36 protein-coding genes, 1 tRNA gene and 2 pseudogenes (1 of these 39 cut by a window edge) are annotated in these 42516 nt (G+C 60.1%); 13 read left to right on the top strand and 26 right to left on the bottom strand.

Features of this window, described 5'->3' with window-relative positions; translation table 11 throughout:
• Positions 1–524: pseudogene (locus tag Q0V70_RS05165) on the bottom strand (RND transporter); the annotation flags it as partial.
• Between the two features lie 116 nt (positions 525–640).
• Here Q0V70_RS05165 and Q0V70_RS05160 point away from each other — a divergent pair.
• The 3 genes from Q0V70_RS05160 to Q0V70_RS05150 all read left to right on the top strand — a co-directional run bounded on the left by Q0V70_RS05160 (position 641) and on the right by Q0V70_RS05150 (position 6180).
• The gene (locus Q0V70_RS05160) at positions 641–2470 is read left to right on the top strand and encodes a cell wall-binding repeat-containing protein (protein ID WP_297589184.1); all 1830 of its coding nucleotides are present in this window, start codon (positions 641–643) and stop codon (positions 2468–2470) included.
• A gap of 88 nt (positions 2471–2558) precedes the next feature.
• Positions 2559–3230, top strand: a complete 672-nt coding sequence (locus Q0V70_RS05155) for a VTT domain-containing protein (protein ID WP_297589180.1) — start codon at positions 2559–2561, stop codon at positions 3228–3230.
• Between the two features lie 4 nt (positions 3231–3234).
• Positions 3235–6180 (top strand): FAD-binding and (Fe-S)-binding domain-containing protein, encoded by a 2946-nt coding sequence (locus Q0V70_RS05150; protein ID WP_297589176.1) that lies wholly within the window; start codon positions 3235–3237, stop codon positions 6178–6180.
• Between the two features lie 330 nt (positions 6181–6510).
• Here the strand turns inward: Q0V70_RS05150 and Q0V70_RS05145 are convergent, their stop codons facing one another.
• The 4 genes from Q0V70_RS05145 to Q0V70_RS05130 form a co-directional block, all read right to left on the bottom strand.
• Entirely contained in the window at positions 6511–8175 is a 1665-nt protein-coding gene (locus Q0V70_RS05145) for a cell surface protein (RefSeq protein WP_297589174.1), read from the bottom strand.
• A gap of 175 nt (positions 8176–8350) precedes the next feature.
• The gene (locus Q0V70_RS05140; RefSeq protein WP_297346343.1) at positions 8351–9880 is read right to left on the bottom strand and encodes an AI-2E family transporter; all 1530 of its coding nucleotides are present in this window, start codon (positions 9878–9880) and stop codon (positions 8351–8353) included.
• 116 nt (positions 9881–9996) lie between these two features.
• The gene (locus tag Q0V70_RS05135; RefSeq protein ID WP_282920951.1) at positions 9997–10506 is read right to left on the bottom strand and encodes a GNAT family N-acetyltransferase; all 510 of its coding nucleotides are present in this window, start codon (positions 10504–10506) and stop codon (positions 9997–9999) included.
• A 139-nt stretch (positions 10507–10645) separates the two neighbouring features.
• Positions 10646–11539, bottom strand: coding sequence for a Bax inhibitor-1/YccA family protein (locus Q0V70_RS05130; protein ID WP_297589172.1), 894 nt, complete (start codon positions 11537–11539; stop codon positions 10646–10648).
• 218 nt (positions 11540–11757) lie between these two features.
• Between Q0V70_RS05130 and Q0V70_RS05125 the strand changes: the two genes are divergently transcribed.
• Together Q0V70_RS05125 and Q0V70_RS05120 are read left to right on the top strand one after the other, a co-directional pair.
• Positions 11758–12717: a histidine kinase gene (locus Q0V70_RS05125; RefSeq protein WP_366125193.1), complete on the top strand. Its 960-nt coding sequence runs from the start codon at positions 11758–11760 to the stop codon at positions 12715–12717.
• A gap of 36 nt (positions 12718–12753) precedes the next feature.
• Entirely contained in the window at positions 12754–13491 is a 738-nt protein-coding gene (locus Q0V70_RS05120; protein ID WP_282920948.1) for a response regulator transcription factor, read from the top strand.
• Positions 13492–13517: 26 nt separating this feature from the next.
• On the opposite strand, the gene Q0V70_RS05115 is transcribed toward Q0V70_RS05120, so the two are convergent.
• Positions 13518–13590 (bottom strand) — tRNA-Leu (locus Q0V70_RS05115).
• A 72-nt stretch (positions 13591–13662) separates the two neighbouring features.
• On the opposite strand from Q0V70_RS05115, the gene nhaA reads away from it, so the two are divergent.
• Both nhaA and Q0V70_RS05105 read left to right on the top strand, forming a co-directional pair.
• Positions 13663–15030 carry a Na+/H+ antiporter NhaA gene (gene nhaA / locus Q0V70_RS05110; protein ID WP_297589169.1) on the top strand — a complete coding sequence of 456 codons (1368 nt, stop codon included), beginning with the start codon at positions 13663–13665 and terminating at the stop codon, positions 15028–15030.
• A gap of 252 nt (positions 15031–15282) precedes the next feature.
• Entirely contained in the window at positions 15283–16476 is a 1194-nt protein-coding gene (locus Q0V70_RS05105; RefSeq protein ID WP_297589166.1) for a hypothetical protein, read from the top strand.
• 552 nt (positions 16477–17028) lie between these two features.
• Here the strand turns inward: Q0V70_RS05105 and Q0V70_RS05100 are convergent.
• The 5 genes and pseudogenes from Q0V70_RS05100 to Q0V70_RS05080 form a co-directional block, all read right to left on the bottom strand.
• Positions 17029–18057 (bottom strand): phosphatase, encoded by a 1029-nt coding sequence (locus tag Q0V70_RS05100; protein WP_297589161.1) that lies wholly within the window; start codon positions 18055–18057, stop codon positions 17029–17031.
• A pseudogene (locus Q0V70_RS09655) lies at positions 18057–18524 on the bottom strand (DUF501 domain-containing protein); the annotation flags it as partial. The gene Q0V70_RS05100 and the pseudogene Q0V70_RS09655, both read right to left, overlap by 1 nt.
• Positions 18525–18825: 301 nt before the next feature.
• The gene (locus Q0V70_RS05090) at positions 18826–19539 is read right to left on the bottom strand and encodes a septum formation initiator family protein (protein WP_297589154.1); all 714 of its coding nucleotides are present in this window, start codon (positions 19537–19539) and stop codon (positions 18826–18828) included.
• Between the two features lie 33 nt (positions 19540–19572).
• Complete coding sequence (locus tag Q0V70_RS05085; protein ID WP_297589152.1) at positions 19573–20319, bottom strand: YggS family pyridoxal phosphate-dependent enzyme; 747 nt, start codon at positions 20317–20319, stop codon at positions 19573–19575.
• Positions 20320–20328: 9 nt separating this feature from the next.
• Complete coding sequence (locus tag Q0V70_RS05080) at positions 20329–21225, bottom strand: DMT family transporter (protein WP_297589149.1); 897 nt, start codon at positions 21223–21225, stop codon at positions 20329–20331.
• Between the two features lie 245 nt (positions 21226–21470).
• Here Q0V70_RS05080 and Q0V70_RS05075 point away from each other — a divergent pair, with 245 nt between their 5' ends.
• Genes Q0V70_RS05075 through Q0V70_RS05060 form a run of 4 tightly spaced genes read left to right on the top strand, consistent with a single transcriptional unit; the run spans position 21471 to position 27173 of the window.
• Positions 21471–23819, top strand: a complete 2349-nt coding sequence (locus Q0V70_RS05075) for an ABC transporter ATP-binding protein (protein ID WP_297589146.1) — start codon at positions 21471–21473, stop codon at positions 23817–23819.
• 5 nt (positions 23820–23824) lie between these two features.
• On the top strand, positions 23825–26398 hold the full coding sequence (locus tag Q0V70_RS05070) for an FtsX-like permease family protein (RefSeq protein WP_297589144.1): 2574 nt from the start codon (positions 23825–23827) through the stop codon (positions 26396–26398).
• Positions 26399–26457: 59 nt separating this feature from the next.
• Positions 26458–26877: a phage holin family protein gene (locus Q0V70_RS05065; protein WP_295028687.1), complete on the top strand. Its 420-nt coding sequence runs from the start codon at positions 26458–26460 to the stop codon at positions 26875–26877.
• Positions 26874–27173, top strand: a complete 300-nt coding sequence (locus Q0V70_RS05060) for a DUF3618 domain-containing protein (RefSeq protein ID WP_295028685.1) — start codon at positions 26874–26876, stop codon at positions 27171–27173. Before Q0V70_RS05065 ends, Q0V70_RS05060 begins: the two co-directional genes overlap by 4 nt.
• Before the next feature lie 106 nt (positions 27174–27279).
• Here the strand turns inward: Q0V70_RS05060 and purM are convergent, their stop codons facing one another.
• From purM to Q0V70_RS04995, 13 genes are all read right to left on the bottom strand, one after another.
• On the bottom strand, positions 27280–28569 hold the full coding sequence (gene purM / locus Q0V70_RS05055) for a phosphoribosylformylglycinamidine cyclo-ligase (protein ID WP_297589142.1): 1290 nt from the start codon (positions 28567–28569) through the stop codon (positions 27280–27282).
• 5 nt (positions 28570–28574) lie between these two features.
• Complete coding sequence (gene purF / locus Q0V70_RS05050) at positions 28575–30248, bottom strand: amidophosphoribosyltransferase (RefSeq protein ID WP_297589140.1); 1674 nt, start codon at positions 30246–30248, stop codon at positions 28575–28577.
• 32 nt (positions 30249–30280) lie between these two features.
• Positions 30281–30502 (bottom strand): DUF3073 domain-containing protein, encoded by a 222-nt coding sequence (locus Q0V70_RS05045; RefSeq protein ID WP_295028679.1) that lies wholly within the window; start codon positions 30500–30502, stop codon positions 30281–30283.
• 102 nt (positions 30503–30604) lie between these two features.
• Positions 30605–32260 (bottom strand): ABC transporter substrate-binding protein, encoded by a 1656-nt coding sequence (locus tag Q0V70_RS05040; RefSeq protein ID WP_297589137.1) that lies wholly within the window; start codon positions 32258–32260, stop codon positions 30605–30607.
• A gap of 277 nt (positions 32261–32537) precedes the next feature.
• Positions 32538–32840: a helix-turn-helix domain-containing protein gene (locus tag Q0V70_RS05035; protein WP_297589135.1), complete on the bottom strand. Its 303-nt coding sequence runs from the start codon at positions 32838–32840 to the stop codon at positions 32538–32540.
• Positions 32841–32878: 38 nt separating this feature from the next.
• Positions 32879–33112, bottom strand: coding sequence for a hypothetical protein (locus tag Q0V70_RS05030; protein ID WP_282920930.1), 234 nt, complete (start codon positions 33110–33112; stop codon positions 32879–32881).
• Positions 33112–33279, bottom strand: a complete 168-nt coding sequence (locus Q0V70_RS05025) for a hypothetical protein (RefSeq protein WP_297589132.1) — start codon at positions 33277–33279, stop codon at positions 33112–33114. Before Q0V70_RS05025 ends, Q0V70_RS05030 begins: the two co-directional genes overlap by 1 nt.
• A gap of 258 nt (positions 33280–33537) precedes the next feature.
• Entirely contained in the window at positions 33538–34488 is a 951-nt protein-coding gene (locus tag Q0V70_RS05020; protein ID WP_297589129.1) for a flagellin, read from the bottom strand.
• Between the two features lie 233 nt (positions 34489–34721).
• Complete coding sequence (locus Q0V70_RS05015) at positions 34722–35969, bottom strand: flagellin (protein ID WP_297589126.1); 1248 nt, start codon at positions 35967–35969, stop codon at positions 34722–34724.
• 244 nt (positions 35970–36213) lie between these two features.
• Positions 36214–36621, bottom strand: a complete 408-nt coding sequence (locus Q0V70_RS05010) for a hypothetical protein (protein ID WP_297589123.1) — start codon at positions 36619–36621, stop codon at positions 36214–36216.
• Positions 36618–36803 carry a hypothetical protein gene (locus tag Q0V70_RS05005; protein WP_036324903.1) on the bottom strand — a complete coding sequence of 62 codons (186 nt, stop codon included), beginning with the start codon at positions 36801–36803 and terminating at the stop codon, positions 36618–36620. Before Q0V70_RS05005 ends, Q0V70_RS05010 begins: the two co-directional genes overlap by 4 nt.
• Before the next feature lie 713 nt (positions 36804–37516).
• Positions 37517–38014 carry a flagellin gene (locus tag Q0V70_RS05000; RefSeq protein ID WP_297589120.1) on the bottom strand — a complete coding sequence of 166 codons (498 nt, stop codon included), beginning with the start codon at positions 38012–38014 and terminating at the stop codon, positions 37517–37519.
• Between the two features lie 78 nt (positions 38015–38092).
• Positions 38093–38788 carry a CDGSH iron-sulfur domain-containing protein gene (locus Q0V70_RS04995; protein WP_297589116.1) on the bottom strand — a complete coding sequence of 232 codons (696 nt, stop codon included), beginning with the start codon at positions 38786–38788 and terminating at the stop codon, positions 38093–38095.
• Between the two features lie 429 nt (positions 38789–39217).
• On the opposite strand from Q0V70_RS04995, the gene Q0V70_RS04990 reads away from it, so the two are divergent.
• Entirely contained in the window at positions 39218–40117 is a 900-nt protein-coding gene (locus Q0V70_RS04990; protein ID WP_297589114.1) for a hypothetical protein, read from the top strand.
• Between the two features lie 44 nt (positions 40118–40161).
• On the opposite strand, the gene Q0V70_RS04985 is transcribed toward Q0V70_RS04990, so the two are convergent.
• A complete protein-coding gene (locus Q0V70_RS04985; RefSeq protein WP_297589113.1) occupies positions 40162–40605 on the bottom strand; it encodes a sterol carrier family protein in 444 nt (147 codons plus the stop codon).
• Positions 40606–40743: 138 nt separating this feature from the next.
• Here Q0V70_RS04985 and Q0V70_RS04980 point away from each other — a divergent pair, with 138 nt between their 5' ends.
• On the top strand, positions 40744–41529 hold the full coding sequence (locus Q0V70_RS04980; protein ID WP_297589110.1) for a hypothetical protein: 786 nt from the start codon (positions 40744–40746) through the stop codon (positions 41527–41529).
• Between the two features lie 171 nt (positions 41530–41700).
• On the opposite strand, the gene galK is transcribed toward Q0V70_RS04980, so the two are convergent.
• Positions 41701–42516 carry the 3' portion of a galactokinase gene (gene galK / locus Q0V70_RS04975; protein ID WP_297589108.1) on the bottom strand. 555 nt of this gene lie beyond the right edge of the window, so the window shows 816 of its 1371 coding nt (coding positions 556–1371); its start codon lies beyond the right edge, outside the window — the gene reads right to left on this strand; the stop codon is at positions 41701–41703.

Genomic DNA, 42516 nt, shown 5'->3' with positions numbered 1-42516 from the left:
GCCGCCTCGGCTTGCGCCTTCAACTCCTGAGCCTTCGCACCCGCCTCCTGCGCTTCACGCCCCAGGGCTTTGGCTTGGTTTCCCAGGCTGGTGGCGCGATTGCCCAGCTCAGTCGCTTTCGCACCCAGGGCTCGCGCCTGATCAGCCAGCGTCTGAGCCGGATCTCCGGCAGCTTTTGCCTCATCACCGAGCTTCTTGGCTTCATCCCCCTGATTCTCGGCCTGAGCCTGCATCTCATCCAGCTGACTGGCCAGCTTGGGCGCTTGCTCCAGCTCCGCGCGCAAATCAACCCCGGAAACATAGGCCATCACGGAATAGGCCGCGGTCTGTTGACTTTCCACCATGACTTGCCCAGTATGAGACTCAGAAGGGGTCGCCTGGGGTACATCAGAAATGAGCCGATTCCACAAGGGATTTCCAAACCCGGTAACCGCGCTCAGGGCGGTGGCGATAACCACCAAAATCCAAAATGCCAGAACTCGCCTCGGCCTGAGGGCCAGAAAACGAGCGAGCTTGACATACATATATCAAATGTACCCAGACCGCGTGGGAGTCGCACCCGGAATGGAACTCTGTTTTTGTCCGGTCACGAAACCGCTATGGTTGGATAAAACTCCGTCTATAGTCAATAATTGACCTCATGGTCCCTGGTTTCACGCAACGCCGCCCCCTGTGGGTTCCGGCACTATTCATGTTGGTTTTCGCTCTCGTTGGTATTGGTCCGGTCGCGCCCGCACAAGCCGGGACCAGCGACACCCCGCCAGGTTACCCACCAACCGAGGTTCACCGGCTTCTCCCGCCCACCCCTGCTGACCAACTCGACCGCGCGACACCCCTTGTGAACTCCCCAGAAAAGGGCTCCACCCAGGCCGGACAGATTCCTGACCCGCACCCCGCCACCGTCCAGATTGTTATCGGACCGGGTCCGGACGGAATGGCGTCCATGTGCTCCGGAGTTTGGGTCGCGCCCAACATGGTGCTGACCGCGGCTCACTGTTTTAAGAACTTGCCCCAAGGGCCGGCGCGGGTTTTTGCTGCTAACTCTCAAGTTCCCGGCAGTAAACCCCTAGCCACCGGCGTAACTTGGGACAGCACCACGCAAGGCGACGTGGCACTGATGGTTACCACCCCGGCGAATCACCCCATCGCCCCGGTCAGCGCGGCGGTGCAACCTCCCAGCACTCCCCTGCATATTTGCGGGCAAAACTACATCATTAAGGAATCCGCCACCATCGACGGCGTCTCCCAAATGATTGGCGGCAAAGCAAACTACTGCGCCAACGTCAACACTTTGGACGCCCACACTGCCCAGCGTTTCCAGATTCCCGCTGGTGGCAACATCCTGGCCACCGTGCCGATGGCGGTAGATAAAGGCGACTCCGGCGGGCCTCTGTACAATGCGGCTGGCGAAGTGGTCGGCATCACCAGCTCGAAATCCAATGCGTCCTTCACAAACAACAGCGAACAGCTGCTGTTTAACGCCGCCTCGCCGATTTCGCGTTTTGCCCCCTGGCTGATGAGTTTAGGGGTGCCGGTGCGCGGCACGAACAGCGGCACTTTGGAGTTCAAGCAGCTCCCGCCGCACATTACGCGGGTCAGTGGCGCCAACCGGATGGATACTTCCGGGATGATTGCCGACGCTTCACCCAACGTGGAAACGCTGATTCTCACCACCGGTTTGATTGCCGCTGACGGTTTGGCCGCAACGCAGCTGGCCGGGGTCACCAGCTCCGCGTTGGTGCTGTCGAATTCCCGCGACCACTTGGATCCCCAAGCCCTGAAAGCCCTAGATAAATTCGGGCTGCGTCGGGTCGTGCGCGTAGGCGGGACCGTGGGGCTGAGCGCTGCCGACCGGGCACTGATTCAGGCTAAAGGTCTGGAATTGGTGGAACTCATCGGCGCGGATCGTTTTGACACCGCCCGGATAGTCGCGCAATATCGCGATTCTCTGGGAGGCGCGCCCAGCGCGGTCTTGGTGGCTGACGGCATCAACTTCCCTGACGCCCTGGCTGCCGGAGCCGCGGCCGGAGCGCTGCAGGCCTCCCTGGTGCTGTCTAGCGGAAACACCCTCCCTCCTGCCACCCAAGGCTACCTGAACCCCCTTTTTACCAGCGCTAAGATCATCACGGTCGGCGGTCCGGCGCAGTCTGCTGTCGCTTCGGCCGGTATCAACGCGAGCGCGACCTACACCGGGGCGGATCGCTACGAAACCGCCCTCGGCCTCGCCACCAGCCTTGACCTGGGACGCGGCGTAAACGGCCTGGTGATGGTGTCGGGACGGAACTTCCCGGACGCCCTTTCCGCCGGAGCCTACACGGTCAAGCAAGGCGCGAAACTTGTGCTGGTGCCCCCAGCCGGGTCGAAACCCGCGTTTTTGCAGGGCTTGTGGGCCTCCGCCGGCTCCCACGGTGTCATCGTGGGCGGCGCCGGCGCGTTGCCCGACCAGGACGTGGCGTGGGCGTTGCAATAGCCGCCCGTTTGTCGTTCGCCGTTGGCTGTCGGCCGTTCGCGCCTGCGGCCCGAATCCCCGACTGTCGACATTAACTAAGATTGGAACCATGGTTTTCACTGCGACTTTGCTGGACTGGCTGAAAGACCCCGGCGCCCTGTTGGAACACCTCATCTCGGCTTACGGGGTGTGGATGGTGGCCATCGTCGCCCTCATCGTGTTCATCGAGTCAGGAGTGCTATTCCCGGTGCTTCCCGGAGATTCGATGCTGTTTGCGCTGGGGCTGCTGCAAGACCGCATGCCGGTGAACCTCGCCGTGATTCTGTTCGTGCTGATTGTGGCGGCAATCGCCGGAGCCCAGGTCGGCTACTGGTTCGGGCTGCTGTTTGGCGAACGGTTTTTCAAACCCGACGCGCGCGTGCTGAAAACCGAGTATTTGCAGACTGCCCAAGTGTTCTTTCGCAAGTGGGGTGGGCCGGCGGTAGTGTTGGGGCGTTTCGTTCCTTTCGTGCGCACTTTCGTGCCTATCGCGGCCGGAATCGGCCGTTACGGCTGGGCGCACTTCACCCTGTGGAATGTCATCGGCAGTATCGCCTGGACCGGCGTGTTCATCGTCGCCGGTATTTCGCTCGGGGGAGTGCCCTTTATCCGCAACAACGTGGAGCTCATCGCCGTCATCATCATCGCGGTTTCAGTCATTCCTATCGCGTTGGGGATTCTGAAAAAGGCTCTGAGTAAACCCTCGGATAGCCAGGAGACTGGGAAAAGTAACATACACTAGGGCCATGGTGAAATACCTCCAAGACCCCTTGAACCGGGCCATTTACGCAACGGATGCCTCAAACTATCGCATCGTGCCCGACCGGATCGCCCAACCGGAGAACCTAGACCAGCTGCGCGACACGATTTTGGAAGCCCTGTCCGCCGGCGTGCCCCTGACGATGCGCGGCCGGGGAACCTCATGTTCCGGAAACTCTATCGGGCCTGGCCTGGTCATTGATACGTCTCACCACTGCAACCGGATTCTGTCCCTCGACCCCTCCGCGCGCCAGATTACGGTGGAGCCGGGGGTGGTACTCGCCGATATTCAAAAGGCCGGAGCGCCCTTTGGTCTGCGATTTGGGCCTGACCCGTCCACCTGGACGCGGGCCACCGTTGGGGGTTCGATTGGCAACAACGCCTGCGGCCCGCACGCCCAAGCCTGGGGTCGCGTGGCAGACAATGTCATTTCGATGGACGTCATCGATGGTTTTGGGCGGGAATTTCGCGCCACTTCGGGCGAGGGCGCGCTGGATGTAGTGCCGGGTTTACAGCGTTTAGTTGACGAAAACCTGGCGTTGATTCGCACGGAATGTGGGCGTTTTCACCGGCAAGTTTCGGGCTATTCCCTGGAACACCTGCTGCCAGAAAACGGGCGCGACCTGGCCAAATTCTTGGTGGGCAGCGAGGGGACCCTGGTCAGCGTGCTGCGCGCCACGCTCCGTTTGGTGCCGGTGCCGACCGCGCCGGTGCTGGTGGTGCTGGGATACCCCGACATGATTGCCGCTGCTGCTGATGTGCCGCTGATTAACGACTTTTCGCCCCTCGCGGTGGAGGGCATGGATTCGCGTCTGGTTTACACTTTGGCCCACAAGCCGGGGGTTGGCGAACTGCCCGAACTGCCGGTGGGTAACGCTTGGCTGCTGGTAGAGATGGGCAGCGCCACCGCGGACCTGGAAACAACCCTGGCTCGGGCCCAGGACCTGGCCCAAGCCGCCAACACTCGCGCCACCCTAGTGCTGCCCCCCTCCACGCAAGCCACGAAACTTTGGCGGATTCGCGCTGATGGAGCCGGGCTGGGCGGGCGAACCCCCTTGAACCCGGACGGCAGTGGGAACGACCCGGCCTGGCCGGGCTGGGAGGACGCGGCGGTTCCACCTCAGAACCTAGCGGCATACCTGCGAGATTTCACTGAGTTGATGCGGGAAATGAACGTGGACGGAATGCTTTACGGGCATCTCGGGGACGGCTGCCTGCACGTGCGGTTGAACCTGCCATTGGGGGCGGAGGCTGGGCAAGGGCGTTCTCGGGAGTTCCTGGAGCGTGCCGCTGACCTGGTCGGTAAACATCACGGCTCGCTTTCGGGCGAGCACGGGGACGGCCGGGCCCGCTCCGAATTGTTGCCGCGAATGTATTCCCCCGCGCTGATTCGTTTATTTAAGCAGGTCAAAGCCCTGTTTGACCCACGGGGTTTGATGAATCCGGGGGTGCTGGTGGACCCCGATCCATTGGACGCGAACCTGCGGCTGGCGGGGGCTCGGACCATTCCGGCCCTGCCTGGTTCGGGCTTTACTTTTCCGAAAGACACGGACTTTACCGCGGCCGTGCATCGCTGCACCGGCGTTGGTAAATGTTTGGCAATGGACCAGGTCACCGGTGCTTGGATGTGTCCCAGCTACCTGGCTACCGGACAGGAACAGGACGCCACGCGCGGGCGCGCCCGGGTGCTGCAAGAAGTCACGAACGGCTCGCTCATTCGGGATTTTCGCGACCCGAACCTGTTACGCGCCCTAGATTTGTGTCTAGCGTGTAAGGCCTGCTCCGCGGCCTGCCCGACCGGGATTGACATGGCGGCGTACAAGTCGGAGTCGCTACATCGGGCCTATCGCCGGAGATTGCGGCCGCGTTCGCATTATCTGTTGGGTCGTCTGCCGGGCTGGCTGCGTTTGGCGCGCCGGATACCCGGCGGTGCGGGCCTGGCCAACAGCGTTTTCGGGGTCGCGTGGATTCGCCACCTGGTGTTTCGGATGTTCGGGCTGGATCCGCGCCGGCAGATGGCGCATTTTAACCCCGAGTCGTTCCGGACTTGGGCGAGGCGGCGCGGAGGAAACGCTGCGGAACCGGAAATTGGGGCGAACGGGCTCGTGAATACGCATATGAGGCAGACGCCGGAGGCTACGGGACAGGTCAATGTCGTTGCCTCGACGGCGATCGAGGACAGCCAGCCCACCAGCGAGGCTAAACCGTGGGTGGCGGTATGGGCGGATTCTTTCTCAGAAGGGATTGCCCCCGACGGTGCCAAGGCCGTGGTGGAGCTGCTGGAAACGGCGGGATACCAGGTTTATGTTCCGCCCCAAGCCTGCTGCGGGCTGACCTACGTGACGACCGGACAGCTGGACAAAGCCCGGCGCAACATGCGGCGCTTGTGCCAGATTCTGGGGCCGCTGGCGGTCAACGGGATTCCGATTGTCGGCGTGGAGCCGTCCTGTACCGCGACTCTGCGCGACGACCTGGAACGTTTACTGCCCGACGATCCGCGCGCCCAGGCGATTGCCCAGGCCACGCGTACTTTGGCCGAGCTGCTTAGCGACCCGGACACCGCGCCGAACCCGGACGTATGGAAGCTGCCGGATTTGCGCGGCGTGCAGGTTGTCGCCCAGCCGCATTGCCACCACTACAGCGTCCTGGGTTGGGAAACCGACCGCAAGTTGCTGGCGGCCACCGGAGCGGAAGTTGTGGAACTGGCGGGCTGCTGCGGAATGGCGGGCAATTTCGGCATGGAACGCGGTCACATTGAGGTGTCGAAACGGATTGCGGAACACGCTTTGCTGCCCGCCCTGCGCGAACACCCGAACGCGATTTTCCTAGCTGACGGCTTCAGTTGCCGCACCCAGGCAGAACAGCTGGCTGGCAGTCACGGGATTCACCTGGCGCGCCTGCTGCTGGGCCCCAGCTCCCGCGTCGAAGCCTAGCCCCCAGCGCGGTCCGCGCAGAATCAGCCAAAAGGCACCGGGAAAACACCCGGAGAATCCAGGAATGCTCGCTCCCAAAAATCGGGGGATACTCGCCGGGTTGCGCCTAAAGGTGGAGAATAGCCGGGTAGCTGCCAATAATGGCAGCTACCCGGCTATTCTCCCCTTATAAGACACGCACACCCCGAAACCCCGGTAACAAACAACCCCGAAATTCCCCGGATAACACGCAATAAAACCTATTTAAACGGCTCGGTGTGCCATATATGGCACACCGAGCCAAATTAATAGGATTAACGCGCGGGCCGGGATTGACTCAGGGAATGAAGCCTAGCGGTTGCGCTCGATTTCAGCATTGATTTCGGCTTGGGCTTCGGCCAGGGTCGGGCCCTCGATGAAGCCCAGGTGCCAGAACTCCCACCCGTCGACATCTTGGCCGAGCTCGCGAGCCGCCTCGCTGGGATCGTCAAATTCGCGGCCTTCCAGAACGACTACCCCGCGCTCAGCGAGGGTAGCGCTGACTTCGGCCGCGCTTCCGTCAAAGTTCACCAGGGCAATGAGCGGCGTATCTTCGCCGGTCACCTGGGCAATGACACTGAGTCCGGCTGCGTCACGGTTGAGCAGGTCGGTTCTGTCAGATTGGGCCGCGCCGGAATCCTCCGAATTTGCCGCATTTTCCGGGGAATGGGCAGCTTCCCAAGCCGCGGCATCACCAGCGTTTGCCAAGCTAGCTGACTCGGCGGGTTGCTCGGGTTGCGCCGGCTCGTTCCCGGCCTGTGCCTGTGCTTCCGCCGCCAGGGTCTGTTCACTAGCGGGAGCCCGGTGGGAATGATGAATCGTCTGGATTTCTCCGGTATCGGTGCCGGAAATGATGTCCGCGAAGGATGGTACATCAGTCTCGGCAACGCTACCGTGATGGGTGGTGAACAGCGACTCGACGGGTTCTTCGTCCTCTGCTGAAGCCAGCGGGGATACCCCGGAACCCCGGGCCGCTTCCATAATGGAATGGCGGGAGATTGAACCTGTTTGCAGTTCGGGTTCATCAACTGGATTCGGACGGTCCTCCGTAGTCTCAAGGGCGGGTGCTCCCGGCTCCGGCGCGGGTGCCGCTGGTTCTGAAACCGCCTCGACTGCGGGGGCTGCGGGCTCTACGTCTGGCACGGCCGTCCCGGAAACCGGACTGGTCGCCATCGGGGTCGCCAGGTCGGCAAAGCCTACTCTCGACACCTGGTCCGGACGGGAATCCACTTCGGATGCCATAAACTCCACGTTTTGCACATCCTCATCGGTAGCGGAAGTAATCGCGGGAATGCGAGCTCCCCGGCCCGCCAACAGATTCGTATCGTGGCTGAACAGCGAGGACGCGACCCGCTGCACGTCCAGGAAGCGGCGCCCGTTGGACATCTCGCGCACGCTGACATGATGGACTTCCAGCCCCGAAGGGGTCAAAGCATCCAAGGCGGGGCGCACATCCGGGTCAATCTCGGTGGCGACCAATATCAGGCGCGGTCCAGCCGCCAAGTTCGGGGGCATAGCATCGCGGAATTGCGTCCAACCGGAACGGAAAGCGCTGACCCCGCCGGGATAGGCGGCAGCCAAATCGTTCCATCCCAAGTTCGACACAGCTCCGAGCCGCGCCAAAGCCGCAATCAAACCTGTGGAATCCAGCCGATTCACCACTTCGACCAGCACGACCTGGCCGGAACCGTCCAAAGCGGTCAAACGCGGGGATTCTTGGGGATAACCGTTGGCCGTCCCATCCGCGCCAGGAACACCAGACCCCGGCGACGCCCCAGGTTGTGCAAATTCACCGGGCATCCCGGACACCGGCGTCACAGTCATATCGTTCCAAGTCACGGGAAAAAGCGGGCGAGCAATGACTTCGAGGACCTGACGGCGGATAGAATCCAGAATCTCCCCTTGGGCTTCCGGGCTTACGGGATGGCCAAACTGGGCCGGAATCAGGTGACCTTGGTCATACTCAAACAGCGACATCGCAACCTCAATCGTCGGGACTTTAGCGAGCCCAGCCTGCCAGGCTCAACTTCCCCTATCATCTCACGTTTTTACTCCTGTTACATACAGGCATGGGAAAGCATTTCAAAATGTCAAGAAATTATTAGCGCTGTCATCCAGCTAGACTGGCACAGCGCCGGGGATAGCGAGAAGGTTACAGCTCAGGTTTTTCGGGAAAAGCCGGGTCATCAGGGTTCGCTGCGGAGGCATCACCAGTGCGGGTGGCCGGTTCATCCGCACCAGCCCTGTTGTCACCAACCGGGGTGTCCGACAAGGCCGGGGCGTCACAAGTCCGGTCGGGCGAACCATCCGCAGGGGACGAAGCCGCCGCGCTGGCCTGTTGTCGGGAAAGCTCCTGGGATTCCATAACTTTCGCGGTGTCTTTCTTAGAGCCGCCGATATAGGACGCGGCCACCTGCGCGTGAACTGTCCCGGGGGCTCCACCGATACGGTCGTGACGGGTAGCCAGCTCCGGCATCGAATCGTGCCCGGTCAAGTACAGAACCACGGTGTTACAGAACGCAATAACCGGCACCACCAGCAATGCCCCGATGATTCCAGCCAGGAAGGTTCCTGCCGTCACTCCCAGCAGCACCGCCAGCGGGTGCAAGCTGACCGCGTTGGACATCAACATCGGTTGCAGCACGTTGGACTCAATCTGTTGCACCGCCAAAATCACAATCAGCATGATGACGGCCGCCATGAAACCTTTATCCAGCAGCAGAATCAGCACGGCGATAGCCCCGGTGGTGACCGCACCAACAATCGGGATAAAGGAACCTATGAAAATGAGCAAAGCCAGCGGGATAGTCATCGACCCCGCGCCCAGAATCGCCGCCCCGATGGAAATAAACACGGAGTCCACCAAAGCCACCAGCGCCTGCGCCCTGATGTAACCGTTCAAGGTGGTCCAGCCGCGAATGGCCGCCTCGTGAACCGGCTCGCGGGCGGGGACCGGCAGCATTCGAATCAGCCAGATCCAGATTTGGCGACCGTCCTTGAGGAAAAAGAACAGACAGAACAGCGAAATCAAGATGGTGGTGACCACGCTGGCGACCGAGGAAGTTACCGACAGCGCTGAGGACGCGATGGAGGAAGAATACTTGGTAGCAAAGGCGGTGATTTGAGCGGTCAGATCTTGCATATATTTATCGATTTGCGCCTGGTCCAAATCCAAGGGACCGTCACTCAGCCACGCCAGAGCCTTGTCGAAGCCACCCCCAGCTTTCGCCAGCAGGGCGGGCGCACCGTGAGCCAGCTGGGAGGTCGCAATCCAAATCATAGCCACAACCAGCCCTACGCCGACCAACAGGGAAATGACCGCGGATAACGTCTTGGGAACATGCCACTTTTGCAACCGGAAATGCATCGGCTCCAGCAGCAACGTCAACAACAGGGCAACCGCGAGGGGCACGAAAATGATGGAAACTTTCGTGATTCCGTACAGAATCAGCCCCAACGCCGCGATGATGACCAGGAAACGCCATGCCCAACTGGCCGCCACCCGAATCCGCCACGACACCGCATAAGCCGAGTTCGGGCCGTTTTCCACCTCGGGCGGAGCGGTCGGCTCCAGTCCGTCAAAGTTAGGAACTCGATTTTGCGTGTCCCGCCGGGAAATGACCTCGCGCCACCACCCGCGTCTAAACTCGGCTCCGGCGTTCAATAACGGTTTTTTCTCCATCGCACTTCCGTTTTCGGTTGTTTGTTGTTGTCAAAAGATGTCACAGTCTGGTTACTGCCTCACCGGGAACTTCGCGATATGGCAGGGCGGGCGCAAAGCCGGGGAAGGATAACCGCTCAGCGCACCATCCGGTTCAAGGCCAGTCCGTAGTTGACCTCGCGACCGGTCATCGCTCCGTCCGAGAGGAACCCAGCGCGGCGGTAAAACCGGTGGGCTCGCTTTTCCCCGGGATACCCCGAAGGCAGCCACAGCTGGGCTGGCTCCTGCGGGCCGACCACGTATTCCAACAAGCGCCGCCCCAAGCCTTGGCCCTGATATTCAGGCATTAGGTAGTGCATGGAAACTTCCCGTTCCCGGGCGGGCGGGGCAACATGCTCGTTGCGTACCGTCTGAACCGTCATGGCGATGCCGACCACCCGGCCGTGCTCGACCGCAACAGCGATACGGCGTCCTGCCGGATCCGAGGTCAACAGGTTGTGCCATTGACCAACCAGGGTCGGCTCGTCAAAGCGGGAGCGATATTTATCGTCGATAAATTCGCCGTAGTTAGCCAACCACATGCGGGCGTGTGCCACCCCCATGCCGGCGGCATCCTGAACCTCAGGCGGGCGAATGTTGACAGTCATTACTCTCAATTCCGTGAGTCGTTTTCTCTAAGTCTAGCTTCTGTGGCCGGACGAGGAGAATCCACCCGCGAGAAAACGCGAAACCGATTCGTGTCTGAGCCAGAAACTCCCGAAACTCCGGAAGTTCCGGGACACGAACCTAGTTATCGGACGCAAATAACGCGAAAATCCGCAGGAACTCAATGTAAAGCCAGACCAGGGTCACCATCAGGCCAAAAGCGGCAGTCCAGGCGGTTTCCTGGGGCGCCCCGTTATCAACCGCTTTGACGATGTAGTCAAAGTCCGTGACCAGAGATAACGCCGCTAAACCGATAGCGATGAGGCTGACGATAATCCACAGCGGGAAGCCGCCGATGGTCGGGGCGTTCGGGCCGTAGAAAGACCAGGCCGGGTTGATGAGGCTGACCGCCAGGTTGCCCAGGTAGAACACAAAAATCGAAAACATGCCGACCATGACGACTCGCATCAGGGTCGGGGAGTTGCGCACCACCTTGGTCTTAAACAGCACCAGCATCACCAGGGTGGTGACCAGGGTCGCCACGATTGCTTTCATCACCACGCCGTCATAAAGCGCGGCGAACAAGCTGGAGATGCCGCCCAACATGACACCTTCAAAAGCGGCATATCCCAGAATCAGGGCTGGAGAGGGACGGCTCTTAAACGAGTTCACCAGGCCCAACACCAAGGCCACAATCATCGAGCCGAACGCCACGCTCATGCCCAAACCCGGATTGGCTGCGGTCAACGCCCAGGCCCCCGCTCCGAAAAGTAGGAGGGTCCCGAAAGTCAGCACTGTCTTAATCAAAACATCGTCCAGAGTGACGGGACGGCTGCCAGAGACCGTGCCGTACTGTTCCTGGCTCTGCGGGGTGGGGAACTGCTGGGATTGTTCCGGTGCGTAGCTCACTTGGGGAGCATTGCCGGGATAGGTCTGGGTGGCCCCGCCACCGACCTGGTAACCGGGCATAGTCGGGTAACCTCCCGGAGTGCGCTCGGTAAAAACTTTGTTGCGTGTAAACACTGGGTTGCTCATGTCGCTCCTTATTGTCTCAACGGTTTAATCGTAGCGGATTTCCCCATTACTGCCACGGCACAGTCCTCCTGCTACGGGGTGATTTTCTCAGGGCGCAGCCCTGTCACGGAGCCGGGAAAAACCAGCTGTGTCACAATAGGTTGGTGACTAAAAGCCAGGAACCCCGCAAGCCCGGCGGTAACACCGACCCCGCTCGGCGTCAAACCCTGCGCGGAGTCGTGTCGAACGTGTTGCTGCTGGTCACGTTCATTGTGCTGTTCGGGGTCGGCATTTTGGTGGTGGTCCAAGCGGGTTTCCTGGAACCACAGGAAAATCTGGCTGCCCGCGGCATGATGGCGCTGGTCATCACCCTGCTGATGGTGGTGGCGGTGCTGTTGGCGCGCATCGTTCAGTTGGGACGAGACCGGGTGGACGAGTTGACGTTGCGCAACCGGCAGTTGGAGCTGGAGCGCGAGCAGTCCGAACAGATTGCGGTCGCTGACGAACGCGCTCGGATTGCCCGGGAAATGCACGATATTGTGGCCCACTCGCTGACGGTGCTGATTGCGATGAGTGACGGCGCCACCGCCGCGATTGACAAAAATCCCGAGCTCGCCAAGGAAGCCTTGCGCAATATGAGCGAAACCGGGCGGGCGGCGCTGGCGGATACGCGCCGCCTGGTGGGAGTGCTGCGCCAACCCACCGAAGTACCCCAGAACCTTGACCCGAACGCCCCCCAGGATGACCAAACATCCTCGCTAGAGGAAGTCCGCTTCACCCCTTCTCCAGATTTGGCGGAAATGGACGGACTTATCGCCCAGTTCCGGGCGGCCGGCCTGCCGATTACCTACCGTTACACCGGGGATGAGGTGCCGGCTGACGGTCCGCTGCAACTGACGATTTATCGGATTGTCCAAGAGTCTTTGACTAACATTTTGCGTCACGCACCCGCCTCCACCGCGGTTGAGGTCGATTTACAAGCGCGGGACAACGGCATTCGTATCGTCGTGTTTAACGCCACTTCCCTGGCGGGGATTAATCCCGGCGGCGGGAAGGGACTCATTGGAATGCGCGAGCGCGCTGCGGTCTATGACGGTCACGTGGAAGCTGGACCCACCCCCGGGGGATGGCGGGTCGAGGCGACTTTGCAGTGGCAGCCTGAAGCGCCGAAGTCCGAGGGCTGGGTTATGCCCGCGTAGACAACTTTTAAGCAACTTTTAGGGGACAATGTAAACGTGAGTGAAAACGAAAACGAAACTGGACAGTCCGCGCCCTCCACGCAGTCCACGCCCAGCGAAGCTATCAAAGTGCTGCTGGTCGACGACCAATCCCTAATCCGCATGGGTTTTCGGATGGTGCTGGAAGCGGCGGACGACATCACGGTAGTGGGCGAAGCGGCAGACGGCAAAACCGCGCTACAGATGGTCAAAGCGACCGCGCCGGACGTGGTACTGATGGACGTACGGATGCCCAATATGAATGGCATCGAGGCGACCTCGGAAATCATTGCCAGCAACCCGAACGTGAAAGTCCTCATCCTCACCACTTTTGACCTGGACGAATACGCTTTCGCCGCACTGCGGGCCGGGGCCAGCGGATTCCTGCTGAAAGACGCCAAACCCGAGGAACTCATCGGCGCAATCCGCAATGTCGCCCACGGGGATGCCACGATTTCCCCGCGCGTGACGAAACGGATGCTGGATATGTTTGCCCCGCAGCTACCCGGTGACCAGGACGGCGACACGGAGACAAATCTGGTCGACCAAGCCCTGCTGGAAAGCCTCACCGACCGGGAAACCGAAGTCCTCACCCTTATCGCCCAGGGGCTGACCAATCAGGAAATTGCCACGCAACTGTTTATCTCGATGACCACGGTGAAAACCCACGTGGGCAATATCCTGAACAAGATTGGCGCCCGCGACCGAGTGCAAGCCGTCATTTTTGCCTACGAAAACGGCCTCGTTTCCGCATAAATTCCGCCGAACTGGCGAAAAAACTGTACCCCCGGTCGGATTCGAACCGACACTGAACTGATTTTAAGTCAGCTGCCTCTACCATTGGGCTACGGGGGCGCACACATTTTTCAGTCTGGTTAATCATCTATTCATTTGGGAATTTACTCAAATCGACCCTACACTTTGAATATGGACAAAGAAGTGCCAAGCAATGATAAAGAAAACGAAAATCTCGACAAGGGCCTCTTCGGTGAGCCGGATTTAGCCGGTCCGTCCCCGGAAGATTACGATGCCGCGGTTCGAGTTGGTGAAGAACGCCTTAGCGCTCAAGAGCGTTTCGCCCGGTTTGTTTCCGACGACATCGTCGGGGGCTTGATTTTGATTATCGCCGCCATTATCGCCCTGGTTTGCGCTAACACGCCTTTCCGCGAGGGTTATCAGGCGGTGGCACAGTTCGTGCCCGACCCCGGCTTGGCGCAGGCTGCCGCCGCTGACACCCTGTCGGTGCTGCAAAAACTGCACCTGTCCATGCCTATTGAAGAGTGGGCGCGTGACGGTATCCTGGCGATTTTCTTTTTCACGGTCGGGTTGGAGCTAAAGGAAGAGTTCACCCACGGCGCCCTGCACGATCCACGAACCGCGGCGATGCCGATTATCGCCGCCGCCTTTGGGATGGCCGGTCCCGCCCTGGTTTACGTGGCCGTCACCGCCATCACCGGCTCTGGAGCTTGGCACGGCTGGGCGATTCCGACCGCCACGGATATTGCTTTCGCGGTCGCGATTTTGCAGATTTTTGGCCGCGGCCTGCCCAACGGAGCCAGGACATTCCTGTTGACTCTGGCGGTAGCCGACGACTTGGGCGGGATTATCGTCATCGCCGTGTTCTATGGCTCTGATTTGAATCTCGCTTTCCTGTTGCCGATGGCGGCGTGTGCCGCCCTGTTCGGGTTCCTGTGTCACAAGCGGAAAGGCTACTGGTACTTCCTGATTCCTCTGGGGGTGTTGACCTGGTACTTTATGCTGGTTTCCGGTATTCACGCCACGATTGCCGGAGTGGTTTTGGGCATGGTGGTTCCTGCCGACAAACGCGACTGGGAAGTTCACAACCTGGTGGAACAGATGTCTATGAAAGTTAACCCGGTTTCGGCCGCGTTTGCGGTGCCGTTCTTTGCTTTCTTTGCTGCTGGCGTGGACATCGTGGATACCCCCGGAGGAGCGCTTAAGATGCTGACCAATCCCGTGGCCGTGGCCGTCATGCTGGCGTTGCCTTTCGGGAAGTTGCTGGGGATTTTCGGTTCTGTGTTCGTGATGGAAAAGTTCACTCCCCTGCACTTGGAAAAGGGCGTGACCATGGGTGATATGGTTCCGATTTCGCTGGTGGCGGGGATTGGTTTCACGGTGGCGCTGTTGATTTCGCACCTGTCTTTCCGTGGCGATGATTTGCTGACCCAAGCCGGTTCTATCGGCGTGGTCATGGGCACCGCGCTGTCCATCGTCCTGGGTGCTATCGCTCTGCAGCTGCGCTTGGCGTACCGCCGGTCGCATTCCCACGAGTGAGGTTTTTCCCGGTTTTCCGGGTGAAAGTTAACGATTTTCCGATTTTGCGAGGATTCAGTCAAGCGTCCCTGCCCACCCGGCTGACCCAGCGGACTGGGGAACGCGTGCCCCGCCCTTGTGCATCCACCCGACCCCGCGGACTTGGGAAAGAATATAACCCAAAAGAGTATGTCCGGCATCGAGCGCATCTGATATTTTCGAGGTGAGGAATCGGCGTTGGGTCGCTTCCCGGAAACCTAGAAAGGCAAACAAATGCGGAGTTTGCAAAAGAAAAGTTTGGTGGCGGGCATCGCAGCAATCACGTTGGTGGCGTTGAGCGGCTGCGAAATGGACGTCAAGCTGAAGGTTATTGATGAGAACACCATTGAGCCCTCGGTTATCGTGGCGATGAGTGAAGCCGAAAAGGACATGCTTTCCTCTATGAGCGACGGCGAGGAAGTGACCTGCCAAGATCTCGCGGATATGGAAAATGAAGACGAGGCCACGGTCAAAGATTTGAGTACCGGCGGGGACATGAAATGCGAGATTATTCTGCCACAGGAACAGAATCTCAATTCAAGCAAGAACCTGAAAAAAGAAGGCGATGACCTGGTTCTGTTCCTGCCCAAAGAGCAGATTTATGACTTGAAATCGGAACTGAACGATGCTGGGGATATGAGCGAGCTCGGTATGGATTCAATCACCATGAACCTGATTATCCAGATGCCCCACGGCATCAAAACAGCCACCGTGGACGGGCAACCCGTTGATTTCAAGGGAGACACTGTGACGCTGGACATGACCGACATCGTCAACGAGGTTAAGATTGTGTCCTCGCCCGGTATTCCTGGCGGAAATGCCGGCGAGAAGGCTGATTCCGAGTACGACCCGGATACTGACCTCACCGAAGCCGGGAAATCTGTGGCGGCGGGAATGGGCATGCTACTCCTGGGGATTGCCTTTGTGGGGATTCTGATAATTGCCGGCATCGTCATTCTCATTGTGGTGCTGGCAAAAAAGGGCAAGGCAAAGACTATTCCGGCTAACCAATTCGGCCAGCCGATGAACTACGGGCAACCGGGGCAACCTGGACAACCGGGAGTTGGACAGCCAGTTCAGCCAGGGCAGCCCCAGTTTGGGCAACCCATGCAACCGGGGCAACCTGGACAACCCGGACAACCTGGGGTCGGACAGCCAGTTCAGCCAGGGCAGCCCCAGTTCGGACAGCCCGGTCAACCCGGGCAACCTCAGCCTTTCACTCAACCTGGTCAGCCGGGACAATCGGGACAGCCGGTTCAGTCCAACCCCTTTGCTCAGCCGGGAACCCCGAACCAGTCGATTCAACCAAATCAGCCTGACCAGACCCAGTTTGGTCAACCGCAGTCATTCGGGCCGAATACCCCTGACCAAGCTAATCCGTTCTCCGGACAAACCAACCCCACCCAGGATCCAAATCCGCAAAACTAGCCCCAACAAGCTGCGCGAGGTTTGAGATACCTGCCTGGGTTGTGCCTAAAGGTGGAGAATAGCCGGGTAGCTGCCATTATTGGCAGCTACCCGGCTATTCTCCCCTTATATTCCACGCGCGCCCCGATACCCGTCAAAAAACAGCCCCTAGATTCCCCTGCAACCTGTCTGTCTTACATGAACGACCGATTTCACTCCGATAAGTGCCGGCTCTACGCAACTAGAATCTTGCCTACCTGCAGGTTTAGAAAATCGGGAGTTGATGATGGCCCAGATTCTGGGTTGAAATCGGTCGTTAGTGCAACTACTCGGAAACTAAGGAATGCTACGTACCCGAGCGGCACCGAAATGAAGATTCAAACACCAGGATTCGGACAGGCGGGCGGGGCGAGGAGCGTTGGGGGCGACTCAGCGAGAGGCTGGTGAGCGTTTTGCGACAATAGTCGTGCAAAACGCGAGGGGGTACTCCCCCTGCCGCCTCTCGCGAGCGCCCCCGAGCGAGCGCCCCGCAGAACCGAGACACGCACCAAAGTCAAAAAACAGACCCGGAATTCAGGGAATCTGGGACAGGATAATCCCGTCGAGAATGTCGTTTTCCGAGGTCCGAACCGGGAATGTTCCACGTTGTTCACCGGCAGACACTGTCCCGGAATCGGAGTGACCAGCGCCGGAACCGGGAGCGGGGTGCGCTTCCAGCCAAGCAAGAATCCGCTCCCACACCAAGACTCCCCCGGCAATCTGGTGTACCCGCTGCGGATGCATGGGTCCCAACTGGGCTTTTTCCGCGTGCGGCATCCGAATCAAACGCCGGGCACGTTCCCGCAGCGCGCCGGAATCCAGCACGGCGCCGTTGATTTTGTCCGGCTCGTAACTGTCCAACCCCAACTCCAAAGCGGTCAAAGTCGTGACCGAACCGGCCACCCCGACTACCTCGCGGGCGCATTCCAACGGCACACTCGCGCTAGCTTGGGCAATCAGCGAATCTACAAACTGGCCAGCCTGGCTGATGGCGTCCTCGCTGGGGACTCCGCGCGTATCCTCGGCGGGCCGCAGGTAACGTTCGGTGACCCGCGTGGAACCCATATTCATCGACACCGCAGCCGTGACCTGGTCAAACTGGCCAGTATCGGGGTTAGCCTGACCGAACGCAAACTCGGTAGAACCTCCCCCGATGTCTACGGTCAGCGCCGGACTGGCAATGTCGCGATGCGCCGACAGCGTCCCGGTAAATCCCAACGTGGCCTCGACTCGTCCCGAAATGACTTCCGGCGTCACGCCCAGCCGCGCCTCCACCCCAGCGCTAAACTGCGAAAAATTATCCGCGTCACGCGAAGCGGAAGTCGCCACCATCCGAATCCGCTGAACGCCTTCCCGGCGCACAAAACCGGCGTATTCCTCGACCGCCGCAAAAGTCCGTGCCAGCGCGGCTGGACTCAGATGTCCGGTCCGGTCCACCCCTTCACCCAAACCCACAATCCGATTCAGCCGCATCACGTCAACCATCGCCCCGGAACGGGAGTCAACCTCACTAATCAGCAAACGAATCGAGTGAGTTCCACAATCAATCGCCCCTAAACGCATTACTGATCCCCTTCCCCCGCAGTTTCGTCCAATCTCCACGCACAAGTCGCGGGCGTCCAACGGTGCGGATTGTCTGCGGGCAACTCCGCCAGCCGGTCCAACACCCAATCCCCGATGGGATTCACGCCCCGGCCCGCCGCCAAAGCATGTCCGAGCAGGGCGTGGAAACACTTGACCCGGCGGGGCATGCCTCCGGCCGACACGCCCGCGATTTCGGGGACTTCCCCGATTCCGGCAGCTTCGCCGGCCTGGGTGCGCTGGCGAATATAAAGTTCATGAGCGCGCCCATAAGCGGCCGCTATCTGCGGGTTTGCCTCCAGCAGGGCTTCTGCTTCGCGCATGACCCCGTTTGCCTCCAGGTGTGACACGGCCGCGACCGCCGCCGGGCAGGTCAGGTAATAAAACGTGGGGAACGGCTCGCCGCCGGGCAGGCGCGGGGCACTCACAATGACCGCGGGGTGACCAGCGGGGACACCACCCCCTTGGCCAGCAGGAAAATCGGTATGACGACCCACGGAATTATCACCCGGAGAACCCACGGGATTAGCAGCCTGGTGACCTGGGGAAATACCCCTCTGGCGGTCAGTAGAAATATCGCCAGAATGTCCGGCAGAACCGTTGTCCAGGTTTTCGCCGCAATCCCCGCACCTGGCGGCAACTCCCAGGACTCCCCGCGGGACGCGCCCCAGTTGAGCTGCAATAATGCGCAAATCTTCCGGGCTAGCGGGTGTAATCACAAGGGCTCCTTTGTCAGTTTACGGTTAGCGCTCAGTTATGGGTCGGGGCGTTAGAGGATTTCGGGGCTGATTCCGGGTTGGTTTTGCCGGGTGTCGAGGGCGGTTTAGTAGTTTTCTCCCCCGGAGCGGGGGTTGTCCCGTCCGCGCCCGGGGTCGTTTCCGGGGCGGGAGCGGCTCCCGCGACTTCCAACCCAACGACAATTTGGCGGAACCACGGCAAATCATTTGTATCTTTGTCGGTCCAACCGCTGGTCAGCTGCGGTTTTTTCGCGCCGGGAGGATCAACTACGACATAGGTAATCTCGCCGGGTTTCACGTATCCCAAACGTTCGCGGGCTTGGCGGGAAATATACTCGGGGTCTTGATAGCGTTTGATTTCCGCTTCCAGCTCGGCGTTTTGCGCTTTGACCTGCGCAATCTGGGCTGCCAGCGAGCGAGCCTGCTGCTGCTGATCCATCCAGGAACGCAGTGGTGAAAACACGACCAGGAATACGGCGAGGGCTACGGCCGCCAGCGTCAAAAGGCGGGCGATGCGCGTCGAGCCGGGAGCTTCCGCAGCGGGGGTGCGCGGCGTGGTCTTCGCTCGGGAAAAGGCCGAGTCCACTGGTTTCCCGGTTTTCCCCAGTTTTCCGGATTGCCCGGTTTTCCCGGGTTTTCGGGCAGAAGCGTTTGACGCAGCCGAGCCGTGCGGGGTCGGCTTATCCGCGCCGGCTGGCTGGCGCGGTTTCAAACTGGGACGCTTCACGTGGACATTATCCCAAAATTCTGCAGTTTTCCGTCACTGGACAGGCTTTTGCGCGTAATCTCGAGGACCGAACAGGGCCGAACCGACCCGCACACACGTCGAGCCCGCCGCGATGGCCAACTCGAAATCCCCGCTCATACCCATCGACAGTTCCCGACAATCCGCACCGCCGGGCAGCCCCGAAACCGTCTCTCGCAACCCCGCGAGCTGGGAAAACATCTCGAAAACGCCACGCTCGCCGACCTGATCAACGTGCGCCGCCACCGTCATCAAGCCGATGAGGTGCAGTCGGGGCTGGTCAATGACCAGCCGCGCCAGCTCCAGGGTTTCTTCGGGCGCAATCCCGTGTTTCGCGTCCTCACCGGAAGTGTTGACTTCAATCATGACTTCTAGGGTCCGTCCCGCCTGGTCAAGTAGCCGGTTCAGGGTTTGTGCCAGTTTCGCGGAATCTAAGGATTGCAGTTCCGCACCGTTTGCAACGATGAGTTTCGCTTTGTTGCGCTGGAGGTTGCCGATTTGGATCCAGCGGGGACTTGCCTCGTTCCCGTCAGCGCCCAAGCCCAGGTTCGCGCCGAGTTCCGCAGCTTTCGCGGCCAGTTCTTGGGGTTTGTTTTCCCCGAATTCGCTGACTCCCGCGGCGATAGCTTCGCGCAGGTCCGCAACCGGGTGGGTTTTGCTGACCGGAAGGATTCGGATTGACTTGCCATCGCGTCCCGCGGCCGCGGCCGCCGCGGCGACCCGCTGGGAGAGGGCTTGCAAACGCTGTGAGAATCCGGTCATAAGCCTAGTTTAGTCCGTCTGTTCAGCAGGGGTGGGGGCGGCTGTATCGGCGGGGTCGCGCCGATAGGTCATCGCCACCGCTACCGATACCAAAATTAGGCCGCCCACTTCTGGCCAGCTCGGAAACTGCCGCAGCATAATCACGCCTACCAGCAGGGACGTTACCGGCAGCAACGCGGAGAGCAGCGCGAAAATGGCGGCGGAGACATCACGCAGCACGACCAGTTCCAGAATGTTAGGCACAAAGGTGGAACACAGGCTCACCAGCAGGGCCAGACCGAAAACAGACCACGAGCTAAACGCGACGTGGATGTCGGGCCAGGCCAGAGGCAGCTGCAGGAACGAACCGAATACCAAGCCTACTGAGAGGGAATCGATGCCCCGACCCAAAACCGCAACTTTGCGACCCAAAACCATATAGGCGACCCACATTCCCCCGGTGACTAGGGCCCAGAACAAGCCCAACCGGTCGGTCGGATTGCTCATGTCCAGGCCCAGCCCGCCAATCATGACCACGCCGGAAAATGCCAACAGGACCGAGAACTTGCCCAGCCAGCCGGTGATGCCGATAGCCGCGAAAATAACCGGCCCCAGGAACTCCACGGAAACGGTGGTGCCCAAGGGAAGCCGCGCAATCGCCTCGTAAAAAGTCATATTCATACAAACCAGCGCGGTCCCGAACAGGCAGGACCAAACATAACCGCTGGGGGTGAGCGCCCGTTTCCCCCAAGGCCGGCGCCACGCCAGCATCAGTACGCCGGCAAATACAGCGCGCAGCCAAGCCACGGTCAGGGGCTCCATCAGGGCAAACAACGTTACCGCGAAACCGGCACCGACATTTTGAATGACGCCCTCGGTAAAGAAAATCAGGGGCGCAGGAACGGGTTTTCGCGCTTTTCCAGGCATCCTGCCATTGTAGACTGCACCGCACAAACCGTGAAAAAAACCTTGTCCGACCATTTTTCGTTACCGCGTGGGACTTTTTCCCAGTTCATGCCATTTTGTAAAATCGTATCAAGACCGTATGGCTCTGCCCTCCGCTCGCCCGCTGGCCGCGCATCAACCGTTGGTATTGAGTTGAACTTCCTTCGGGCGTGGAAACCGGCACCCTGGCGGCAAATATGAAAGAATGCAGAGAAAGGAGGCGAAACTTGGTCAATCAAACCGCTGCGGCATCACCGAGATTTTCCACCACGCTTTCTCCGGTCTCAAATCCTCTCATCAGCGTCCGCGGTCTGACTAAAATTTATGGTCAGGCCGATACGGAGCGCGCTGTCACAGCTTTGGATAACGTGGACGTTGATTTTCCCCGCGCCCAGTTCACCGCCATTATGGGGCCTTCCGGGTCCGGGAAATCCTCCCTGCTGCACATTTTGGCAGGGCTGGATTCGTTTCAATCCGGGACGGTCAAGGTTGCCGGACGTGACCTGTCTCAGCTGAACGCCACGGAGTTGACCCGGTTTCGCCGCGACAAAATCGGGTTTATTTTTCAGTCGTTTAACTTGGTGCCCACGTTGAACGTTGCGGAAAATATCGAGTTGTCAGCGATGGTGCGCCGCCATTCTCCGGATCGACGCCGGCTGAAAGCGCTGGTCAAAGAGCTGGATATGGAATCCCGGCTGGGCGCCTTCCCCTCCGAGCTGAGCGGAGGGCAACAGCAAAAGGTGGCTTGCGCGCGCGCGTTGCTGACCGCCCCGGAGGTCGTTTTCGCTGATGAGCCGACCGGAAACCTCGATTCGGCTTCATCAGCACAGGTTCTTTCGTTCCTGCGGGCGGCCGCGCGCGACTGGGAACAGTCAGTCATCATGGTCACCCACGAACCGGACGCCGCGAAATACGCAGACCGGGTACTGTTCCTGTTTGACGGCCAAATCGTTGGCCAACTGGAGAACCCGACCCGCGAAACCATCCTCGAAGCGGAGCAAAATCTCGGCGATGTGCGGCAAGCGCGGAAACGCGCGGGACAGCTGGGCGCGGCCCAGTCTCTGCGTGACGTTGATCCGGAGGCGTTGGAAAAGGATCTAACCGCCGTCATGAGTTTGCCAAAAATTGAAGAGGAAACCGACTCTGAACAGGTGGAATCGCCCACAGAGGAAGCCGCGATTTTGCCAGAATCGGCACCGGACACGCAGCCTTCCTCCATCTCCCCGTACTTACAAAGCGCGTTCCCAGTCGGGCATACCGTCCCCGAATCCAGCCCGACACCTGCCCCCGCGCCTCCTCCCCCGACGCGTCACCAACGCGATACTGCCCTCACTTTTGCAAACCTCGGCATCGCCGAGGCAAACCCCGAGCCGAACGAACTGGCAGATTCCCTGGCTCGTGGCGATTTCAAGTGGCCCAGTATGTCCGTGGCGCGCCCCGATTCCCCGGACGACACTAATGATTTATTGGGTAAACCGCTCGCTTCCGGCTTTGCCAGCTCTGAGGCGGGCTGGAACTCCGCTGCGGCGGGCGAACACAACGCCACCTTTGATTCCGTGATTGCCGGGTCCGCCGAGTCGGCTGACGACAGTCACGACACAGCTCAGGATTCTGACCCCACAGATTACGGTGATACCGGTTTCAATCCGTTCGATTTTACGGACAAGCCCGCGCCTACCGTTAGCGGTGCAGGGGACTCGGGGACACCCCCCTTGTCGCGCCGTCCGATTTTGGGCGGTTTCGCTGCAAAGAAGCCCTCACCAACGGCTTCGACACCGGTCCTTCCCCCGGATGTGGCCGCGCCGGTCGTGCCGCCGACCACGGACGCTTGGGCGGATAATCCTCCCACGTTGGTGCCCAGTTCGGCTTCGTCCCGGATTTTGTCCGAGGCGTTTACCCCCGAAACGGTCCCGGCGGAATCCGCCGAACCTGATTCGCTACACCCGCAGTTCCCTGAGTCACTTGCCGCGCAATCAAACACGGTGCCCTCGACCGAAGTCCCGGCTGCTGAGCCCGAACCGCAACCGGAATTTTTCGCCGAGCCAGAGCCCGAACTCGAGCCAGAACCAGAGCCGACCCGCGAAAGGCCGCGCCGGCCGCGCCGCCCCGCCGTCGACCCCCACTTGGCCGAAGCCGAAGGCAAGAACGAGCTGCTAGCCATGATTGAGCAGGCGGAAAAACTCTTGGCCGCTTCGGGCGCAGCCATCAACGACGCCACGGAAACCCTGCAGGAAACCGCCGCGCCGCACGACTCACGCCCTTCGGAATCAGCACTTGCAGCACGAACCCCTCGCGACACCGCGGCCTCGTCAACCCCTTACGGTGGAAACCCGAACTTGCCCAGCCGCGGGAAAACTCCCGACCAAGAACTGCTCATCGCCCGCGCAGACGCCATGTTAGCCCAGGCAGAAGCCCGTTCAGCGACTCTGCAAGACGATTTGCGAAACCTGGGACGCACCCCCGGCTCGGCAACCTCGGCGACCCCGGCTGTCCCCGTCACCGGCGCGGACCCAGCGGAAACCTTCCCTCCGAACTTGCGCACTCCTTCCTTGAAATACCCCTCTAAAGGCCGGTAAACGCCATGTGGAAACTCATTTGGCGCGAAATGACCCGCCGCGGCTCCCGCTTTTTACCTACCGTGTTTGCCGTAGTGCTGGGCGTAACGTTCCTGACCGCCACTTTGGGGATAACCGACCTGATGACTGACGCGGCCAAGTCCTCCGTGACGGCGGCGCTCTCCGGGGATCTCTATGCCGTGGCACCACCCGCGAAAGACGCCGCCACGCCAGACTTGGCGGCACGCGGCAGCGTCAGCGACGAACTTGTGCCAATTATCAAAGCGGCCGACGGGGTCGCCCACGCGGTCCCCCAATATGAAGGCCAGGCAGTCCTGCTGGACCAGGCGAAACACCCCGTCTCAATCGGGCTCACCCCGACCCTGGTGCGCGGCGCTTTTCCCTATCCTCCCGGACCGGAAGTCGCCTCGGGACGCCTGCCGCAAGGACCGAAAGAGGTCATGCTGGAACTCAGTACGGCCCGGCGTGCCGGACTGAAAACCGGCCAAACCGCCACCCTGATTTGGGGCAGCACCACCCACCGGCTGAAAGTCGTGGGCCTAGCCCAGTTCAAAGCCCCGCTCGGCACCGCCACCTTGGCTTTTGTGGACGGTAAGGACGCAAAAACCTGGTTTTCTCCCACCGGCAAAATCAAGCTCATCGGCATCCACGTGGCACCCGCGGCTGACCCGGACAATGTCAAGGAACGCGTCCAAGACGCGGTCGGTCCTGATGCTGTCATCCTGACGGGGGCCGCGCTGCGCGCCCAACAGTCCGCGGCGGTGGCTCGCACGGTCAGTCTGGTGAACCTGCTGGCCCTGGCGTTTGTGGCGCTGGCGCTGCTGGCGGGCGCTTTCCTGATTGCCAACACTTTTGGGATTCTGGTCGCCTCCCGCTATCGAATGCTCGGAATGCTGCGCACTGCCGGGTACACCCCGCACGCGCTGCGGATGCTGGTGGTTGGCGAAGCCCTGCTGATTGGGCTGATTGGATCCGTTTTGGGCGAAGGAGTGGGGCTGGCCCTGGTGGTGGGAATCCGCCAGGTTCTCACTGCACAAGGGTGGGTGTTCACTTCCGGTGTGCCGTTGGGGCTCTGGAGGGCCCTGGCGATAGTGGCGCTGGGGGTTTTCATTACCGTGGTGGCCTGTTTCATTCCGGCTTGGCGAGCCGGACGCATGACACCGCTGGATGCTTTGGCTGCCAGCGCTCCCGTCCCGGAAGGACGCCGGCGCGGAGTCACGATTTTCGGGCTGTTAGTCCTGGTCGTGGCCATTGGCCTCGGCGCGGTGGCATTACTGGAAGCGTCTGGCTCAGAAGTGGGGACGCAGGCGGCAGTGCTGGGCATGGCGGCAACACTGTTGGGATTGTCCGGTGTGCTGTGTCTGACCCCGGTCTTGCTGCGACCCTTCCTGTGGTTTTTTTCCGCCTTCTTTAGGCGCGGGCAGCGCTTACCGGCGCTGTTGGCGCTGCGCAACCTGCGCCGCTACCCGCGCCGCACCTCCCTGGGAGCCGCCGCCCTGGTCCTTGGCATAGCCATCGCCACCACCGGCGGAATCCTGGCTGATTCCGCCCGCAAGTCCCTGCAGTCCGGGGTGACCCAGGAAGTTCAATCTGACCTGGTCGTGGCCTCACTGCAGCCTTCCACGAACGTGGAGAAAGCCGTCGCGGCGCTGCGAAAAGTTGATAGGGTACGCTCCGCAGACGCCGGCATCTTTAGCGCCCCGATGCTGGTGCGCCTCGACCAGGATCCCACGCGGTCCCTTACCGTCGCCGGCATCACCGCGGACCAAGCCAAAAACTTGGTCTCCCTGCAGGTTAAGACTGGTGACGTAAAAGGCTTGGCGAACGGCCGAGCCCTGGTGAACGCCCGTGATGCCGCCCGGGAAGGGTGGAAAGTGGGGGATGCGATTACGGTGACGGGTCCCCGCGGGATTTATTCCACCAAAGTCGCCGGGATAGTGCATTCCACCCTGCTGGACGCGGCGATTTTCCTCGATCCGCAGTATCTGCGCCAGGCGGCAGCCCCTGAATCCCTCGCTTTCCAGTACATTTTCGTGAACCTAAAGAGCAAAAACGCCGCGGCCGCCCCGTCTGAAATCCGTGAGATTCAAAACCAGATACAGCACAGTCTGAATCAGTTCTATGTCTACCGGGCCTATACCCCGGTTGAGTTGTCTCACGCCCTGTCGCAACCCACCACGCAAGTGTTGTGGCTGATGTACGCGCTACTCGGGCTGTCCATCGTCATCGCCATTCTGGGGATTGTGAATACTTTGGCGCTGGCGATGATAGAACGGCGGCAAATTTTCGCCCTGCTGCGGGTTCTGGGGCTAACCCCGCGGGAAGTGCGGGCTTCGCTGCGTTGGGAAGCATTTTTCCTGGCATTGCTGGGTGCGGGGCTGGGATGGATTTCCGGACTGGTCATCGGAATGCTGTGGCGGTGGATGCTGCGTGACTTTGGGCTGAGCGCGTGGGGAATTCCGGTGCTGGGCCAGCTTGGTTTCATTGCAGCAGCTGTCATTTTGGCGGTTTTGGCGGCATCGTGGCCGGTTCGCAAGACTGTGCGGACCCCGGCGCTGATGGCGACTCTGGCTTCCTAAACGCAGTTTTTGTGAAAATAGTAAACTAGGTCTTAAGTGACGTCAACGAGGAGGCCCTGATGGCTATAGATGAACCGAAATTATCGCTGGGGGCGCTGTTTGCGCGATTTTCCACCCAGGTTTCTGACCTGTTCAGGGCTGAGGTCGCGTTGATGAAAGCCCAAGCCAAAGCAGCCGGGTCCCGGTTCGGTTTGGCAGCGGGATTGTTGGCCGGTGCCGGTGTGTTTGCCCTGTTCATGCTCGGTTATTTGATCAAAGCTATGTTCTATGGGTTTACGGCACTGACCGGTTTAGCTGCGTGGGGCGCTTTGCTCACCGCGGCGGTTTTGCTGGTACTGACGGTGATTTTGGCCCTGATTGGGCTATCCGCAGCAAAACGCGCTAAAGACAACATCCCCGAACCTCAAAAGCACGTCAAGAAGGACGTAGAAACCCTGAAGGCCGCCATCAAGCGCCCGGATTTAGGAGCGGAAAAATGAGCGAAAACGACGCGGAGAAAACAGAGTTTACCGGCAGCCCGGAGGAAATCGAGCGTCAGATTGAAGCCGCCCGCTCCGACATGGGTCAGACCGTAGACCAGCTGGTGAATCGGCTTCGTCCGGCCAATCAGGTCAAAGAAGCCAAGGCCAAAGCCCAGGATTTTGCACAGCTTGCCAAGTCGACCTTTACTGATGCGGTAGAGGGCGACGTGGATTCGCAAAAGAAACTGGGCATCGCGGCGGGGGTCGTGGCTGGCGTGTTGGTGCTGGCAAAGCTGCGCCGTCGCCACCGGTAAACAGATTTTTTGTCCCTATAGGGGGAGAATAGCCGGGTAGCTGCCAATAATGGCAGCAATCGGGCTATTCTCCCCCTATAGTCACGCTACCCACAGTAGCCCGGGCTTAAAACCGGTATTCACCGAGCATGGCTACAGTTCCTCCGGCGACCCCTTTAGTCCCCGAAATCTGGCGCTCACCTGCGGGAACACCGTCACTGACGCGTCCCATGATAAAAGCCTCCATGCCGGCTACCTGTGCCGCCATGATGGTGGCGGGCACGAAATCAGGATGCACGATAGCCGCCATACCCACGCCGAGGTTCCAGGTGTCCTCGGCACTGGTCACGTCCACCCCACCCAAATCCATCAGGTAGCGGAAAATCCCCGGCACTTGCCAAGTTGAACGATCCACGACCGCGTGCAGGCCGGCGGGAATAACCCGGCACAGATTCGCGGCTAAACCGCCTCCGGTCACGTGAGCAAACGCGTGAACCCGGTTTCCATCCAGCTCCCCGGCAAAATCACCAGCCTCACGGGCGGCGAGCCAGCCCGAATTCTCCAGTTCCAAACACAGCTGGGAATACAGTCGGGTCGGTTCCAGGCATGCCAGACCCACAGAATACTCAGCAGCTTCAGCAAACGGCGAGCCGCTGGTAGCCGTCACCCCGTAAGACTGGGGAATCGAGGAATGCCAATCCACCCCCGCATCAGCCACGATCCGGCGCACCAGGGAATACCCGTTGGAATGCAAACCGCTGGAAGCAAAACCCACCACCAGGTCTCCGGCACAAACCCGCTGGGGTCCGAGCAATCGAGGCGCATCCACGACCCCGGTCGCCGCCCCGGCCACATCAAAATCCTCGACTCCCAGCACTCCAGGATGTTCGGCCGTCTCGCCCGCCACCAGCGCGCAATCCACCGCCTGACAAGCCCGGGCGATGCCTTCGACCACGGCCGCAATCATCTGGGGGACGACCCGGCCACAGGCAATGTAATCGGTCATGAACAAGGGCCGCACCCCCGCCGGGGTGAGGTCGTCAACGACCATTCCCACCAGGTCTTGACCGATAGTGTCATAAATCCCCAGGGCTTTGGCCAGCTCAATCTTGGTGCCGACCCCGTCCGTAGACGTTGCCAACAGCGGGCGGCGCATGGCAGTCATCCCCGCGGCCGTGGCATCATAGAGGCCCGCAAACCCGCCGGTGCCGCCCAAAACTTCCGGCCCTTGGGTGGCTTGCACCGCAGTTTTCATCAGCTCCACCGCCCGGTCGCCAGCCTGGGTGTCCACTCCGGCGCGCGCGTAGGCGTTAGCCGAGCTGGCGGCACTTTCGGCCGGAATATCGGCCCGATGCTTGCCTGAAACTTCCCCGGAAAACCCGCCAGAATTCGCTTCTGAACTCAAGTCAGTATTCATGCCGGTCACTCCTTTCCCCCGCAGTAGGTCAATCCCAGCGGGAGAGCTCCCGCGGTCTCCAGGTCCGCCAAACGGGTGGGGTAACGCCCGGAGAAGCACGCGGTGCACAGCTCATTTTCGGGCTGGCCGGTAGCCTCGACCATGGACTCGTAAGACAGGTAGCCCAAGGTATCCGCCCCGATAGAACGGCAAATTTCGGGAATATCCATGCCGGTGGCGATGAGCTCGGCGCGGGTGGCGAAATCAATCCCGTAGTAGCACGGCCACATGACCGGCGGGCTGGAAATCCGCACGTGCACCTCGGCGGCGCCAGCCGCGCGCAGCATCTGGATGACGGCCCGTTGGGTGTTGCCCCGGACGATGGAATCATCGACCACAATCAGGCGTTTGCCTTCAATGACGGAACGCAGCGGGTTGAGTTTCAGGCGAATGCCCATCTGGCGCATGGCTTGGGTCGGCTGGATGAAAGTCCGGCCCACGTAGGCGTTTTTCACCAGGCCTTGCCCGAAGGGAATCCCGGATTCCTCGGCGTAGCCTATGGCGGCCGGCGTGCCGGAATCCGGAGTCGCCATGACCAGGTCGGCCTCGACCGGATGTTCGCGAGCCAGGGCGGCCCCCATCGAGCGGCGCGCGGCGGCGATGGAACGCTGCGCAATCGTGGTGTCCGGGCGGGCCAAGTACACGTATTCAAACACGCAGCCCGCGGGCCGAGCCGGGGCAAAAGTCTCAGAATGTACCCCGTTTTCGTTGATAGCAATTAGCTCGCCGGGCGCGATTTCACGCACGAAAGAGGCGCCAACGATGTCCAGCGCGGCGGTTTCGGAGGCGACCACCCACCCGTTTGACAGCCGTCCCATGACCAGGGGCCGAATCCCCTGCGGATCGCGCGCCGCGTACAGCGTAGTTTCGTCAATGAACGCCAGGGAATACGCACCGTCCAGCTTCGGCAGGATTTCCCGCATGACGCTCAGCAGCGGCGGCTCGCCCCCAATCGAAACGGCCTGGGTGGACACGGACTCAATGAGCTTCATCAGCAGCATCGTGTCTGACGAGGAATCCTGCAGGCCGTGAGCCTTTTGCTCTTTCACGTCAGCGACGGTTTGGGCAGCCGATTCCTCCATTTTTCGGGACGCAAAAGGGCGGGTGGCGGGTTTTCCGGTGGCGGGTGTTTCGGAGGCGTTCACAAGGCCGGTGCGGGCGGTTGCCGTGTCGGCGGCAGGTTTTCCGGCGGGGTCAACGGCGGCGGGTTTCCCGGCCGGTTTCCCTTCCGCGGGCAACAGCTCTTCCAGCAGACCCCGCGTGTTCACCAGGTTCCCGTTGTGCGCCATCGCGAGAGTGCCGAAAGCAGTGGGCCCCAGCGTGGGCTGGGCGTTTTGCCAAGAGGACATCCCGGCAGTCGAATAGCGAACGTGACCCAACGCGAGGTGACCTTGCAGGGAAGCCAAGTCCCGGTCTTTGAACACCTGAGAAACCAATCCCATGTCCTTGTAAACCAAAATCTTGGACCCGTCCGAAGCGGCGATACCAGCGGATTCCTGACCGCGATGCTGCAGGGCGTAAATGCCGAAATAGGTCAGGCGGGCCACGTCCTCGCCCGGTGCCCAGACACCAAAAACACCGCACTCATCGTGCGGTTTATCGTCAGAGTCGCATTGAGCCAAGTCAGCGGAACAGGTCATTGCAGCATTACCGAAGATGGGCAACCCCGGCTTCACGCGGCGTCCCCGCCATCATCCTGGTCATCATCAGCGTAATCAGCCCACTTGTCGTAATCGGGCTCAGCATATTTGGCGTAGGGATCATCGTCCCACGAATCCTCACCGGACTTACCTGATAGTTCCCGCTGCAGCGCCTCGAGATCCATTTCCGGACTCTCATATTTCAGTCGGCGTGCGACCTTTTGCTGCTTAGCTTTCTGGCGGCCACGGCCCATAGCCCGAGTCCCTCCTTGAAGTCACGATTAGTCAGCTTTTAGTCTATCCCCTGGCCTAAGATTATGCCACTTGTTTGACACCTTTCAGCTCGACTCCAGCGCTTAGTTCTGAGCAACTTTCCAATACTGCACACTGCCCCGCCAATTCGGCTCCACGTCTTTGACCTGCGGGGACCAGCCAATCAGGGACTTCGCGTGCCACAGCGGCAAAACCGGCAGGTCACGCAGCAATATCGCCTCGGCGCGTTGATATTCCCGGTTAGCCGCCGCGTCCTCACTCACGCCGCGCGCGTGATTCAAAACCGCGTCAAAATCCGGTGAGGAATACCCGACATTGTTGGCATACCCCCCGGTGGCAAAGCACGGCTGCAGGTAGGAATGCATCCCCGGATAGGGTGACTGCCAGTCCACCAGGAAAGCCGAGTCGATATCGCCGCGGGTCACGGCCATATCTATGGCGCGTTGATCGAGGTATGACTTGCCCGCAGTGTGAATCCCCAAAGTCGCGCCGATGGTCCCCAAAGCGACATCAATCCAGGCATTCAACCCGTTATCGGGCCGGGCGATGGTAAAGGTGTCTCCCGCTGTCCAGGGAGAAATCTGGTTCGCCTGATCCCACAAGCTGCGGGCGACATCAGGCCGGTAGGTCAGCACCTCGTTGCCGGGCAGTTTCACGGTGTGACCGGCAATGGTGGGGGTCACGAAATCGGTGGCGACCTGCCTGGTGCCGTTAAAGAAACGTTTGACGATGTCCTCACGGTTGATGGCTTGGGACACGGCGGCGCGGCGCAACCGGCCTTCGTCGGTGTTTAGGGCGAAATGCCCACTGGAGGGGATGGCCAGGAACTTCACGTGCGCCGAGGACACGGTGAGGGTGCGGTCGCCGAGCTGTTCGGTGAAGCTGTCTTTTGCGCTGTCGGGCAGTTCCTCGTCAATGTCCAAAGCGCCGCTGGTCAGGTCCTCGTAGGCTTGGTCCGGGTCGTGGTAGAACTTGAAAGCCAGTCCGGCATTCTGGGCCTGGCGCGGCCCGTGATAGCGCGCGTTCGGCACCAAAGTCAGCTGAATGCCGTGTTCCCAAGCGCCCTCCCGCGCCAGCATATATGGCCCGTAGCCGTAAGGGTTTTCCCCGAATCCCGATGTCACGTTGCCCGCCGCGTCAAATGCGGAATCCGGCAGCGGCACAAACGCCGGGTCGGTCAAACGCATCGGAAAATCGCAGGTCGGCTGGGTCAGGTGGACTTTGAAATGCGTGTCGCTCAGGCGCTGCAGGCCGGTCAAGTCTTGGTTCGCCGTGGCGGAAAAGCCCTCGATAGGCTCAAACAGCCCCGCTTTCCGGCGCCGATTCGAGGCTTTGGCGGCGTCGTTCCAAGCCCGGATGAAATTGTCGGCTTTCAGCTTGGTGCCGTCGGAAAACACTTCGCCCGAGCGAATCTGGATATCGTACTCCGTGCAGTCCGGGTTCGGCACCACCGCGGTGGCCAGCTCGTTTGCAATGGTTCCGTCCGGGTTCAGATAGGACAAGCCGGAAAATAGCAGGGTGGTGAACGTGGCTCCTGAGGAATAGGAGGAATCGGCCGGAATCAAGGATCGCTCCGGCTCGGTCGCCGCCGCGTTGATGAGGGTATCGGTTGAGGTCCCCGGTTTATTCAGGCTTTGGTTTGAGGTCGCGGGGCTGGAACACGCCACCAGTCCGGTGGCGGCGAGCGCCACCAGCGTTGCCAGCGCGACCCCCGCGGTCATTGTTTGCTTGATTTGCACCGGGCCTCCCCTGAGCCGTTTTGTCCCTTACGTTTTTATCTTACCGATTCGCCCCGTGCGCGCGGGGTTTTGGGGCTGGCCGGGGAATCAGGGTGTACAAGCTGGGTTGTGCCTAAAAGGGGAGAATAGCCGGGTAGCTGCCATTATTGGCAGCCACCCGGCTATTCTCCCCCTATAATCCACGCAAGCCCCGAAACCCGGTATCAAACAGCCCCTAAATTCCTCGGACAACCCGGAATAAAACCTATTAATTCGGCTCGGCGTGATGCCACCGAGCTCAGGCTATCCGCACGGACTCGTCTCCGAACTGAGCGATGAGCTGGAGTTTGCCGCCCAAAGCGGCGACATAACGCTGCAACGTGCTGACCTGGGTCTGAGCCAGGTTCCCCCGCTCGATGGAGGAAACCCGGGCCTGGTTGACTTCGAGTTTCTGCGCCAGCTGAGCTTGCGTCATGGCGTTTTCCTCGCGCAGCTCGCGCAAACGGTAAGCGCGCGTCTGCGCCAGCATCCGCTGTTTGTGCGCTTCCACAGCCTCCCGGTCCGGTTGCCGCTTCGCTTTCAATTCATCCAGAGTCGTCATCACTCCCACCTTGTATCCCGTGCAAACCCCGATAGCGGCTAGGCCGGGATCAAATACGACTCCAAAGCCTTGCGCATGACATCCAGTTGACTTTGCCCGTCCTTGACGGCTCGCTCATGCAAAAGCTGGGAAAGCTGCGGAGGAAGAAGCTCGATTGCTCCAGCGCCGAACCGAACAGTGGCGGCACGAAGCTCGCTGTCCGATAGGCCGCGCTCAAAGTGCTCAGCGATGTCTATTTCCTCCGGGGTCATTTCCTCATGTATCACTGTCATTACCGTCTCCTTTGGATTTCCTCGACATATTTCCGCCTGGCTTTCATCGTGTGAGGGGTTCGCACATCGTCGTCCATCATCGCTCCAACCTCGATGAGCTGCCCCGACGTATCAAATCCCAGGCGGATAACTTTGTGCGGGTCGTCGTGTTCGATTATCTCGCACACAAAAACGCTGAACGCCTGTTCAATATCTTTAGTCGAACACCCATGTTTCAGCGCCGACCGGTAGATATGCAGTTCCGTGACCTTATTTTACCGCACAAGGCCGGTGCGGGGGCGGCGGGGTCACAAGGCCGGTGCGGAGGGGGCACGGCGGGGCAGCCGTGGTGCGGGGGCGGCGGGGTTAAATGGGGGAACCCCCGCCGGGGCGGGGGTTCCGATAAGCTAGAGCCGGGTTACGGCCAGGCTGTCTGTCATGTCCGATTAGCGGAGCAGGGACAGAACGGTCTGGGGAACCTGGTTGGCTTGGGCCAGCATGGAAGTGCCGGCTTGCTGCAGAATCTGGCTGCGAGTGAACTGCATCATTTCCTCGGCCATATCCGTGTCGCGGATACGAGACTCGGAAGCGGACAGGTTCTCGACCGCCACATTCAGGTTGTTGATCGTGTGCTCGAAACGGTTCTGGACCGAGCCGAAATCAGAACGCAACTTGGACACGTTCTGGATGGTTTCATCAATCTTAGCCAGTTCAGCCTGGTAAGCAGCGTGATCCTTAAGCTTGGCGTCAGCAGCTTTACCGGAAACCGAGTAAGCGACATCAAGCTTCGCCATAGTGGTGGTAAACAAGTCCTCCAGCTTAACACCGATGTCGTCAACCTGTGCCTCACCGTTAGCACCGACCTGGAAATTTAACGTATTCTTGGAAGCGCCCCACCAGGTCTTTTGATCAGTATTTTCCTTAATTGCGAATTCAGCGGCACCGGTAACCACCTTATCCTTGGCAATCGCTTCGCCGTTCCACAGGAGCTTGCGACCATCGAAGTTGGTGGAAGCTCCCACACGAACCAGCTCCATCTTAAGCTGACCCATTTCCTGCTCAATGTAAGCACGAGCCTTTCCATCGTTGGTGTCGTTCGCACCCTTGACAGCCAGCTCACGCATACGCTGGAGCATGTCGTGAACCTCATTCAGCGCACCTTCAGCGGTCTGAACCACCGAGATACCATCCTGAGCGTTCTTAACCGCCTGCTTGTTACCGCGAACCTGGGAGCGCAAGCCCTCAGAAATCGCCAAGCCGGACGAGTCATCGGCAGCCCGGTTAATCCGGAAACCAGACGACAACTTCTCCAGGGACTTGCCCAGAGACGTCTGGGTCATGGACAAGTTACGGTAGCTGTTCATAGCCATGATGTTCTGATTGATAGACAAAGCCATTTTAAAATCCTCCTGATTAGACCAGTCGGCAATTTACCGTCCTGGTAGCCTTGCGTCAGACTTCCTGTCCGACAAACTACTCAATCGGATGGCAGACAAGAAACTTTAGGAAATTCATTTCCGATATTTAATTTTACTGCAATTGTTTGCATAATCAAGGAAAAATTCCCGATAAACTCACATCGTTCGTTTGTCTGGGACGGGACAAACCGGGGAAACACCCCGATTTCGGGCTAGGCAGCGCTCAGCAACGACAGAACTCCGCGGGGAGCGGACAGCGCCTGAGACAATACTGCTCGGGACGATTGGCTCAGGATCCGGCCCCGCATAAAATTCACAGATTCGGCCGCCAGATCTGCATCCTGCATACGGCTTTGCGCCGCGCAGAGGTTTTCCACCGAGACGTTCAAGTTATTAATCGTGTGTTCGAAGCGATTCATCAACGCGCCGAGCGTGGCACGCGCCCCGGAAATGACCTGAATCTGATCATCGATGTTCTCGATAGAGCGCTGAAACGCCTCGTGGTCGGCGTCCTGGGGAATGTGGCCAATCTGATTCTTGGCAATGTCGGTGACATCAACAAAGGTAATCGCGATGACTTCCGCATCTGAGGCGTTCGCGCCAATCTGGAAACGCAGCGCATCAGCGGGCTCCACGTATTTGCCGCCCAAAATCCGCCGCCCCATCGCCTCGGTGACCTGGCCGATTCGCCCGATTTCCACGCGGATAGCGTCCATCTCAGAACCGATTTGCGCCCGGGCGGACACGGAATACGTGTCGTTAGCACCCTGGACCGCCAGCTGGCGCATCCGCTGGAGCATATCGTGAACCGTAGACAACACGCCTTCTGCCGTCTGAGTCAGGGAAATCCCGTCTTGGGCGTTCTTAATCGCCTGACGGTTGCCGAGGACCTGGGTTTTCAGCCCCTGAACCAACGCCAGGCCGGAAGAATCATCGGCGGCCGAATTAATGCGTTTACCCGAGGACAGACGCTGCAGAGATTGGTGCAAAATCTGTTCCGCGCTCACGTTATAGCGGTAAGCATTGAGAGCCATCACATTAGTGGCGATGCTGCGCGGAGCTCCCCCGCGGCTAGCGTTGGCACGCGGCGCGGCCCCCAGTGGGACCAGCACGGCGTAACGCGAGTAGGCCCCCGCCGCAGACTTGGATGCACCGGAAACGGAATCCGCGCCAGACGCGCGAGACGAACCGGGCACACCGGGCAAATCGGACGCATCGGGAGAACCAGGCTCACCGGAACGGGAAAATCCAGGTAGCGAGTCGAGGGAAAGATCCGCATCGGAGGACTCCCCCAGTGACAGAGGCGCATCAGCGCGGGACTCGGTGCCAGACGAGTACGTACCAGCAGACCGATTCTGAAAAGGCTCGGCAAAATCATCGGTGTCGGGCGCAGAAAAACCCGCCGCTGACATGCCTGCTGACACCGCGGCGGAGTATCCATCCACACTTAACGTGGTCATCGCTCCCACCATCCTTGGGGTCTTTTTGAAGGGTCAGACACCTCGCGTCAACCCATCATCGAGGAACATGCCTTGCCCTCGCACGGGGCGGATTTCGATTATTCCCGAAATCACACCGCAAAATTTAGTGTAAGGCGCGGCGGGCGAAATGTGAACAGTTCGAATTAAATTGTACAAATGACAGGACAAATGCCGCACGCCCGGGGAATGCACCCAAAAGGCCTATTGAACAGGAGGACACGCCTTAGGCATGGGCAAGTTGGGACACGCGCTGAGGGCTGACCCCCATCAAAGTGGCTATGTCGCGCACGCCTAGGTTGGCCTTTTTCAGTTTTGCGACCGCGGAACGCGAAGCGGCGGCAACTTTCGCCTCGGCATCGCGGGCTTGCGCGGCAGCCTCTTTATATTTTTCAACTTCGCTAATGTATTCAGCCATGTCGACAACGATGTGGACATCGAAAGTGTCTTCCGGGCGGCCGGTCATCAGGGCTGAAGCGTCCTTGACCATGTCCACCAGCTGATCCAGGCGCTTCGCCTGTGTGCCGTATTCCTTGCCATCGCAAGTGAAGTCGGCCACCCACCAGCCGTTTTCACGGATAGCATGGGCGGTGATGTCGGTCATCTTCTGGGTTTTTGGGGTTTTTACGGTCATCGGCTTGCCCTCCTGATAATGCCCTTAGCAAGGTGTTCCTGGATTTCGCGGTGGCGCGGGATTGGCTCGGACCATTGCCCTATGCGGACTTTGGTGTGATTGCCGCCTTCTTCGAGTTCCAGCGATTCGCCTTTGCGGCTTGCGATATCGGCAAGGCGTTTCAGCAAGTCGCGGCGTTTCATGGATTAATACTAGGGTACTTGAACGATTAATTCAAGGGTTCTTTACTAATAGCATCGGATTGCCACCTGAGGCCAATATACACAAGGAAAAAGGACACATCCCCCCCGCCGAGACCAAGCAGCCCCAACGTAAGAAATCTGAAAATGTCGCGACTGAGTGCGCAAATTCGTCAAAAAACCGGTGCCATATCGCTAGCAAAGTCGCGCGCTACCCATGCCGGCAAACAAGGAACACCCCGCACTACAGACGGGTTCGCAGCGCCGTCCAACAAGCGCGTTAGTAAAACGGAAACAATGGACTTGAGCATTTGCTCCGGAAGAATAGATACAAAGATATCATCCATGCCTCTTGTCGTGTGGGGGGATGGAAAAGTTTGCTGGGGAATGCCCTTGAACCCAGAACAATCGCAGTGAACACAGTGAAATCTGGGTGTATCAGACATGAGATAGATTGCAAAGCGAAATACTCCCCAAGGAAGCACAGAAACATCAGTTGAGTTAATCATGTGTTTCTGTTGTGTGCGGGAACCTAAAAACCAGCACCAACCCGAGAACGCAACCAAGGAGACAACGACGCAGGGCGAGTGTAATCCAGAGCTTGCTCTAGCATTACCGAACCCCAGGAGGTTGCGCGGTAATCCGCAGGATTATCGCTGCTATTGAACGGAAAAATCGGGGCGGGTTATGCGTGAGGCGGGGAAACGTGGCGCGCGTCAGGCGGCGTTGAGCAGGGCCAGAACGCCACGGGGGTTGTTGATGGAATGTGTCAACATCGCGTTGGAAGATTGGGACAAAATGCGGGCACACATGAAGTTGACGGCTTCGGCAGGCATGTCGGCGTCCTTAATTCGGGAGCTCGTTGCTGCATAATTTTCCGCCATCACGTTCAGGTTGTTAATCGTGTGTTCGAAGCGGGCCTGGATGGCACCGAGTTTGCCGCGGGCACTGGATATGGTCGTAATCTGGGTGTGAATGTTTCCGATGGCCTTGCGGAAGGCTTCGTGATTGGCGTCCTGGGGGATGTAGCCGAGTTGCGCGTGGGCAATGTCAACCACGTCAACGAAGGTGACGGCGATGGTGTCCATGTCGGTGGCGTTCGCGCCGATTTGGAAGCGCAAAGCGTCGGCCGGTTCGGTGTAGCGCCCGCCCAGCGATGCGCGCCCCGCGGTGCCCGCCCGCCACGCGCAGACCCGGCAAATCAGGGCGGTCACCAGCCGTGATGTCGGGCTCTGTCTGTTGGTCGCAGTCGACCGTACCAGCAGACCCCGCCAGCCCACGATCCGCCGAGGTCAGCCGTTGATATGCCCATCATCGAAGCCGATATTCACGTGGCTGGCGTCACAGAACGGGGTGTTCTTGGTGTCCGCACAGCGGCAGAGCACGTAGCGATTTTGCACCGGGTAAGTTTCGCCGTTCGCGTCCGTCAGCGGGATCCCGCCCTGGACGTAGATTCCGGCAGAACAATCATTTTGGGGGTCTTGGGCGATGACCACCAGCGGTTCCAAGTCCGGTTCCAGCACGTTGCCCTGCGCGTCCAGGCGCGTCAAACGACCGGCCGGGCATTCGTCAATCACCTTGGTGGCCGCCGCCACCTCAGCCGGAGTTTGCGCCGTGGCGACCTGCGTCCACGCATCCCCGGCAGGTCCGTGACAGAACCGGGCGTAAGCGCAGCGCCCATCATCACCCATCCGCAGCTGGGGACCTTCCACAATGTCGATACGTTCGGTATAAGGCTGGTGATTGGCCGTTTCCGTACCTGCAAAGTCCGCCTGACGGTGCGAACCGTCACAAAATGGCTTGTCATGCGACAGTCCGCAGCGGCACAGGGCATAAGTTTCGCTCTGAGGCAGGGCGCGACCCGGATCCCAGGTGTAGCCCGGCCCCTCGGGGTGAATCCGCGCTTCTCGCAGCGGTACCCCGCCGGTCACCAGGTAGGGCCCGCCCGCGCTGACTTTGATTCCCATTCCCTTTGCTGACTGAGACATCGCAAACTCCTCGGTGAAACTTGACCATCAAAGGGTCAATAAAGTTTATAGAATCCGTACAGAACTGTACTCGCAATAACCGCCTCGCGCGCGAGATAGGCCGGCTAACCACACTCGCACCAGACCGGGGAGGACCGGCGGGGGAAACGAGCGTCCGTGCCTGAAAAAATGCTGAATTAAATCCGAGTTTTCCTCGAATTTGCAATAATTTCGCCCCTTACCGGGCGGTAATTTTTCCCGCCAAAAACGAGCGTTAGTAAAGGTCAAGGCGACACGCCGAGTTCAATTGTCCTGACAATTCCCTGAAATGGCGTTTTCCTGCAGAAATGGCCCGTAATATTTCTAATGCGGCAGTGAAAACTGCCGAATATGTCAGGTGTAAGTCACCGAGGCTAATGAACGCCGAACAAATCGATATTGGAGTCGTAGATGCAGCTGAATGGTTTGGGCAGTTACCGGGCTAATAACCTAAGCACCCCGTGGAACAATGCCGCAACCTCCAAAGAACTCGCCGCCGCACACCCGAACGCCTCGGGTCTCAGCGCCGGTCTGAGCGCGCTGCGCGGAGCCACCAAGGCCGCCCCGGTTACCCCCACAAACACCCAGGTCAACACCAATACAGCCAAGGTTGACGACTTTGGCGACGAAGTACAGGTTTCCCCCACCGCCAACACTCGGGCGGAAGTCGCCACCGAAAACTTTAAATCCCAGACCGCCCAAGCCGCAGTCACCACGGCCAACGTGGTCAATGAATCCTTGGGCAAAGCCGACGAAGTACTGTCCGGCATGAAAACCATCGTGACGGAACTGTCCAACCAGTCCCTGACCGGCGCTCGTCGCACCGAACTGGCCGAAGCCTTCGGACTGCTGGCACAGCGCCTGGATAGCCTGGCTGACAACGAATCTTTCGCCGGTCACAAGACGCTGGACGGCCGGTTCCGCGCCACCTTTACCGTTGGCGATACCGCCCGCATCACCATTGACGCCACCCTGCCCAACGGCAAGGGGTTCAACACCGAAGGTCTGGGGCTACAGGGCTTCGCCAGTCTGCTGGCCGCACCGAACGCCAACCCCGCAATCTCACAAGGTCTAGACATCGCCCAGAACGCAGTCGCCCAGGTCCGCACCGGTTTGAACGATGCGACCGCCTCGACCGTAGACGCGATGACCTCCAGCTCCAAGCTGTTGAGCGCGGCCATCGGCGGCACCCCCGCCCTGGCTCAGAACTTGGTCACCCGCACGATGTCACAGCTGGCCCAATCCGGTGTCGCCGCTTTCACCGCCCAAGCGAACACGGCGACGTCTTCCGCCCTGCGGTTGCTGTCCTAAGTGGGCGGATGCCCCGTCACGTTCACAAGTCGTCCCGCGGCGGGTTAGATTCGTAGCGGCAACAGCTCCCCCAAGTCGGCACGATTCCCCGAAGCCGCCACCAACCCTTGTGAAATGGCAGTTGACCAGGGCAAAACCCCAACCGCTAACGCCAGCCACACCTCGGCAGGCATCTCGACGACCGCCGGCGGAGTCCCGCGCCGATGCGTCGTCCCCGGCAGAATCTGTACCGCCCCGAACGGCGGGACCCGCACCTCCACCGCCTGACCCGGCGCCCGCACTTCCAATAGCTGCAGGGTAAACCGGACCGCGGTCGCTACCGTAGCCCGCGGCACGGCAGCACTCAAACCTGACAATTGTCCTATCAAACCCTGAGAACGCCGCGGCGGCACAGTCGCCTCAGACCCGGCTTCGGAGACGCCGCAAACCCCGGAAATCCAAGCGGAAACCGCGGCCCGACCGGACGCGTCAGAAATTTTCTTTGCCACGAATATCAAATCTTTCTATTCCCAGGTTGCTTTCAGGATGCTATCATTGATTCAACAGCTTGGTGATCAGGCGGGTCACCAATAACAAACTTAATGTCCCAGGATTACCGGAACGACGATACGCTAAGGAAGGCCATCATGGTTGTTCAACTCACTACCAATACCAATCCCAGCCTGCTGGCGATGCAGCAGACAGCACAGAGCGCTGCGACTCGGAAAACCGAATCCCTCCAGCAAGCCGCCGCGCCCAGCCGTGTCGACTCCCTGGATTTGCGGGCAAATCCGCTGGCCACCAAAATCGGCCAGACTCACCAGACACTGCACGAAGCTCAGCGCGGGGTGGAAGTTTTGCGTGTCGCCAACGAAAACTTGGATATCGCCGCGCAGCACCTGGAGTGGATTCACAGCGTAGTCGCCGCCGGTAAATCCGATCCCTCCGCCCGTCTGGCGCTGGCTGACGGATTGGCGCAACTGGATCAGACCCTGCACGGGGCGCGCTACCAGGGCGAAGCTGTCCTGGACGGCACAGATTTCTCCATTGCTCCCGGCGCACATGGCGCGGGCGTGACCATTGCAGTCGGCTCCCCGGATTTGCGCGACCTGGCCTCCCTGCTGGCCACCGGCGGACGCGGAATCGCGGCTATCAACCTGGACGACAAAGCCGCCTCGATGAAATCCGTGGAACATGCTGATTTGCTGCTGTCCCACGCCAAGATTCAAATCGCGGCGCAAACGTTCGCACTGGGCGGGCTGTTTAACTCCCTGACCGGCAACCTTGATGAAATCGGCGGTCCTGCGATGACCCCCGATCAGGCTGGCGCCGCCACGCAAAGCACCCAGTCCTCGATTACTGCTGCACCGCAAGCCGCGACCGCGGCCCACAGCATCAGCACCGCCGCCGCTGAAAACTTGTTGATGAACTAAGACCATAGAGACGCGGGGGCCGGTCCTTTACGGGGCCGGCCTTTTGCTGTCTAAGTATTGCTGGCCCAAGCCCGGCGGGGTCCGGGTCTATTGCTGAGCTAGCCTTTCGCTGCGGGGCTAGCCGAAACGCGTCCCGCCGCCGAACCGACCTTGTGACGACCCGACCGCGGGCTACACCCGACCGGCAGCTGCGGAAGGCTCACCCACCAGGAACGCCGGCGGTTCCCAGCCGGCCTGGCTAAACGCGGCAGTCACATCACGCGCAACCCGGTCTACGTCATCCAGATGAACCAACGCGATGGCGCAACCGCCGAAACCTCCGCCCGTCATCCGCGCCCCTAACGCTCCGGCGTCCAACGCCGCTTGGACCGCCAAATCCAACTCCGGGCAGCTCACCTCATAGTCGACCCGCAGAGACTCGTGAGACTCGTTCATCATCTGGCCCAGTTTGCCCCAATCCACCGTGGGACGCATCAACTCGTAAGCAAAGTTGCGGGTCCGCACGATTTCCGTCAGCACGTGGCGCGCCCGGCGAAACACTTCCGCGGCCGCTTCGCCCTCACCCAGACGCTTGGACAAACGCGGCAGAATCGTAGCAATGTCGGGGTTTTCCAGCGGCCGGTCGAAATCTGCAGGCTGCAGTACGCCCACCAGCTCACCCAGGAACTCCACGCCCATAGCCGCGGCCGCAATCTCACAGGTCTGGCGGCGCGCCGCATATTGGCCATCAGCCAAATCATGACGCGCCCGCGTATCGATGACCAGCAGCTCCATCCCCGCTTTTGCCAGCGCAAACGGGAAATCTATCGTCTCAAAAGTCCGGCAATCCAGCAGGAACACCTGATTGGGGTGGCTCAGCAGCGCCGCCGCCTGATCCAACCCGCCGGTGGGCGCTCCGACATAAAAGTTTTCCGCCCGCCGACCCGCGTCAACCAGCTGGTGACGGCCTGGAATCGAGTCGGCCAAACCAAACCCGCACAGCGCGTC

The sequence above is a fragment of the uncultured Mobiluncus sp. genome (genome assembly GCF_947087965.1).
Taxonomy (GTDB): Bacteria; Actinomycetota; Actinomycetes; order Actinomycetales; family Actinomycetaceae; genus Mobiluncus.
The sequence above is the reverse complement of the archived record's forward strand: the minus strand, read 5'-3'. Positions and strand labels throughout refer to the sequence as shown.

What these genes read in the sequence shown, in the direction of transcription:
- Q0V70_RS05160 (WP_297589184.1), top strand. Translation starts at nt 641, where the DNA reads ATGGTCCCTGGTTTCACGCAACGCCGCCCCCTGTGGGTTCCGGCACTA.
- Q0V70_RS05155 (WP_297589180.1), top strand. Translation starts at nt 2,559, where the DNA reads ATGGTTTTCACTGCGACTTTGCTGGACTGGCTGAAAGACCCCGGCGCC.
- Q0V70_RS05150 (WP_297589176.1), top strand. Translation starts at nt 3,235, where the DNA reads ATGGTGAAATACCTCCAAGACCCCTTGAACCGGGCCATTTACGCAACG.
- Q0V70_RS05145 (WP_297589174.1), bottom strand. Translation starts at nt 8,175, where the DNA reads ATGTCGCTGTTTGAGTATGACCAAGGTCACCTGATTCCGGCCCAGTTT.
- Q0V70_RS05140 (WP_297346343.1), bottom strand. Translation starts at nt 9,880, where the DNA reads ATGGAGAAAAAACCGTTATTGAACGCCGGAGCCGAGTTTAGACGCGGG.
- Q0V70_RS05135 (WP_282920951.1), bottom strand. Translation starts at nt 10,506, where the DNA reads ATGACTGTCAACATTCGCCCGCCTGAGGTTCAGGATGCCGCCGGCATG.
- Q0V70_RS05130 (WP_297589172.1), bottom strand. Translation starts at nt 11,539, where the DNA reads ATGAGCAACCCAGTGTTTACACGCAACAAAGTTTTTACCGAGCGCACT.
- nhaA (WP_297589169.1), top strand. Translation starts at nt 13,663, where the DNA reads ATGGACAAAGAAGTGCCAAGCAATGATAAAGAAAACGAAAATCTCGAC.
- Q0V70_RS05105 (WP_297589166.1), top strand. Translation starts at nt 15,283, where the DNA reads ATGCGGAGTTTGCAAAAGAAAAGTTTGGTGGCGGGCATCGCAGCAATC.
- Q0V70_RS05100 (WP_297589161.1), bottom strand. Translation starts at nt 18,057, where the DNA reads ATGCGTTTAGGGGCGATTGATTGTGGAACTCACTCGATTCGTTTGCTG.
- Q0V70_RS05085 (WP_297589152.1), bottom strand. Translation starts at nt 20,319, where the DNA reads ATGACCGGATTCTCACAGCGTTTGCAAGCCCTCTCCCAGCGGGTCGCC.
- Q0V70_RS05080 (WP_297589149.1), bottom strand. Translation starts at nt 21,225, where the DNA reads ATGCCTGGAAAAGCGCGAAAACCCGTTCCTGCGCCCCTGATTTTCTTT.
- Q0V70_RS05070 (WP_297589144.1), top strand. Translation starts at nt 23,825, where the DNA reads ATGTGGAAACTCATTTGGCGCGAAATGACCCGCCGCGGCTCCCGCTTT.
- Q0V70_RS05065 (WP_295028687.1), top strand. Translation starts at nt 26,458, where the DNA reads ATGGCTATAGATGAACCGAAATTATCGCTGGGGGCGCTGTTTGCGCGA.
- Q0V70_RS05060 (WP_295028685.1), top strand. Translation starts at nt 26,874, where the DNA reads ATGAGCGAAAACGACGCGGAGAAAACAGAGTTTACCGGCAGCCCGGAG.
- purM (WP_297589142.1), bottom strand. Translation starts at nt 28,569, where the DNA reads ATGAATACTGACTTGAGTTCAGAAGCGAATTCTGGCGGGTTTTCCGGG.
- purF (WP_297589140.1), bottom strand. Translation starts at nt 30,248, where the DNA reads ATGACCTGTTCCGCTGACTTGGCTCAATGCGACTCTGACGATAAACCG.
- Q0V70_RS05045 (WP_295028679.1), bottom strand. Translation starts at nt 30,502, where the DNA reads ATGGGCCGTGGCCGCCAGAAAGCTAAGCAGCAAAAGGTCGCACGCCGA.
- Q0V70_RS05035 (WP_297589135.1), bottom strand. Translation starts at nt 32,840, where the DNA reads ATGACGACTCTGGATGAATTGAAAGCGAAGCGGCAACCGGACCGGGAG.
- Q0V70_RS05030 (WP_282920930.1), bottom strand. Translation starts at nt 33,112, where the DNA reads ATGACAGTGATACATGAGGAAATGACCCCGGAGGAAATAGACATCGCT.
- Q0V70_RS05020 (WP_297589129.1), bottom strand. Translation starts at nt 34,488, where the DNA reads ATGGCTTTGTCTATCAATCAGAACATCATGGCTATGAACAGCTACCGT.
- Q0V70_RS05015 (WP_297589126.1), bottom strand. Translation starts at nt 35,969, where the DNA reads ATGACCACGTTAAGTGTGGATGGATACTCCGCCGCGGTGTCAGCAGGC.
- Q0V70_RS05010 (WP_297589123.1), bottom strand. Translation starts at nt 36,621, where the DNA reads ATGACCGTAAAAACCCCAAAAACCCAGAAGATGACCGACATCACCGCC.
- Q0V70_RS05005 (WP_036324903.1), bottom strand. Translation starts at nt 36,803, where the DNA reads ATGAAACGCCGCGACTTGCTGAAACGCCTTGCCGATATCGCAAGCCGC.
- Q0V70_RS04995 (WP_297589116.1), bottom strand. Translation starts at nt 38,788, where the DNA reads ATGTCTCAGTCAGCAAAGGGAATGGGAATCAAAGTCAGCGCGGGCGGG.
- Q0V70_RS04990 (WP_297589114.1), top strand. Translation starts at nt 39,218, where the DNA reads ATGCAGCTGAATGGTTTGGGCAGTTACCGGGCTAATAACCTAAGCACC.
- Q0V70_RS04980 (WP_297589110.1), top strand. Translation starts at nt 40,744, where the DNA reads ATGGTTGTTCAACTCACTACCAATACCAATCCCAGCCTGCTGGCGATG.